This is a genomic window from Vibrio penaeicida, assembly GCF_030689305.1.
Taxonomy (GTDB): domain Bacteria; phylum Pseudomonadota; class Gammaproteobacteria; order Enterobacterales; family Vibrionaceae; genus Vibrio; species Vibrio penaeicida_B.
Map to the genome: position 1 here is coordinate 1 of NZ_JAUYVM010000027.1, position 55,236 is coordinate 55,236.

Annotated in this window: 43 protein-coding genes, 2 tRNA genes and 2 pseudogenes; 19 read left to right on the forward strand and 28 right to left on the reverse strand. The window is 43.8% G+C overall.

The genetic code is table 11. The features are described from left to right. Nucleotides 1-77: 77 nt before the first annotated feature. Nucleotides 78-512 (forward strand): annotated as a pseudogene (locus Q8W40_RS26090) (major facilitator superfamily transporter); the annotation flags it as partial. 398 nt (nucleotides 513-910) lie between these two features. Here the strand turns inward: Q8W40_RS26090 and Q8W40_RS26095 are convergent. From Q8W40_RS26095 to Q8W40_RS26150, 12 genes are all read right to left on the reverse strand, one after another. Further along, the gene (locus Q8W40_RS26095; RefSeq protein WP_305401484.1) at nucleotides 911-2,500 is read right to left on the reverse strand and encodes a methyl-accepting chemotaxis protein; all 1,590 of its coding nucleotides are present in this window, start codon (nucleotides 2,498-2,500) and stop codon (nucleotides 911-913) included. A gap of 286 nt (nucleotides 2,501-2,786) precedes the next feature. Then, a complete protein-coding gene (locus Q8W40_RS26100) occupies nucleotides 2,787-3,692 on the reverse strand; it encodes an AraC family transcriptional regulator (RefSeq protein WP_305401424.1) in 906 nt (301 codons plus the stop codon). Beyond that, nucleotides 3,679-5,172: a xylulokinase gene (gene xylB, locus Q8W40_RS26105; RefSeq protein WP_305401426.1), complete on the reverse strand. Its 1,494-nt coding sequence runs from the start codon at nucleotides 5,170-5,172 to the stop codon at nucleotides 3,679-3,681. The genes Q8W40_RS26100 and xylB overlap by 14 nt, the downstream gene beginning before the upstream one ends. Before the next feature lie 71 nt (nucleotides 5,173-5,243). Further along, complete coding sequence (locus tag Q8W40_RS26110) at nucleotides 5,244-6,053, reverse strand: L-iditol 2-dehydrogenase (protein WP_305401428.1); 810 nt, start codon at nucleotides 6,051-6,053, stop codon at nucleotides 5,244-5,246. Continuing rightward, on the reverse strand, nucleotides 6,050-7,429 hold the full coding sequence (locus Q8W40_RS26115; RefSeq protein ID WP_305401429.1) for a mannitol dehydrogenase family protein: 1,380 nt from the start codon (nucleotides 7,427-7,429) through the stop codon (nucleotides 6,050-6,052). The genes Q8W40_RS26110 and Q8W40_RS26115 overlap by 4 nt, the downstream gene beginning before the upstream one ends. After that, nucleotides 7,419-8,528: an ABC transporter ATP-binding protein gene (locus Q8W40_RS26120; RefSeq protein ID WP_305401431.1), complete on the reverse strand. Its 1,110-nt coding sequence runs from the start codon at nucleotides 8,526-8,528 to the stop codon at nucleotides 7,419-7,421. The genes Q8W40_RS26115 and Q8W40_RS26120 overlap by 11 nt, the downstream gene beginning before the upstream one ends. After that, entirely contained in the window at nucleotides 8,525-9,337 is an 813-nt protein-coding gene (locus Q8W40_RS26125; protein WP_305401433.1) for a carbohydrate ABC transporter permease, read from the reverse strand. The genes Q8W40_RS26120 and Q8W40_RS26125 overlap by 4 nt, the downstream gene beginning before the upstream one ends. Nucleotides 9,338-9,345: 8 nt before the next feature. Then, nucleotides 9,346-10,206 (reverse strand): carbohydrate ABC transporter permease, encoded by an 861-nt coding sequence (locus Q8W40_RS26130; protein WP_305401435.1) that lies wholly within the window; start codon nucleotides 10,204-10,206, stop codon nucleotides 9,346-9,348. Between the two features lie 92 nt (nucleotides 10,207-10,298). Continuing rightward, nucleotides 10,299-11,612, reverse strand: a complete 1,314-nt coding sequence (locus Q8W40_RS26135) for an ABC transporter substrate-binding protein (protein WP_101113811.1) — start codon at nucleotides 11,610-11,612, stop codon at nucleotides 10,299-10,301. A 594-nt stretch (nucleotides 11,613-12,206) separates the two neighbouring features. Further along, on the reverse strand, nucleotides 12,207-13,799 hold the full coding sequence (locus Q8W40_RS26140; RefSeq protein WP_305401437.1) for an ABC-F family ATPase: 1,593 nt from the start codon (nucleotides 13,797-13,799) through the stop codon (nucleotides 12,207-12,209). Nucleotides 13,800-13,937: 138 nt separating this feature from the next. Beyond that, nucleotides 13,938-15,974 (reverse strand): sensor histidine kinase, encoded by a 2,037-nt coding sequence (locus tag Q8W40_RS26145; protein WP_305401439.1) that lies wholly within the window; start codon nucleotides 15,972-15,974, stop codon nucleotides 13,938-13,940. Continuing rightward, on the reverse strand, nucleotides 15,964-17,451 hold the full coding sequence (locus Q8W40_RS26150) for a sigma-54-dependent transcriptional regulator (protein ID WP_305401440.1): 1,488 nt from the start codon (nucleotides 17,449-17,451) through the stop codon (nucleotides 15,964-15,966). Before Q8W40_RS26150 ends, Q8W40_RS26145 begins: the two co-directional genes overlap by 11 nt. Before the next feature lie 318 nt (nucleotides 17,452-17,769). Here Q8W40_RS26150 and Q8W40_RS26155 point away from each other — a divergent pair. From Q8W40_RS26155 to Q8W40_RS26180, 6 genes and pseudogenes are all read left to right on the forward strand, one after another. Further along, nucleotides 17,770-18,591 (forward strand): annotated as a pseudogene (locus tag Q8W40_RS26155) (substrate-binding domain-containing protein); the annotation flags it as partial. A 68-nt stretch (nucleotides 18,592-18,659) separates the two neighbouring features. After that, nucleotides 18,660-19,358 carry an ABC transporter permease gene (locus Q8W40_RS26160; protein WP_305401441.1) on the forward strand — a complete coding sequence of 233 codons (699 nt, stop codon included), beginning with the start codon at nucleotides 18,660-18,662 and terminating at the stop codon, nucleotides 19,356-19,358. Nucleotides 19,359-19,369: 11 nt separating this feature from the next. Continuing rightward, complete coding sequence (locus Q8W40_RS26165) at nucleotides 19,370-20,074, forward strand: energy-coupling factor ABC transporter ATP-binding protein (protein WP_305401442.1); 705 nt, start codon at nucleotides 19,370-19,372, stop codon at nucleotides 20,072-20,074. Continuing rightward, entirely contained in the window at nucleotides 20,052-20,636 is a 585-nt protein-coding gene (gene mobA / locus Q8W40_RS26170) for a molybdenum cofactor guanylyltransferase MobA (RefSeq protein WP_305401444.1), read from the forward strand. Before Q8W40_RS26165 ends, mobA begins: the two co-directional genes overlap by 23 nt. After that, nucleotides 20,633-22,447, forward strand: coding sequence for a bifunctional molybdopterin-guanine dinucleotide biosynthesis adaptor protein MobB/molybdopterin molybdotransferase MoeA (locus Q8W40_RS26175; protein WP_305401446.1), 1,815 nt, complete (start codon nucleotides 20,633-20,635; stop codon nucleotides 22,445-22,447). The genes mobA and Q8W40_RS26175 overlap by 4 nt, the downstream gene beginning before the upstream one ends. Nucleotides 22,448-22,538: 91 nt before the next feature. Continuing rightward, nucleotides 22,539-22,805 carry a DUF2960 domain-containing protein gene (locus Q8W40_RS26180; protein ID WP_101113804.1) on the forward strand — a complete coding sequence of 89 codons (267 nt, stop codon included), beginning with the start codon at nucleotides 22,539-22,541 and terminating at the stop codon, nucleotides 22,803-22,805. Nucleotides 22,806-22,899: 94 nt separating this feature from the next. Here Q8W40_RS26180 and Q8W40_RS26185 read toward each other — a convergent pair whose 3' ends face one another. The 5 genes from Q8W40_RS26185 to Q8W40_RS26205 form a co-directional block, all read right to left on the reverse strand. Next, nucleotides 22,900-23,202, reverse strand: coding sequence for a c-type cytochrome (locus Q8W40_RS26185; protein ID WP_305401449.1), 303 nt, complete (start codon nucleotides 23,200-23,202; stop codon nucleotides 22,900-22,902). A 77-nt stretch (nucleotides 23,203-23,279) separates the two neighbouring features. Then, the gene (locus tag Q8W40_RS26190) at nucleotides 23,280-25,976 is read right to left on the reverse strand and encodes a molybdopterin-dependent oxidoreductase (RefSeq protein ID WP_305401450.1); all 2,697 of its coding nucleotides are present in this window, start codon (nucleotides 25,974-25,976) and stop codon (nucleotides 23,280-23,282) included. Between the two features lie 2 nt (nucleotides 25,977-25,978). Further along, nucleotides 25,979-26,578, reverse strand: a complete 600-nt coding sequence (locus tag Q8W40_RS26195) for an arsenate reductase (azurin) small subunit (RefSeq protein WP_305401451.1) — start codon at nucleotides 26,576-26,578, stop codon at nucleotides 25,979-25,981. Further along, a complete protein-coding gene (locus Q8W40_RS26200; protein WP_305401452.1) occupies nucleotides 26,575-27,792 on the reverse strand; it encodes a cytochrome-c peroxidase in 1,218 nt (405 codons plus the stop codon). The genes Q8W40_RS26195 and Q8W40_RS26200 overlap by 4 nt, the downstream gene beginning before the upstream one ends. Nucleotides 27,793-27,802: 10 nt before the next feature. Then, the gene (locus tag Q8W40_RS26205; RefSeq protein ID WP_305401486.1) at nucleotides 27,803-28,885 is read right to left on the reverse strand and encodes a cytochrome-c peroxidase; all 1,083 of its coding nucleotides are present in this window, start codon (nucleotides 28,883-28,885) and stop codon (nucleotides 27,803-27,805) included. Between the two features lie 390 nt (nucleotides 28,886-29,275). Here Q8W40_RS26205 and Q8W40_RS26210 point away from each other — a divergent pair, with 390 nt between their 5' ends. From Q8W40_RS26210 to Q8W40_RS26220, 3 genes are all read left to right on the forward strand, one after another. Beyond that, nucleotides 29,276-31,573, forward strand: a complete 2,298-nt coding sequence (locus tag Q8W40_RS26210; protein ID WP_305401454.1) for a HEAT repeat domain-containing protein — start codon at nucleotides 29,276-29,278, stop codon at nucleotides 31,571-31,573. A 134-nt stretch (nucleotides 31,574-31,707) separates the two neighbouring features. Continuing rightward, nucleotides 31,708-34,230: a PAS domain S-box protein gene (locus tag Q8W40_RS26215; RefSeq protein ID WP_305401456.1), complete on the forward strand. Its 2,523-nt coding sequence runs from the start codon at nucleotides 31,708-31,710 to the stop codon at nucleotides 34,228-34,230. A gap of 4 nt (nucleotides 34,231-34,234) precedes the next feature. After that, a complete protein-coding gene (locus Q8W40_RS26220) occupies nucleotides 34,235-35,563 on the forward strand; it encodes a sigma-54-dependent transcriptional regulator (protein ID WP_305401458.1) in 1,329 nt (442 codons plus the stop codon). Between the two features lie 103 nt (nucleotides 35,564-35,666). Here Q8W40_RS26220 and nagK read toward each other — a convergent pair whose 3' ends face one another. After that, complete coding sequence (nagK, locus tag Q8W40_RS26225; protein ID WP_305401460.1) at nucleotides 35,667-36,575, reverse strand: N-acetylglucosamine kinase; 909 nt, start codon at nucleotides 36,573-36,575, stop codon at nucleotides 35,667-35,669. Between the two features lie 261 nt (nucleotides 36,576-36,836). Continuing rightward, a complete protein-coding gene (locus tag Q8W40_RS26230) occupies nucleotides 36,837-37,631 on the reverse strand; it encodes a tRNA-uridine aminocarboxypropyltransferase (protein WP_305401462.1) in 795 nt (264 codons plus the stop codon). A 117-nt stretch (nucleotides 37,632-37,748) separates the two neighbouring features. On the opposite strand from Q8W40_RS26230, the gene Q8W40_RS26235 reads away from it, so the two are divergent. Further along, nucleotides 37,749-38,537 (forward strand): sterol desaturase family protein, encoded by a 789-nt coding sequence (locus Q8W40_RS26235; protein ID WP_305401463.1) that lies wholly within the window; start codon nucleotides 37,749-37,751, stop codon nucleotides 38,535-38,537. A gap of 14 nt (nucleotides 38,538-38,551) precedes the next feature. Here Q8W40_RS26235 and Q8W40_RS26240 read toward each other — a convergent pair whose 3' ends face one another. Further along, complete coding sequence (locus Q8W40_RS26240) at nucleotides 38,552-40,585, reverse strand: methyl-accepting chemotaxis protein (protein WP_305401465.1); 2,034 nt, start codon at nucleotides 40,583-40,585, stop codon at nucleotides 38,552-38,554. Between the two features lie 108 nt (nucleotides 40,586-40,693). Between Q8W40_RS26240 and Q8W40_RS26245 the strand changes: the two genes are divergently transcribed. After that, a complete protein-coding gene (locus tag Q8W40_RS26245; RefSeq protein ID WP_305401466.1) occupies nucleotides 40,694-41,182 on the forward strand; it encodes an NlpC/P60 family protein in 489 nt (162 codons plus the stop codon). A 112-nt stretch (nucleotides 41,183-41,294) separates the two neighbouring features. On the opposite strand, the gene Q8W40_RS26250 is transcribed toward Q8W40_RS26245, so the two are convergent. The 3 genes from Q8W40_RS26250 to Q8W40_RS26260 form a co-directional block, all read right to left on the reverse strand. After that, nucleotides 41,295-41,639 (reverse strand): DUF3802 family protein, encoded by a 345-nt coding sequence (locus Q8W40_RS26250; RefSeq protein WP_104399718.1) that lies wholly within the window; start codon nucleotides 41,637-41,639, stop codon nucleotides 41,295-41,297. A gap of 139 nt (nucleotides 41,640-41,778) precedes the next feature. Continuing rightward, nucleotides 41,779-42,735 carry a sensor domain-containing diguanylate cyclase gene (locus tag Q8W40_RS26255; protein WP_305401468.1) on the reverse strand — a complete coding sequence of 319 codons (957 nt, stop codon included), beginning with the start codon at nucleotides 42,733-42,735 and terminating at the stop codon, nucleotides 41,779-41,781. After that, nucleotides 42,735-43,697, reverse strand: coding sequence for a response regulator (locus Q8W40_RS26260; RefSeq protein ID WP_305401469.1), 963 nt, complete (start codon nucleotides 43,695-43,697; stop codon nucleotides 42,735-42,737). The genes Q8W40_RS26255 and Q8W40_RS26260 overlap by 1 nt, the downstream gene beginning before the upstream one ends. 259 nt (nucleotides 43,698-43,956) lie before the next feature. Here Q8W40_RS26260 and Q8W40_RS26265 point away from each other — a divergent pair, with 259 nt between their 5' ends. Beyond that, nucleotides 43,957-44,817, forward strand: a complete 861-nt coding sequence (locus Q8W40_RS26265; RefSeq protein WP_305401470.1) for a fructosamine kinase family protein — start codon at nucleotides 43,957-43,959, stop codon at nucleotides 44,815-44,817. 375 nt (nucleotides 44,818-45,192) lie between these two features. Continuing rightward, nucleotides 45,193-45,396 (forward strand): CPXCG motif-containing cysteine-rich protein, encoded by a 204-nt coding sequence (locus tag Q8W40_RS26270; RefSeq protein ID WP_101113796.1) that lies wholly within the window; start codon nucleotides 45,193-45,195, stop codon nucleotides 45,394-45,396. A gap of 114 nt (nucleotides 45,397-45,510) precedes the next feature. On the opposite strand, the gene Q8W40_RS26275 is transcribed toward Q8W40_RS26270, so the two are convergent. After that, on the reverse strand, nucleotides 45,511-46,119 hold the full coding sequence (locus tag Q8W40_RS26275) for a riboflavin synthase subunit alpha (protein ID WP_305401473.1): 609 nt from the start codon (nucleotides 46,117-46,119) through the stop codon (nucleotides 45,511-45,513). A 159-nt stretch (nucleotides 46,120-46,278) separates the two neighbouring features. On the opposite strand from Q8W40_RS26275, the gene Q8W40_RS26280 reads away from it, so the two are divergent. Both Q8W40_RS26280 and Q8W40_RS26285 read left to right on the forward strand, forming a co-directional pair. Next, entirely contained in the window at nucleotides 46,279-47,592 is a 1,314-nt protein-coding gene (locus Q8W40_RS26280) for an MATE family efflux transporter (RefSeq protein WP_370693436.1), read from the forward strand. 122 nt (nucleotides 47,593-47,714) lie between these two features. Then, entirely contained in the window at nucleotides 47,715-48,728 is a 1,014-nt protein-coding gene (locus Q8W40_RS26285) for a DUF3080 family protein (protein WP_305401475.1), read from the forward strand. Nucleotides 48,729-48,742: 14 nt separating this feature from the next. Here the strand turns inward: Q8W40_RS26285 and Q8W40_RS26290 are convergent, their stop codons facing one another. Beyond that, nucleotides 48,743-49,585 (reverse strand): DNA ligase, encoded by an 843-nt coding sequence (locus Q8W40_RS26290; protein WP_305401476.1) that lies wholly within the window; start codon nucleotides 49,583-49,585, stop codon nucleotides 48,743-48,745. Between the two features lie 517 nt (nucleotides 49,586-50,102). Between Q8W40_RS26290 and Q8W40_RS26295 the strand changes: the two genes are divergently transcribed. Further along, entirely contained in the window at nucleotides 50,103-52,058 is a 1,956-nt protein-coding gene (locus Q8W40_RS26295; RefSeq protein ID WP_305401478.1) for a hypothetical protein, read from the forward strand. A 217-nt stretch (nucleotides 52,059-52,275) separates the two neighbouring features. Next, complete coding sequence (locus tag Q8W40_RS26300) at nucleotides 52,276-52,515, forward strand: RNA recognition motif domain-containing protein (protein ID WP_305401480.1); 240 nt, start codon at nucleotides 52,276-52,278, stop codon at nucleotides 52,513-52,515. Nucleotides 52,516-52,599: 84 nt separating this feature from the next. Here the strand turns inward: Q8W40_RS26300 and Q8W40_RS26305 are convergent, their stop codons facing one another. The 3 genes from Q8W40_RS26305 to Q8W40_RS26315 form a co-directional block, all read right to left on the reverse strand. Continuing rightward, a complete protein-coding gene (locus tag Q8W40_RS26305) occupies nucleotides 52,600-52,968 on the reverse strand; it encodes a hypothetical protein (protein ID WP_305401482.1) in 369 nt (122 codons plus the stop codon). 213 nt (nucleotides 52,969-53,181) lie between these two features. Continuing rightward, nucleotides 53,182-53,258 (reverse strand) — tRNA-Val (locus Q8W40_RS26310). Between the two features lie 53 nt (nucleotides 53,259-53,311). Then, a tRNA-Val gene (locus tag Q8W40_RS26315) sits at nucleotides 53,312-53,388 on the reverse strand. 321 nt (nucleotides 53,389-53,709) lie between these two features. Between Q8W40_RS26315 and Q8W40_RS26320 the strand changes: the two genes are divergently transcribed. Continuing rightward, complete coding sequence (locus tag Q8W40_RS26320) at nucleotides 53,710-55,215, forward strand: hypothetical protein (protein ID WP_305401483.1); 1,506 nt, start codon at nucleotides 53,710-53,712, stop codon at nucleotides 55,213-55,215. Nucleotides 55,216-55,236 lie beyond the last annotated feature (21 nt).

Here is a 55,236-nt window from a genome sequence, read left to right on the forward strand (position 1 = left end):
GTCATAGTTCCACCTGTTGTGTACGAGGCGCATCTTAACACCTCTAATCAGGTGACCAAATTCACTATGCCACTACAACTGCTATTGCCTTCGGTATTTTGACTTTAGCTGTAGTGAATATAGGTGAAGATGTCATTATCCGCCCAGAGGTCTTCCTTGCTATTCATTTTTTCCAAGCCTTTGCCGAAGTCATTGTCGGTAGTTTGGTTGTCGCATTTATCTTGTCAGTTGCTCCAAGGCGGATAGAAGGGTTTTCTGTATCGCTATTTTCCGTTGCTATAGCATTAAGCGGTATTGTTGGTGCAGTTTTTTCTACCTCTATCGCAATGGAAAAAGGGCAGGAATTAACTCAAGAAATTGTTCAAACTGTGTATGGAGACTATTTCCAGCTGCTCACGGTTCTGGCAATTGTAATCGTAGGGATCGCGATGATTTGTTCAGTTGTTATTCGTAAGATGCTTGAAGCAGCTGACAGGGATGAGCATCTAGAAATAGTGGAGGTAGAAAATTAGCGCCATTCGATACTTATTCTAAAACACGAACACACTGATAAAGGCGGAAATACAGCGTACAAGTTTCCATTCTGCTCATACAGATGGATGAGTGACATATCGTAGAATAAGAATTTAAATGACGCCACTCGCGCTAAATATGGGTGGCGTCTGGTTGCAATACTCTTTGTGTATAATCATATTTTTGTGGATTAGCTATATCCTTCAAAAAGTGAACGTGTTGCTCACGTGTCTAAACATTACTATCGTTTCTGTGCAGGGAAAAACGCTTCGTAATGGGGAGTCTTTTCCAAGCTCTTTGACGATTAAATGGCGCTGTAATTAAGTCCCAAGGGCGAGTTCACTTTCAAGCGTCATTATTGAGTTATAACTACTAGATCTTCAAATCAATACTTTTCCTAAATCTTAAACTGATCCAACTGCGAATTCATTAACCCAACTTTCTCATTTACTATGCTTGCTTCTTCAACACTTTCTTGACTTTGCCTAGATAAGGTCTGAGCAATATCTTTTACTTCTGTTGTATTCTGTGCTATTTCCTTGCTCACGGTGCTTTGCTCCTCACTAGCAGTCGCAATTTGCGCTGACATTTGCTGCACACGCTTCATAGAATCTGTAATTGAATCAAATTGAAGCTCAACTTCGTTGATGTATTCAACCGAAGTGATCGCTGTAGCACCCGTCGTCTTGATACTCTTCGTTGTGCTTTCAGTTATAGACTGAAGTTCCAAAATCATATCTCTGATTTCTGAAGCGGATTCGGTTGTCTTTTGGGATAAACTGCGCACTTCATCAGCTACAACGGCGAATCCGCGCCCAAACTCTCCCGCTCTCGCTGCTTCAATCGCTGCATTCAGTGCGAGTAAATTCGTTTGTTCGGCAATGCCCTGTATAGTCTCAATTATTTGAGAAATATCGCTAGTATTTGCGTTTAGATTTTCAATATATTTTGCGGTTGAACGAATTTCATGGTTCAGTTGCTCTACGGCTTCTTTGGTCTTGTTGGTCAATTCCTGACCTTGACGAGTATTGGTAAAACAGCTTTCTACTTCACAGGCTGAAGCTTCAGAATCTCTGGCTATTTCAACACTAGCCGAAGACATTTCTTCAATAGCTGTAGCGACCATGTTTACCTGATCTAATTGTTTATCAATCTGTGATTGTGTTTCATGATTAGAAGACTCAGCCTTAGATGTACTTAAAGATAAATGGTGCGAAACCTCTGATAGATTATTCAGCATATCCTGCAACTTATTAACAAAGTTATTGAATGAACTGGCAACTTTTCCTATTTCATCGTTTGAAGATATATCGAGCCTTGCTGTTAAATCACCGTTCCCCTTACTGAGCCCCTCCAATTGAACACCAATTTCTTCTAAAGGCTTCATGGTTCTCGATATAACTACATATACGATAGAGCTTGTTATAAGTGCAGCAATAGCGGTAACCATCGCTGTAGTAAAAATTAATGAGAAATATTTATCATCTAATATGGCTTTTTTCTTCTGAATTACACCGTCAATATCATCAATGTAAAAGCCTGTTGTAAGTGCGTAGCCTTGCTCAGGGATATAGCGACTGAATGTCATTTTTGGGTAATACTTATCTTCCGTAGGCTTATAACCATCAAAAATGGTAAAACCATCACCAGATTTTGCACTTTGGACGATTTGCCGGACTATATATTGATCCTTCGCATTTTTAAGATCCCACTGTGATTTACCCACATTTTTCGGATTAGAGCCATGAGCTATCACCACGCCTTGCATGTCGTGAATATAGAAGTAGCTATTAGGGTCTCCATCTACGAAGCGCAACTCTTGAACACGTGAGGCTAGTTCCTGTTTTAACTCTTCACCTTTCATGTTTGATAATGCGGGTTTTAGGGTGCTGTAAGCGGTGTCAATAACAGCCGTAAGCTTTTCCTGCTTTTCTGACATCATGGTTATCCGCAGATCTTCTATAAGCTTGTTTTGATAGACATTCATCCTGTTTGTTAGTACGAGTAAGAGAATGACTCCCAAGAGGAAAATTGACACCAAGCTCACTACAAATATCTTATTTTTTAGTCCCACAATTTCCCCCAGCTTTTAACTTAATTACGCATACGTATACAAAGGTATCGGAATACCGATGAAACACTTGACGTTTCTACTAAAACTAAGACATAGGTACTTTTATATTTATAAACCTCTCAAATATTTTCAAAACTGAAACAAACCGACAAGGCAACTCGCTTTTAGGAACTTACATTTTGTTTTCGAGCTGAGGACTCTACCCTTCCATCGTGTTTTTCTTTCTGTAAGCCAAAGGGGTTAGCCCTTTTATTCTTCTGAACTGACGGCTGAAATTCGCTAAATTGGTGAAGCCAACCTGTTTACTAATGTCAGCAATACTGTCTTTCGATTCAATCAGTTTGATGCACGCCCGCTGCACGCGAATCCGGTTAACAAAATCGGTGAATCGATGTCCTGTCGACTTATGGAAAAATCGGGAAAAGTAAGACTCCGTCATGTCGATAAGATCGGCGACCTCTTTCACTTTTATCGTTTTTTTGTAGTTCAACATGACAAAATCAAGCACCAGATTGATTTTGCTGTTCATCATCTCCGAGTCTTTTTTAAGCGTAGGCGGTAAAGTCGACAATATTCGCGTTTTTTGAACGTTTAAGAACGCCATGAATTTCAGAAAGTGAATCAGCTTTTCGACACCCTGAGAGCACCTGACGGCATTCATGTATTCCATGCTAACTTCCATCGGAACATCAATGAATTCGATCCCCATTTTAGCTTGCTCTATTAGTCGCAAAAACTGAGAAAGCTCTGGGAAAATTTGGGTTGCTCGTTGAATGAGTTCGGGTTCAAAAAGAATCACCATATCTCGCAGCTTGTGCGTTTCCCCCTCAGATAAATAACTTACCCAGTTATGAGGCAGCCAAGGGCCAACAAGCGTTAAGTGACCAGGGGAAAAAGGACCGACATGATTGCCTATCATGGCTTTTCCGGTGGTTTTAACAATTAGGTGCAACTCATATTGCTCATGAACATGCCATTTTATTCTATGATGAGGTACGCCGTGCTCGGTGTAGCCCACCGACTCTTTATCGAATTCGACAAACTCCCAAACAGGGCGTTCGCCGATACTTTCGTGGTTAAAGGGCTTAATTTCATACGTCGACATACGAAGCTCCTACTCTATTCGAACGTACGGATTCATACTCTTTATATAGCGTTCGAAATTCTTCATATTTTTTGTGATACACGTTGGCACAATTTGTATCAGGTATGATTTCTTCAATCACCTTTGGCGAAGTGCAGACCGACTCGACTGAATCTCCGGTGTGGCAAATTTTAGCGAGCCTAGCCGCACCGAACGCAGGACCGCTTTCACCACCCTCATATCGAATGATTTTTACGTTTAGGATATTGGCGACAATTTGTAACCATAAACGGCTTTTGGCTCCGCCTCCTATTGCACCAAGGTATTCCACTTGCGTACCACTTTCTTTGATCGCGTTTTGGCAATCCAATAAGGAAAATGCCACACCTTCTAGAATGGCTTGCACCATATGATGCCCCTGCGTTGCCCAAGTCATATGATGAAAGCTTGCAGTGGCAAACGGGTTATTGTGAGGGGTTCTTTCCCCCATCAAGTAAGGAAGAAACAAAGTAGGCTGAGCTGGATCGTAGTGTGATTCAAGATCGTTGATCAGCTCACCAATATCTTGCCGCGTGAGGTCTGCAAACCATTTGAGAGGGCTCGCACCGTTGAGCATGCACGCCATTTGAAACCAGCGGTCTGGAATGGCATGAGCAAAAGAATGAACCAACGCATCCGGATACGGCTTGTAGGTGTCTGTCGTAACAAAATACTGCGCAGACGTACCCAGTGAGATAAACGCATCACCTTGATTGATCGCCCCAATTCCCAATGCGCCACAAGCAGCGTCTCCCCCTCCAGCACACACCATGACATCGGTGTTAAGTACCGTAACGTCTGCTGCCTGCTGAGTTAGATTCCCCGTGGATTCTGTCCCTTCTTTCAATGCCACCATCAAGTCACGTGAAATGCCTGAAAGAATGAGTATTTCATCCGACCAACAACGGTTTGCTTCATCCAGCCACAAGGTTCCCGCTGCATCGCTCATGTCTGTAGCGAGCTTTCCCGTCAGCTTCAATCGCACATAGTCCTTGGGAAGCATTAAGTAACGAACAGATTTCAACACTTCGGGTTCGTTTTCTGCCATCCAACGCAGCTTAGGCGCAGTAAAACCCGACATGGCAGGCACGCCAGCAATCATGCCAAGGTCTGGGTGCTCTTCATTCATGGCATCTGCGTCCAAGTGCGAGCGGCCATCGTTCCACAAAATCGCAGGGCGCACGGGCTTAAATGATTCATCAAGCATCACCGCACCATGCATCTGCCCAGATAGCCCAATGCATTTGATGTCATTAAATGGCGCAGGGTATTGGCTTCTTAGAGCTTGCATGGTACGCAGCGTGGCTTCCCACCATAAGTCGGGCTCCTGCTCTGACCATAACGGATGAGGCGTTGACGCTGGGTAGGATTCGCTCGTTGAATCCACCACTTGCCCGCTTCCATCCATCAACAAGCTTTTAACTGAAGATGTACCAATATCAATCCCTAAATAGTGCGCCATTATCCTTCCTTTTGTTTTTAGGTTTAGCGATCCCTGAAAGATGCTTAAACCTACAAGATGCTTAATTTGGGCTAATTCATCGCATTCCCACCGTCGACATTAAATGTCTGAGCAGTAATATAATTTGCCATCGGTGATGCCAAGAACAGCGCCATGCCTGCCATATCTGCTGGAACCCCCATTCTACCGAGTGGTACCTCTTCTCCAACCAACCGCTTCTTCTCACCAAGCGGGCGGTTTTCATATTTCGCAAATAGGCTGTCGACATGTTCCCACATCGGAGTATCAACCACCCCGGGTGATATGCCATTCACATTGATCCCCTGCTCTGCCATGGCTAAACCTGCGGATTGGGTATAACTGATAACCGCCGCTTTGGTGGCACAGTAATGAGCAACAAGAGGCTCACCTCGTCGACCCGCTTGTGAAGCCATGTTGATCACTTTGCCTCCTTGCCCTGCCGAGACCATTTCTTTTAAAACTGCCTGCATCACAAAGAACATGCCCTTTACGTTAACGCTGTATAACTTATCGAATTGCTCTGGGCTTGAATCTAGAACAGGTCCCATATCGAAAATAGCCGCGTTATTGAACAATATATCTATACCGCCAAATTGCGCTTTTGTCTGAGAGACAGCTAACTCAATTTGATTAATGTCTGTCACATCTGTTGAACAGTACTGCACAGAGTTGGGATATTCTTGCATCAGTGCTTGTAACTCAGTTGAAGGGATTTCACCGAGATCCAATACCATGCACTTTGCCCCATTTGACGCATAGATTTCACAAACCGACAGCCCTATTCCGCCATTTGCACCGCTGAGTAATGCCACTTTGCCTTGAAGGATGAGTTGATCATCTTGATACGCAGTAATGCTCATTGTTGCTCCTCATACGCTTTGGACAGATCTTGGATCTTAGCTCGCATTTGCTCGGAAAAATCTGGGTATTGCGCCGTTACCCCTTGCCAGACGTCTTCATTCTTCAAGAATAATGTTACGGGGTCACTATTTTCAAGCCATTGTTTTGCTTTGTTGAAGTGTGGATCTTTGTAGTTAAACGCTAATTTCCCATTGTGGAATCTTTCAAGAAAGCAGTACCAGTGAGCAATCAACTCAATCGCATATTTGGGCATGTGGTTTCTTTCCAAATTGAAGCGTACCGTGGGCAAGATGAATTGCGGAAACTTGCTTACGCTATCCATCGCGATTCGCTCAATTGAATCCGCTATGTGGCTGTTACCAAATCGTTCTACGATTTTTTGGCGATATTGCTCTAAATCCACTGGAGGGTTCGCAATGGTTGGGATGACCTCTGTTTGATGGTATCCCTTCAGCCACTCAGCCAATTCATCATCAAACATGTTTTCGTCGAACGTTTGATACTCCCTAAGGGCACCGACATAAGAAAGCAAAAAGTGCCCACCATTTAAAATACGAATTTTGGTTTCTTCAAACTCGTGCACTTGGTTGGAAAAAGTGACGCCTACTTTTTCTAATGACGGAAAACCCGCAGCAAATTTGTCTTCGATAACCCACTGCTCAAAATCCTCCCCCATAATTGGGCATTCGTCTTTTTCACCGACGACCATAGAAAGCTCTTGCGCTAAGTTAGTAGGTGGAACTGGGGTGATCCTATCCACCATGCAACATGGAAAGGTGACGTGCTTATTAACCCATTCCAATAATTCATTATCTTGTATTGCGGTAAGGTACTGCTTAAACGCATTTTCCAACACAGTTCCGTTATCGCGTAAGTTGTCACACGTCAGCACCGTAATGGCGCCTGCATTCGATGTTGCTCGGATTTCTAATGCATGCTTCAAATATCCGTATACCGTTTTCGGCTGATCTTGATGTGCAATATCCCAAGCCACTTCTGGGTCGTTTAGGTTTAAATCATTGGTATCGGTTAGGTAATAACCCCCTTCCGTGACCGTGATGGTCAATGCTTTGGTATCTTGATCGACAAATAAGCCGTTTATGGCACCGACGTTATCTGAAGCGTCAATCACACTTTCTAATGCTTCAATTTTTCGGATCTCTATATCGCCATACGCTGATATTTTCTTTAGATGATATCGACCATTTTGTTTTGCCAATGCCTCAATAAGCCCACGCGATTCTGCACGTAAGTTTACCCCTGTGTAAAACCATCTCTCATTGGGTTCAACCAATCGATTGTAGCGGTCGATATAGTAAGTTTGGTGCCCTCGAAAAAACGATCCGACACCAAAATGAATGATTCTATTTGGCATGCTCGCTCTCCTCGTAAATATTTAAGGCGAGATCATTACTATCGAATAAATACACTTGTTGTTTATCGAGATACAACCCAACTTCTTGCCCCAAAGTTGGGCTATCTGCTGGTGTGTGTTTTGCCACGACCGTTTCGCCATTTTCAATGCGGACGTAACTTAACGTCTCTGAACCGAGTTGTTCAATGACTTCTACAACACCAGACATATCACCTTGCATTGGGTCGGTTAGCTTGACCGATTCAGGTCTAATTCCGAGAGTTTTTGCTTCTAGAACACCACCACTGTATTTATGAACAGGTAGCTGCATTTTCGCATTTTCGGTTAACTGAACGGTTAATTCTTGCGCTTCTGAGTGCACCGTCCCCAAGCCCAAAATGTTCATTTTTGGCGTGCCAATGAATGAAGCCACGAATAGATTTGCTGGTTGGTGATAGAGCTCTAACGGTGTTCCAATTTGAGCGACTTCTCCCTCTTTCATGATCACAACTTTGTCCGCTAAAGTCATGGCTTCAACCTGATCATGCGTTACGTAGATCATTGTGGTGCCTAACTCATGATGCAGTCTGGAAAGCTCTATTCGCATCTCTACACGCAAAGCGGCATCTAGGTTAGATAAAGGCTCGTCAAACAAAAAGACTTTAGGGTTACGAACAATCGCCCGACCAATGGCAACACGCTGCCTTTGTCCGCCTGACAGTGCTTTGGGTTTTCTTTCGAGCAAGGGTTCTAACTTAAGCGCTTTCGCTACTTTCAGAACTTTGGATTCAATTTCATCTTTTGGCATATTCGCCAATTTCAAAGCAAACCCCATGTTTTCTTTCACCGACATGTGTGGGTAAAGCGCGTAACTTTGAAACACCATGGCAAGGTTTCTTTTGGAGGGATGCGTCTCTGTAATGAGTTCACCGTCCAAATGAATGCCGCCAGCAGAAGATTCTTCTAACCCTGCAATGGTGCGAAGTAGCGTAGATTTGCCACAGCCTGATGGACCAACGAATACAACAAACTCGCCTTTTTTGATCTCGAAGTTAATGTTTTTCAGCGCCAGCGCGTCGCCGTATTTTTTGTCTAGTTGGTTAACGGTTAAATAACTCATTTTACTGCTCCGAACGTCAATCCTTGTACGAGTTGTTTCTGACAGAACCAGCCGAGCACGACAATAGGTGCACAAGCAAGCGTGGATGCTGCCGATAGTTTTGCCCAAAACAGTCCTTCTGGGCTGGAGTATGTGGAAATCATGGTGGCAAGAGTGCCTGCATCTGCCGAAGTTAAGTTGATGGCCCAAAAGGCTTCGTTCCAACTCAATACAATCGACAACAATGCGGTTGACGCAATGCCACCAAAAGAAAGCGGAAGCAGCACATGGCGAATCTCGCCTAACGTTGATGCACCATCAAGTCGAACGGCTTCCAAAATGTCTTTTGGAATGTCTTTGAAGTACGAAAACAGCATCCAAACAATGATGGGTAAGTTAATAAGTGCGTAAATGATGGTGAGCGCTAAACTGCTATCCAGCAGCCCTGCTTCCTTACACAATATGTAGATAGGCACCAGCACCCCAACAGCCGGTAGCATCTTGGTGGACAGCATCCAAAGCAACATGTCTTTAGTACGCTTTCCTGGGTAAAACGCCATTGAATACGCAGCAGGTACGGCAATAATTAACGCCAAAATAGTGGAACCAAAAGCGGTGATCACAGAGTTTTTAGCGAATTTTAAGTAATCACTTCGTTCCTGAACAATGCCGTAGTTTTCTACCGTAGGTTCAAAAATAAACGTAGGTGGAACGGCAATCGCTTGTTGTTCCGTTTTGAACGATGTAATTAGCATCATAATAATTGGGAAAAACACGATGAGTGCGATCACCCAGCTCAATATGGCTCTAAATCGATGTGTCTGATTCATAAAACCTCCTAGGCGACTAAGTTTTTGCCAATGGCACGGATTAAGAAGAACGCGACGATATTTGCGAGGATCACGGCGATCAATCCACCTGCCGACGCGACACCAACATCAAACTGCATCAAGGCTTGCGCGAAGATCAAGAAGGCTAAATTTGTTGATTCGTACCCCGGTCCACCGCTGGTGGTCACGAAGATTTCCGCAAACACAGAAAGCAAGAAGATGGTTTCAATCATCATCACGACCGCTATCGGTCTCGCTAGATGTGGCAGCGTAAGGTATCGGAATATCTGAAATCCCGTCGCGCCATCCAGCACGGCAGCTTCTTTTTGCTCATTGTCCATGGACTGTAACGAGGTGATAAAAATCAGCAGCGCAAACGGCATCCACTGCCAACTCAACATCGCAATAATGGAACCAAGCGGATAATCGGCTAGCCAGTCAACGGGCTCTAACCCGATGGATTCCCAAATAGATGCGAGTACGCCATAAACCGGATGCATCATCAGATTTTTCCAAATCAGCGCATTAACGGTTGGCATAATAAAGAACGGTGAGATGAGCAAAACACGCACAATGCCACGGCCTTTAAACGGTTTGTCGAGCAAAACGGCAAGCAATATTGCAAATACAACCGTCACGACAAGTACCATTCCAACTAGCGTGAGCGTGTTTGTCACTGCTGGCCAAAAGGCTTCATCGGTGTAGAAAAATTCAAAGTTCATTCCGCCGATGTAGTTATTTTCTCCCGGATACAACAAGTTGTATCGGATGACGGAAAAGTAAATGGTCATGGATAAAGGGACGACCATCCACAGCAATAAGCTGATGAAGGATGGGAATACCAATAATTTGGGTAACCACCTTTGCATAAAGACTTCCTTGTAAATACAGATATGGGGAAAAAAGTGCCCCGAAGTAAACAGGAGCAGTATCGCTCCTGTTAATACTCAAACAATACTGATTACTTGTAGTAACCTGATTTACGCATTTCGCGGTCGGCAGATTTGTTTGCAGCTTTTAACGCTTGTTCTACAGTCACGTTTCCTGCCAGTGCATTCGTGAACTGCTGACCAGCAGCGATACCAATGGCTTGGAATTCAGGAATAGCCGCGAACTGAACACCCACGTAAGGGGTTGGAAGGAGCGTACTGTTTTCTGGGTTTGCAGATTGAATGGCTTTCAGCTCTGCTTCTGCGAAAACAGCGGCTTCTTGGAACTCAGGCGTTTCATAAGTGGATTTACGAGTACCTGTTGGTACATTTGCCCATCCATTCTCTTTCGCAACCAGTTTGATGTAGTCTTGCGACGTTGCCCATTTAACAAATTTCTCGGCTTCAACTTGGTTTTTACTGCCTGCAGGTACTGCAAGAGACCAAGCCCAAAGCCAGTTCGCACCACGGTTAGTTACCGCAATGGGTGCCTGCGCAAAAGCGACTTTGTCGGCAACTTTGCTCTGCTTTGGATCCGAGATAAATGAAGCGGCGATCGTGGCATCTATCCACATGCCACACTTACCTTCGTTGTATAACGCTAGGATTTCGTTGAAGCTGTTGGATGTTGAGCCCGGTGGTCCGTAAGTGGATAAAAGGTCGATGTAGAATGAAACAGCATGGTTCCACTCCGGAGAATTTAACTGAGGTTTCCAATCTTCATCAAACCAACGCGCACCAAACGAATTGGCCATGGTTGTGATGAATGCAGCGTTGTCGCCCCACCCAGGCTTACCGCGAAGACAGATTCCGTAAACACCGTTATCGGGATCGTGAATCGCACCGGCTACATCACGAATATGACCCCAAGAAGCGTTATCTGGAACCGTCATACCCGCTTTATCGACCAAGTCTTTACGGTACATCACCATAGAACTTTCGCCATAGAACGGAACCGCGTACATTTTCCCATCTACCGATAAGCCAGAGCGAATGGCTGGTAAAATGTCGTCGGCATTGTAGTTGGCGTCGTCTTTAATTTCGTTGAGCCAACCTTTCTTGCCCCATATTGGAGCCTCATACATACCAATGGTCATGATATCGAATTGCCCACCTTTGGTGGCGATGTCGGTTGTCACACGTTGGCGAAGCACTCCTTCCTCCAAGGTAACCCAATTGAGTTTGATACCTGGATTAGCCTCTTCGTATGCGGTACTAAGCTTCTGCATTTCGATCATATGACCGTTATTCACCGTCGCGATCGTTAGCTCTGTTGCGGCCATAGCGTATGTACTTGTCATAGCGGCTAGAGCGATAGAGGCAGAAAGTAATGTCCTGGATTTCATGTTCATTCCCTCGACTGTTTTTAGTTTATTGTTAAGCTCGACTAATTAACAAGCTCGCAACAATCACAATTCAAAATTAGTCAAAAGAGAATTTTTTTGGTGCAGAAAAGTACTTTTTACCATTCGAATGTACTTTTTCTGATCTAGATGTCTCACAAGTGAGATGGAAATGAAGAAATTTGAACGAAAAAAAACGCTCAAGATTTTGAGCGTTTTGATTGAATTTGAGTGTATTAAACCTCGGCAAGAGATAGATAAATTCAGCAAAGATTAGCTGACATTGCCAGAGGATATATACTCAAACCACCTCAAGATGCAGGATTCAGAGCTATATCTTCTGTGTCAGTTCAAGGAGAAGAACGCAGTGGAATGACGAGTCCTTTCCCAGTTCTTTGACGATGAAATGGGACAGAAGATAAGCTCCCAAGGGCGAGTTTGCTTGGTTTTCACGCTGCGTTACCAATTTTTGATTTAGAACCACTAGATCTTCAAATCGGTGCCTTACCTGAAAACCAAGCAATTCTCGCTGAACCTAGCACCTTGAGGTGGTTTGAGTATACAGGCAGATTTTGTTCGAAAACCTACCCTTCTTTTTTACTCTTCCACACCGCGAGATTTTAGGAACTCAGCGTACGTTCCTTTGAAATCTGTGATCTGATTGTCTTTGATTTCAATGATACGTGTCGCCAAAGAATCCACAAATACGCGATCGTGAGAGACGAAGAACAACGTCCCTTTGTATTGCTCCAAAGCGTTATTCAAGGATTCAATAGATTCCATATCCATGTGGTTGGTTGGCTCATCCATTAGAAGCATGTTGGGTTTATGCATCATCAGCTTACCAAGCAACATACGACCTTGCTCACCACCAGACAGTACTTTTACCGACTTTTTGATGTCATCTTGCGAGAACAACATACGACCTAAGAAACTGCGAATCACTTGCTCGTCATCGCCTTCTTGCCGCCATTGCCCCATCCAATCCATAAGGTTCATGTCTTCGGCGAATTCTTCCGCGTGATCTTGAGCGTAGTAGCCTACGTTTGAATTCTCAGACCATTTGAATGAACCGTTACGAGGTTCAAGCGCGCCAGCCAGCGTATTAAGCAGTGTCGTTTTACCCACGCCGTTTTCACCAATAATGGCAACACGCTCACCCACTTCAAAAATCGCGTTGAAATCGGTGAATAAGTCGTTTTCGAAACCTTGTGTCAGGTTCTCAACAATCAATGCATTTCGGAACAGCTCTTTCGATTGTTCAAAACGAATGAATGGGTTTTGACGGCTAGATGCTTTTACTTCATCGAGCTTAATTTTATCAATTTGTTTAGCACGAGAAGTAGCCTGTTTTGCTTTAGAGGCGTTTGCAGAGAAACGCGCAACAAACGTTTGCAGTTCAGCTATTTGAGCCTTTTTCTTCGCGTTATCAGCTAATAGACGGTCACGTGCTTGCGATGCCGCTGTCATGTATTCGTCGTAGTTACCTGGGTAAACACGGAGTTCACCGTAATCGAGATCCGCCATGTGTGTACAAACACTGTTTAGGAAGTGACGATCGTGCGAGATGATGATCATGGTGCAGTTACGCTCATTAAGCGTATCTTCCAACCAGCGGATAGTATCGATATCCAAGTTGTTGGTTGGTTCGTCGAGCAGCATGATGTCTGGGTCTGCAAATAGAATTTGCGCCAAAAGCACACGCAATTTCCAACCCGGTGCCACTTCGCTCATCAAGCCAAAGTGTTGCTCCAATGGAATACCTACCGCGAGGAGAAGTTCTCCTGCTTTAGATTCGGCCATGTAGCCGTCCATTTCTGCGAATTCTGTTTCAAGATCCGCGACTTTCATGCCATCTTCTTCGCTCATTTCAGCCAAAGAGTAAATGCGGTCACGCTCTTGTTTCACTTCCCAAAGTTCTTTGTGTCCCATGATAACAGTGTCGATAACTGTAAATTCTTCATAGGCAAACTGATCCTGGCTCAGTTTGGCGACACGCTCATTTGGGTCATAGCTGACGTTACCAGAAGTTTGGTCGAGTTCTCCGCTAAGGATTTTCATGAAAGTGGATTTACCACACCCATTTGCGCCAATCAGACCGTAACGGTTGCCTTCGCCAAACTTAACTGAAATGTTTTCAAATAGTGGCTTCGCGCCAAATTGCTGTGTGATATTCGCGGTAGAAATCAAAACCTAACCTCTTAGATAAAAAAACGCGGTGCAACGGTACTTGGCAACGCGGCCTGATGCAAGTGTTAATTGGGCTCTAGAGCGTCAATCTTCGCTTGGTTAGGTGTATTACTTGTTTGGTTAAGTACGCTAGGGATCCTAGTTCATAACAACTAAATCTACGGAATTCGATTTCAATGGTAAGTAAATAGAAAATTGACTTCCTAACCCCACTTTAGACGTCACTTTAATTTCCCCGCCCGTTTGGCTTAAGATACTTTGCGAAACCGACAAACCAAGCCCAGTGCCATCTCGTTTAGTTGTGTAGAACGGATCAAAAATACGTTTTAGCTGCTCGTCTGGGATACCACACCCTTGATCGACGACATGAAGAATCGCGCCTTTTGATTCTTCATCGTCATCCATCCAGTCTTCTGTCCGAATGGTGAGAACCCCTTCTCCGCTCATGGCATGAATGGCGTTCATTTCTAAGTTGACTAAAATTTGCAGCAAGTGGTGGCGATTTACTTCAACAACGGACTTGGCGTTAAGCTCTGTGACAAATTGAACGTCCCGCTTTTTGGCGCCTGTTTTAACTAAGGTGAGGCTTTCTTCAACGATAGGGTTAACGTGTTGCCAAGTGACTTCGTCTTGCACGCCACCTTGGCGGCTGTATTGCAGCAAACTGCGCGTGATATTTCGGATGCGATCTATTTGGTCAAGGATGGTTTGAATTTCTTCTTCTATCGAGCCAGCTTTATCGCCAAGAGCAAACTTAAGAAGCTCAACATTCCCTAAGATGACCGCTGTTGGGTTGTTGATCTCATGCGCGATGCCCGCAGTAAGCTCACCTAGTGCGGCAAGCTTTTCGTTCACCACAAGCTTATCGCGAGTTTGATTGAGTAATTGGATATGCAGTTCGAGTTGTTCCGTTTTTTCTCGCAATTTCGCCGTACGATTTTGTACTTTTCCTTCGAGCTGATCAGCGGCCTGGCGAATTTCGGCATTTCGTTGCGCCAACAAATCGAGCATGTTGTCGAATTGCCGTGCCAATTGGGTTAATTCGTGTTCATCATCCAAGCCTAATTGGCCAATTCGCTTGTCTCGCCCTGCTTGGACGGATTTAACGACATGGTGAATCCGCTCGATTGGGTGAAACAAATCACGAGAGCCGCGATAAACAATCATGCCTGAAATCAACAACAAAGCGAGAATAGTTAAGCTGATTTCACCGAGGTTGGTAATGTAAATTTTAATGAGAGGCCAAATGAGATAACCGGTGTACAGCATCCCAATAACATCGTTGTATTGGTTATAAATGGGTTGATAAGCGGTTATGTACCAATCGTCATACACGTAGGCACGATCAATCCAGTTTTCTCCCCTTTCTAAAACAGCCTGTTTCACTTGAAGCGAAACCGTTGTGCCAATCGCTCTTCCTTTGTGGGCTTGGCTATCTAGCGGTACGTTGGTACTTATGCGTAAATCGTCCATAAACAGGGTTACGGTTCCGATTTGTGGCTGCAATTCAGTTGGTTTGGCGTAAATTAAGTCGCGAATCTGATCAACTAAACCAGTGCTGTTATTAAGCAGTAACCCACCATCTAAGTAACCCAATACGTGTTGGTCTTCATCTCGTACTGGTAATACGCTACGGCTAATTAAACCGCGAGATTCGACGCCGTTTCCATTCAGTAATGGGATCTCCGCTCGAACAGCCAGATCGTCGTCGTACTCATTCATTTGTTCTGTATTAAACACTTCAAAAAAAGATGCTTTTTGAGCAAGTAATTGATGGTTCGTCGCTTTGTCTATCGGCACCCAGCGTAGAAAATCGAGCTGATACTTGTTCTTTTGGGATCCGACCCATTCCTCAAGCTCTAACGCATCTCGATAAACCGACATCAAACGAACTTGAAATGGGTAAGAGTTGGATAAGGATTTAACACTTTGGAACTGACGTTCCTGAAGAATTTGAATACTGTTGTCTGCTACGGAGAGTTTTTCAGACACATTAACCAAGGCGTTTTGCCACGTATAATGTGTCGACCAATAGAAGGTGATACCCACCAACGCGAGCAATGTGAGCAAAATGGGTGCAGACGTTAAGAACAACAACCGATAGCGCACCATTGATTTGAGTCGCAAACGCCATAAGGTAAAAACGTTAGACGTTCCAGATTTGTTATTCCGCATCGTCTGATCCTTCTAGTTCCCACTCTTTGTATTTTCTTTCTAACGTTTTTCTTGCAACGCCCAATTGGCGCGAGGCAGCCGATTTATTTCCGTCGTGATGGGAAACCACTTGTTTGATGTGCCGCTTTTCGACTTCTTTTAAACTCCATTCATTGGGGTAACCTAATATCTCGTCGCTCCGGTAATCCGGTAAACTTGGCAATGCAGTTTCTAGTGACGTTGTCACTGTTATGCTTGCCTGAGCAGGCTGAGAGTAATCTGCGTTGAGTTCTCGCCAATGATGGGCAGGAGGTTTTCCGAGCAAAATGCAGCGCTCCATTAAGTTTTTTAATTCACGAATGTTGCCTGGCCAGTCATAGTCATGCATTGCCAGTATGTCTTCATGTGCCCATTTTGGTTCCGGCATACCTAACTCTTTTGCTAATGTTTTGGTAAAGAAAGGCACCAAATCGATTAAGTCTGTTTTTCTTTCTCTTAAAGGAGGCACGTCGATTTTTAATACATTTAGCCGATAATAGAGATCTTTTCGAAACGTCCCGGTATCCACTTCATCTTTTAAATTTCTATTGGTTGCTGCAACAATTCGTACATCAACGCTGATTTCTTTTTCACTGCCGACAGGTCGAATGGTTCGTTGCTCTAACACACGTAAAAGTGAAGACTGCATGGCAATGGGCATCTCCCCTATTTCGTCCAAAAACAGCGTCCCTCCACTGGCAACTCTGAATAGCCCTTCTCGGCTTTTCTTTGCCCCTGTAAACGCTCCCGCCGTATGGCCAAACAACTCACTTTCCAGCAGTTCTGGGGCAATGGCTCCGCAGTTGATAGGGACAAATGGTCCCGTTCGACCACTGGCAACATGGACACCGCGTGCTACCAACTCTTTTCCGGTACCTGATTCACCCTCTACCAAAATGGAAGCGCGAGATGGCGCAAATTGTCCCATTAACTGTTTGAGTGACTTGGTTTTTTCCGAATGACCAATCATTTCGCTGCTAATTAGGCGTTTAACATCTCGCGTTAATGCGTGGTGAAGTCTCTGCGACAAACGCTTGTCCATGCAGCGTTGAACGGATTGCAGCATTTGCTCTAGGTTAAATGGCTTGAGTATAAAATCAGTCGCGCCCAGTTTTATTGCACTGATCGCAGTTTCCAAATCAGCATATCCAGTCATGAAAATGACGTCGCTGCGGCGGTCATCGTCATTGAATGCTTCTGTCCATTCGATCCCGGATCTGCCCGGTAAATTGATATCCAAGACGATTAAGTCGTAATGGTTTTCTTGCCGCAATTTTTCCGCTTCTTCAATGCTGCCTTGGCAGTCGACTTTAGAAAACCACTTACCGAGTGCTTTCTTCAGTATCGTTTGCATTCCCACTTCATCATCTACCACCAAAACCGAGAACGCTTGATATTTTCCGACATGATTTGGGTTGGCATCTTTGTTCTGCATGAATGGATCCTGAGATACTGACATATATGGCTCATCTTTGGGTTCGGAAAAACTGGGACAGAGTGTACCAATCGAGATCAATTGGAAAACTAAGTATGTGCGACATTTTGTCCTAGCTCAAATTTTTCGGATGCGGCGCGATCACAAAACGGATGACTTCCCTCACAGAATCAAGGGTTTTTCACTCCAATCAACTTGGCACTGGGATTGCACAGTCAATTTGGTATCTGTTTATCGCGTCTATTCGCCAAGGCTATCGATTCTTTGCCTTTGGCTTCGTTCAGTATAGAGCGAACGGTACAAACCAATGCATTCAAAAACTAAAATAAACGGAATTAAGTAATGAATTACACCGCGACTGCACTCGTCATTACAGCGACTTTTTTTGCAACAACCGTCAGTTCTCATGTACTTGCCGACCAAACAAAGCCCCATGTTCGCTTGGCCACGACAACCAGCACTTATCATTCTGGTCTTTTGGACTACCTGCTTCCTGAATTTGAAAAAGATACCGGATACAAAGTGGATGTTATCGCTGCAGGGACGGGTAAATCACTGCGAATGGGGCAAAATGGCGATGTCGACTTAGTGATGACACACGCCCCAAAAGCCGAAGCAAATTTTGTTGAAAAAGGTTACGGCATTTTACCTAGAGCCCTAATGTATAACGATTTTGTTGTCGTAGGGCCGAAAGATGATCCTGCACAGGTTTATGGTGGAGACGACGTAGCCAAAGCGTTCAAGAAAATTGCGAACACCGAATCAATGTTTGTTTCGCGTGGCGATGATTCTGGAACGCACAAAAAAGAACTCAACCTGTGGGCGCAGAGCTCGATAGAGCCGAATTTTGGCGGCTATCGATCCGTGGGGCAAGGAATGGGACCAACCTTGAATATGGCTTCTGAGATGCAGGGCTATACTTTAACGGATCGCGGTACGTGGTTGGCGTATCAAAATAAAGTTGAACTGGGTATAGCGATTGAAGGAGATAAACGCTTGTTCAACCCGTATCAAGTGATTCTTGTGAACCCAAAACGCTACCCTGACATCAATTATCAAGGTGCTAAGGTATTCAGCGATTGGTTGGTAAATCAGAAAGGACAAACGCTCATCAATAACTTTAAGCGACAAGGCAAACAACTTTTTGTTGCAAATGCTAAGTCCGTTGCGAATACCAAGTCAGTTGCCAATACACAAGCTGTAGTGAAGAACAAGGCGGAGAGCAAGTAACCATGTCGCTTTGGCAAACCACTTTAGAAGCACTTCAACTGCTGATCAGCTTTGACCCACAATTATGGACGATTGTGACGGTTTCATTCAGTGTGTCGCTTTCTGCTTTGATGCTGGTTTTGGTCCCTTCGTTGCTGTTTGCTTTCATCCTCGCTTATTGCGACTTTCCGGGACGTTGGTTGATTTTGTCTTTAGTGAATACGCTGCAGGCAGTGCCAACCGTTGTGATTGGTCTACTTCTTTACATGATGCTATCGCGAGCCGGCCCTTTGGGTGATTGGCAAATGCTGTTTACGCAAAAAGCCATGATTTTCGGCCAGATGCTGATTTGTTTTCCCATTTTAGTCTCGATGATGCATGGTGCTTTGCAGACGAGTGACCGTCGGGCTTTGGAAACGTCCTTAACGTTAGGTGTTTCCATTCCTCACGTTACGTTCACTTTATTGTGGGAAAACCGGTTCCCGTTGATCGCCGCAACCATTACAGCATTTTCAAGAATCATTACTGAAGTCGGCTGCTCCATGATGGTCGGCGGAAATATTATGGGGGTCACGCGCAATATCCCCACCGCAATAGCAATGGAAAGCCAAAAAGGTGCATTTGCTCAAGGCGTTGCTTTGGGTATTGTTCTGCTTTGTTTGGCGCTGCTATTAAACTTCTCTCTTTCCTCAGTGCGTGGGAAAGGGTATTTGCGGACATAGGAGGCACACGGATGACGCTTAAACTGTCTGCTCGCAATCTCTCAATGAGATTTAAAGATCGAGTACTGTTTTACATTCCTGAACTCAAAATTGGACCCAATGAAGCGGTTTATCTTCAGGGAGATAACGGTGTAGGGAAAACCACGCTACTTAAGATAATGGCAGGCTTAATTGAGCCAACCAGCGGAGATATCGATTTCCCATTACCCTCGCTGTTAAAGCGGATGTTGGGGGCGCGAACTCGTTCCGATATCATTTATTTGCATCAATCACCCTATCTGTTTGATGGCTCAGTGTTTCAAAATGTTGCGTATGGCGTAAAATACACATCAGAGAGCAAACAAGAAAAACGCAATAGAGTCATCAAAGCCTTGAGAATGGTTGGGCTGGAAACGCTAGCTGATGAGCATGTCTCTTTACTCTCCGGTGGTGAAAGACAGCGTGTCGCGATGGCAAGAGCGTGGATTCTTAACCCATCGATTTTGTTGATGGATGAGCCAAGTGCCAGTCTGGATCAAGAATCGATTGAACGATTGGTGTTAATGTCAAAAGACTTATTAAGCCGAGGTGCTAGTTTGGTGATCACCAGTCACCAGAGCAATTCGTTAACTCGGCTATGCCAAAAGCAGTGGTGTATTGAAGATAAGTCTTTGACTGAAAAACCACTATTACAATTAATACAAGAGAAAAAGTATGCAATTTCCAACGCCAATTAGTTGGGTTATTTTAGCTGGCGGCAAAGCAACACGTATGGGTGGGCAAGACAAAGGGTTAATCACCCTGAATGGTCGCCCTTTGATTGAATATGTCCACTCCATTTTAAGTGCCCAAACGCACGATTTATTGATCAATGCCAATCGCAACATTGACGCCTATCATGAATATGCGCCCGTTGTTGGGGATGAATTTCAAGATTTCCCCGGTCCCCTTGGTGGTATTCACGCTGGCTTAAAACACGCGAATTGTGATTGGGTTGGGTTTGTTCCTTGCGATAGCCCATGTATTTCATCCGATCTGGTTGCGCGTTTTCAAAATGCCATTCAAGCCGACTCTGATATTTTAGTCGCGCACGATGGCGATCATTTACAACCCGTGTTTACCCTTTTCCATAAGCGCGTTTTGCCTAAACTCGAAGCATTTCTTAAACGTGGCGATCGTAAAATTATTCTTCTTTATCAGGAATGTGTGACTCACCGAGTCGATTTCTCTGATGCCGCACAATGCTTTATCAACCTGAATACGCCTGAAGAGTTGGAAGAATTTGGTACTGTATTATGACAAAAAAACTCCCTACTTCGTTACCCGTTCTCGGCTTTGCAGCGTACAGCGGTACAGGTAAAACGACCCTGCTTGAAGCGCTACTACCGAAATTGACTGAAAAAGGGTTGCGGATCGGTGTACTGAAACACGCTCACCATAACTTCGATGTCGATAAGCCCGGGAAAGATAGCTACCGATTGCGCAAAGCTGGAGCAAGTCAAATGTTGATCAGCTCGCGCTATCGCCATGCTTTGATGACAGAAACCCCAGAAAATGAAGCCAATTTTGAATATTTAATTTCTAGGTTTGATGATACTCAGCTCGATTTAATATTGGTTGAAGGGTGTAAAAACATTGCTTTCCCTAAAGTTGAATTAAACCGCGAAGAAGTAGGAAAACCTTGGCTTCACCCAAGCGATGAAAACATCATCGCGATTGCAGCGGACCGCTCTGTGGGTGCTCGCCTTCCTCAAATGAACATCAATGATCTCGATGCAATTGCAAGCTTCGTGATGGATTATGTGAACAGTGAGGTGGGTGTAAAAGACGTACATGCAGCTCAACCATCATGCTCCTCCGTGCCGTCAGAAGCATCAAGTTGCTGCGACATTGTGTCTCCTGCTTTCTTATCGGTAGAACAAGGGCGTGACGCCATTTTGTCTGCGGTGACGCCTATTTCAGACACAACTCATATTCATGTTGAAAAATCGTATGGAAATGTACTTGCACAAGCAGTGTATTCTCCGATCAATGTTCCGGCGTACACCAATTCGGCTATGGACGGTTATGCCATTCGCAGCGGAGACATTGGGAAGAAGGCATTTCAGGTCGTTGCTGAAGTCATGGCTGGTAATGCCTATACGCAGCCACTGCAGGAAGGCGAAGCGGTAAAGATCATGACGGGAGCACCTACTCCACATGGCGCTGATACCGTCATCATGCGTGAACAAGCCAATCAAGAAAGTGACATTGTCACCTTTTCAACATCTAATATTAAAGCAGAGCAAAACGTACGCCAGGCGGGTGAAGACTTGTCGGAAGGACAACAAGTCTTCGAGGCGGGAAAACGCATTGGTTCGGCTGAAATGGGAATGGTAGCGTCGCTCGGTATTAACCGTTGTCACGTCGTGCGCCCTGTTCGTGTTGCGCTTTTCTCTACTGGCGATGAAGTCCAAGCACCGGGAAACGAATTGAAAGACAATTGCATCTACGATTCCAACCGCTACACATTGAAAGGACTTCTAGAGCAGCTAGGTTGCGAGGTGATGGACCTAGGCATTTTGGAAGACGATCAACAGGTCATCATGCAAGCTTTGAAAGATGCTGGGGAAACTGCCGATGCCATCATTACATCAGGAGGTGTATCGGTTGGCGATGCGGATTACATAAAGCTCGCTCTAGACGCGCTCGGTCAGATCGATTTTTGGCGCATCAGTATGCGACCAGGTCGCCCTCTCGCATTCGGAAAAATTTCTGATAAACCTTTCTTCGGATTACCCGGTAACCCCGTTGCTGTTATGGTTTCGTTTATTAATTTTGTGGAGCCTGCCATTCGAAAACTCCAAGGAGAGAAGAATTGGACGCCGCTTAAAGTGCCGGCTATTGCCAGTGAAAACTTACGTTCTCGCCAAGGAAGAACAGAATTCAGCCGTGGAATTTACAATGTAAACTCAAATGGGCAGTTAGAGGTAAAAACCACTGGCAAGCAGGGTTCAGGGATACTCCGCTCCATGAGTGAAGCCAATTGTTTGATCGAAATTACGCCTGAAGTCGACACGGTAAAAGTAGGAGAAGCCGTCACCATCATTCCATTGCAAGGTCGAGTCTAGGAGATATCAGTAAAAAGGGTTTGGCATAACTCTACCCTATTGATAGAGTGTGCCCAAATTATTCAGGTTAAACACTAGCAGGCAGAAATTTATGGCTCGTACCATTATTTATACCTATAAAGACGAAGAAAAAACGCTTCTATTTTCTTACGAGAAATTTCGTTCTATTCATGAAGCCGTCGCGGACGCAGAAGGTATCGACATTTCCAACTATTTGAAAATGGAACAACAAGTTGAAGCTGTGTCCGACACGAAAGCAGTACGTGATTACCGTGATAACCATTTTAGAAAGCTTGGTTTTGGTAAGATCACACTGGCACAGAAAGAAAACCTAGGTGTTGGTAAAAAGAAAAGCTAAAACCTGCTTCCTCGTTGAGGAAATACATCGTTTTAAATAAAAAAGTGAGCTTCTAAAATTAGAAGCTCACTTTTTTCATTGTTGGAAAGGTTTATTATTTCATCGATGCATAGAACGCCGCGAGATTCTCCATATCTTGATCACTGAGCGCTGCCACCATTGCATTCATGGTTGGCTCTTTTCGCGTTCCATCTTTGAAAGCTTTCATTTGCTTCACCAAATACCCCGCTTTTTGACCAGCCAAGTTCGGATACAAATCCGTAGGTGAAATACCATTTGCACCATGACACGCGGTACAGGTTACTGCTTTGGCTTTTCCAGCCTCAACGTCTGCGCCCAGAGCTGCGTTGGCATACAGCCCTAAAAGTACCAGCGCTAGCCCAATTATTTTTTTCATATTCATTCCTTAATTAAAACCTGAACTCAGGATAAAAAAGAAGCGCCAAAGCCCCTACACTTTGGCACTTCATAGGTTTAGACGATGTTCCTTGGCGCAAAAGAGAACGCCCTAAACTCACTTTTGTATTTGGATTCACCAATTTTTTTAATATTGGCGACCCCCATCTTGAAGTTGTAATTACCGGATATTTGATCCACAACCCTCGTCGTCAGTGAGTTGGAAGGCTGACGCATATCAATCATATTGGCGTAAAGCGCGCCTTTTTTAACGGCTGGCGTAACAATGGCCACAGCGGTAACCGCTGCTTTATCCAACTTAATATGACCATTTTCCATCAGCTTGCTGAATTGGAAATCGTCGCCATGAACGCCTAAAATCGTGTCTTTGAAATTCGCAACACGATTGGAATACATCATGACTTGGTCGCCCGACTCGATCCCCCTAGCCTTCGCGTCATCTGGGTGTATTTCTACCCAGTTTTCCGGCCAGCGCTGAATCACGTAAGCTCGTCTTTCTACATCGTCAAAGCCCGACTGCCAAATTTCGTTAATTCGACCGTTAGAGAACCAAAGCTCTTCGCCTTTTGGCTGCAACCATGCATAAAAATCGCTAAACAAATCCCAAGGGTGTTTTTGTAAATTCACCTTTCCGGTTTGGCTGTTAAATGCAGTGAGTTGCTTTTTAAGCACGTTCGCACCTTGCGGTCCGTCAGTTAGCCCCTTTTCTGCTAATGTGATAGCACTCATCTCGGTATCATGGAGCCGCTTAGTACCGACGAGCTGCTTAGTATCATAGTTATAAAAAACGGGGCCTTGGATACCATCCGTACCGTATTCGCGTAACTTTTTATGCAGTGTTTTTCCTTCAGCATGCGCCGCGACTTTGATCATGTGAAAATCTTTGCGACTTCCTCGGCTAAAGCGAGAGGCTTCTTCCGCAACGTCATTGGAGTTGTCCCAATCAAAGCCATCGTAGCCAATACGTTTAGCAAGCTGGCTGATGATCCACCAATCCGGTTTTGCATGGCCAGGGGCGTCGGCAAACTTTTGGTACAAGCGTAAACGGCGTTCACCGTTGGCTCGCATAAAGTCTTCTTCTCCCCACGTTGCCGCTGGGAAGACAATGTCTGCAAACTTCGCCCCTATTGGTTCGCGTAAGTAGATGTCTTGATTGATCACAACCATGCCGCCAGAATCAGCTCGTTTTTTCAGGGTATCGATGATTTCTTGCTTGTCATAGGTGTAAACCTGATGAGGGTTAGCGGTCGTGAGTTCCCAGAATTTCCTTTGCAACCCTTGGCTTCCGCACATTGCTTGAATCCAAGTGGTACCAATCACATGAGCAAAGCGCGTATGCCCTGAATAGAGATAGCGGTCAGTGTCTATAGAGCGGCGACGACGACCAGGTACTTTTTCTGGTGATTTGTTACGCGGTAACTTTCCACCAGACTGACCACCGCGTTGGTGCCCGCCCATTCTGCCAATGACACGTCCTTCACGCCCTCCTGCACCAATGATTGTCCCAAGAGACGAAATGGCGTTGGTGTTACCTGTATTGTTTGACCAGTAGAACCCTTTCTCAATCGCGATAGACGATTTAGGTCGTTTCCCACCTACAGGTTTAGCCAGCATTTCTGCCGCTTGATGAATTTTGTTTACATCGATTCCTGCCATTTCCGCGGCGTATTTAGGGTCGTACTCTTTCTGTTTCAAATTCCATTTTTTGTAGTCTTCAAAACCATTGGTTTGGAACTTGCCCCAAGTGGTTCGCCACTGCCATGGAGTATTTCGGGTGCCTTGTCCAAAGCCTGAGCTCGACTCCCACTTATTGTTCACCCAGTTTTGAATCCACTCGCTGTCTTCCCAGCCGTTCTCGAGAATGACACGAATGATGGCACCTACGACCAAGTTGTCGGAGCCGGGGTTTAAATCGATGTGCAAACCACCATGTTTCTTCAGCCACGCAATGCCCGCGGTTTCACGCGGATTCAAAATCACTGTTTTCATGCCTCGCTGAACGGCCGGCATGATGTACTGAGTAAAAATAATGGTCTTAGTTTCGTAAGGATCGGTACCACACAACATAAGCGTGTCTGCCGCACCCCAATCGTCGTAACTTGGGCCAAAGTTATCAAACCCTGCATCACGAAAGCCCGGTGTAGAGGTTACGTCCGATGGTGTATCGTGGAACGTAAAGTTCGCAGTGTTAATGTGCCGAAGGGCGTACTTGGTAATGGCGTAGGTGTTTTCAATGTATTGGTAAGAGAACGTTTTAACGCCGTAGGCATTGGCGCCGTGGTTCTCAATCACATGGCGTCCAACTTCTGCTGCAATATCCAATGCAAAGTCCCAGGGCACTGGTTGCAAACTGCCTCCGATTCTCACCAAAGGTTGAGTTAACCGGTCGCGAGTCCCTGTTGAAGGGTTATACAGCTTTTGTGCTAGCAAGCCTCCGCGCATCGACGAATCACCGGTTTTGTTTACCGCTTTTGCATCTTTGTCGGGTACGACAATAATGTTGTGAGGTTTGCCTTTATGCATCACAACGTTATGTTGCGCTGGGGCAACCCAAGCTTGTAAAGGTGCGCTCGGAAAATCGATACCAAATGCATTTTCACTCGCTTTTTGCCCTCCACTGCCTTGTTCTAATGGCCAACGATAGACTTTGTAACCACATGCGACCACGCAGTAGTCGCAAGCGGTCGTGATTACCTCTGCATTTTTAGGGGGCAGCGGTGCATGATCTTCTGGGATGTAAAAGTTAGTAGTCATGGTTATGCCTCCTGCATCGCGATGATGTTGTCGGTTCGACCGAATAGAAGCCCCATAATGCCGACGGCGTATATGTCATCACCTTCCAGTTCCAGCAATACTTGGGGTAAACTTTCGTACGCTTGACCCGACACGATGATGCCGTGTCTTCGCATATCAAACGTGGAAAGGTGGAACGGGCATTGCCCTAATACTCGATGCTCATCCACGACCTTGTATTGTCCATTCAGTGGACCGCCTTGGTGCGTACACATAAGGGAAAATCCGACAACATCTTGCTTTGCTCCTAAGCCTCCACCCGCTGGTACCCCCATTTTCACTAAGATGCCTTGTGAGTTCATTCCGTTATCTGGGTAGTTAAAATAGACAGGTTCATTGGTTTTCAACTCACTGAGTTTTCCTAAAAGTTTACGAGGGTAACCAACCACACGGGCTTGCATTTCTACCGCTTGGGCTGTTCCCGGAAACAAAGTGATCGACATAACACTGGCAGCACCTGCCGAGACACTGGAATACATAAGAAAATCACGTCGCGACATCATGCATTTTTTGTGCTCTGCTGCGCTTTCTGATTTTTTGGCTTTGCTTTTGTTAAAGATCATTTTTTCACCTCCGCCAATTCTTCCTCGCTGAACAAGCGTTGATATTTCGGTAACGTTGGGTAATCCATCGTGATACGTTCACCAGAGAATGCCCCTAAGAATGCAAGGAGTTGTTTTTTCTCGCTTGCGGTCAAACCCAGTGGCTTGATTAAGGTACTTTTGGTTTGCGGGAAACCCGACGTTCTTCCGTCTTTTGCAACGCCACCACGGTCATAAAACTCAATAACATCTTCTAACGTAGCAATGGTGCCATTGTGCATATAAGGCGCAGTGTATTGGGTATATCGGAGACTTGGTGTACGAAATTTCCCCTTCATCTCTTTTCGTTTACCTCGGAAATAAATGCCGGGATCCGCTTTGGTATTGCGGTACATTTTTTCGTTGGAACCTTTTGCGTAAAGTTCATATCGGAAGGTGATTTGCGCCATTGGATCGCTTTCCCAACGTTTGTTCGTAGGGACACCAATGTTGTAGTTTTTCTGGTCTGACGCCAATGAACCATTGTGGCAAGCGATACAGTTAGCTTTATCTTCGAATAATGCTTTTCCTTTTATTTGCTCGTCGGTGAGTGCGCTTTCGTCGCCGCGTAAATAGTTATCAAGTGGTGTGTCAGTTTGAACGAGGGTTCTTTCAAATGCTGCAATGGCCTTCCATGCGTTACTCACTTTGGGGTAATTATCGCCAAACACAGTGTTAAAACGTTCAACGTATTCCGGCACGAGTGCTAAACGCGCTTCCATGAGATCGTCTTCACCATTGCCCGCGACAGCCCCTTTTGCTGCGCTTTTTGCCTGGCCTTCCAAAGACTTGGAAGATCCTGCCCAAAATAGCTTTTGATAATAGGCGGAATTAATGATGGTTTGGCTATTACGCCAATGCACCGTACCTGGGTAACCCAAAGACAGATCAGCGGGAAAATCCCAGCCTAACGCGGGGTTGTGACACGCTGAACAAGGAGTGGACGTGTCACCGCCTAATCGACCATCAAAAAACAAGAGTTTTCCAAGCTCGACTTTCTCTGGTGTGGTTGGGTTATCCGCCGGTGTAGGTACATCCCCTAATGGTGCAAGTGCGGGATAACTCACCCCGTTGAGCACCACCGATTGATGTGCGTTTGATGTATCGTCGGTACTTTGATTAGCAAAGGCTGAACTAGTGTAAGCGGTGAGCGCCAGCGTGCTAATGATAGATAAGGTGATTGCTTTAGTTTTCATCTCATCCTCCTTAATTTTTCACGTTGCGCCAATCAGAGATCAGCTGATAGTTGTAATCATTTGCCTTCCAAACATGCTTGTCTGATGTGAGAGGCTCGCTAGATAGGGAAGACAAAAAGGCCACCAAGTCCGATTGCTCTTGCGCGCTCAAGTTAAGCGGTTTAAGGCGCTTATCTTTGTTGCTGTCTTCCCCTCCACCTTGGTTGTAAAAGGCAACCACATCTTCAAGTGTTTCGAGCATGCCGTTATGCATGTAAGGCGCAGTAAAAGTAAGCTCACGCAATGTTGGCGTGATGAACTTACCTTTGTCGGTACCATCCGCTTTATGTGTTTGAACATGAGCACCTACGTCCCTTTTTTGGTTCATGTAGTTCTCTGTTCCCATAAACATGTTGAACGCGATAAACGTTTGGTGACGCATTGGATCGCGGAAAATATCGAGGTTTTCAGGGACACCAGTGTTGTAAGGTTTGCCATCGGTAAACAAAGGACCGCTGTGGCACGCACTGCATCGACCCTTTCCTTTGAAAATCTCAAACCCTTTTTGGGCGCTAGTACTGAGCTTTTGCTTGTCAAAAGGTGTGGTGTTTGCTGTTAGGGTTTTTAAATATTCTGGAATGGCCTTGCGTACGCTTCCGTTTGACGGCTCTCCGTATCCAGCCTCTTTGAACATTTTTATGTAAGTTGGATCTTGTTTTAACCGTTCTTGCATCAAACGCATGTCCATGTTCATCAACCAATCTTCTGTGATATTTTCACGCGTGACATCATTCAGGTTGGTGCCGATTCGACCATCGTGAAACCAAACCTTCTTATAAACGGTATTGATTAAGGTCGGCACGTTTCGAAAGCCTTTGCTGCCGGTATATGCAGGTCCAAGTGCTTCTGGGTAGGAATACCCGTTTTCAGGTTGATGACAGGATGCGCAAGACAGCGCAGTATTTCCCGATAACCGAGTATCGAAGAATAGGCGTTTTCCCAATTCTGCTTTTGCAGCGTCGATTTTTAGTGTGGGTAGCGAACCGAATTGAGTGGCATCGGTTTGGCTCCATGCTGAAAATGACAAACTGACTGTAGCAGCAAGGATCAACATTCTTTTCATTGTTTTGCTCCTTAGCTTCCAGCTAAAGCTGCGCATTTGTGTAGGTCACTTGCGCAGCATTATTATTTTCGCCATCTCACAAGAGCATTTTTTGTTCCACATTTATCGGTATGAAATTTTTCTTTAATTTCAATTAACTACATACATTTTGAGCGGGGTCACACACGGATTTATTGAACGTTTTGTTAAAAGTGAAGTGATAAAAGTGAACGTTTCATTCAACTGCGCTTCAGCATTATTAACGTAATACACCCAACAAGTACGTAAGCCGTTGTTTATTCGTATGTATTTTTAAGTCGCCGTTTAGGCATGGAAACTGCAAAACTCAATAACGTGTTCATTTCTAACAAGCCTTTCATCTTCATCAAACGGGGAGTAACCATGGATAACCTGACTGCATTGGGCTCACGTAATAAAGTGGAACTGCGAGAAGCAAAGCATCGCTCAGTTGAAATACTTAAACACTTTCTTGAAACGGGCGACGAAGCCATGCGCTGTTATAGCGCAAGAGCGTGTGGCGCAATCAAAGCGGAAGACTCGATTCAAGCGCTCAACCAATGCTTGTACCACTCAGACCCCGATGTGGTTATCGATGCCGCTGATGCTTTGTCTGCAATGCAATCAGGGGATATTCATGCCTTAGAAGATGTCGCTAGGCACCACCCAGAAGGTGATGCTCGGCTTGCCGCGCTTAATGCGCTAGGACGCCATACATCATTCCACCATGTTGAATCAATTATTGTCAGTTTTGCTAAAGGGCGAAACGAAAGTGACGGTTTGGGCATGAGCACGGGGTGGGACGACTGGTGGGACCTACAATTGACAGCAGTAAAGATTCTATCGAGACAAGATAAACCGGAATACCTTGATATTTTCCTAACCATCTTAGAACAAGACCCTGAACCTGAGCTTGAGTTCGCCCTATATAAAGGGATAGCGAGGATGAATGCGCAATGGGTAATCTCCCAACTTCCTAAAGCAAAGCGCATGAAGAAGCGGAAATTGTTAAAAGCCTTGGGGGAAAACAATGAACAGATTTCAAAAGCATTTCTGTTTAAACACCTTAAGGATGCCGATCCTCTTTGCCGTTGCATAGCCATTGAAGCAATATCAAAACAAAGGTCGAATGAATATTTTTGGGACATATTGGAATGCATCAAGGACGACAGCCTAGATGTTCAGAAATGTGCCCTTTTTGCCATCGAACAGTTCACCGCGTGGAGCGAAATCGATAATAAACGCCTGATTCGATATGTTTCCAGCTGCAGTGATACATCCCGAATTGAATTGTTTAAGCTTATTTGTCAAACAAACATCGTCGAGAGTGAAGTGAACGATCTTGTTGCTTTTCTATCATTGGATACACCAGAGTTGTGTGTCTGTTTCATAGAAAACATCAATCCCGCAATTCTTAGTGCAAAGAACATTAAAGGTATTGAAGCGCTCATATCAGAGGTATTGACTCGTAATACGCTCGATATCCTCCACCACACACAACTCATTCGGGCACTGGATCGTTTACCATCAAGCATAGAAAATCTGTTTCCTTTGTTAGAACGTCGTATCAATGAGGTCGATCACAATCAAAGCCACACCTTCGAAGCCAGCATCAGGCAAGCATGTTTAGACGTGATTAGCCACTCCGAATTGCCAGCCTGCCGGCACCTCCTTAAAACCACTTTGTTTGGTCTTAATGCGTACCCAAACAAAATAGATGTTACTCAGCCACCTTTAGCATTGCAGGACGACGAGCTTGCTGTCCATTCGGCGTTGCGAGGTCACATCGTCCCTGAGCAACAAGCGACTGAAAACGCTCCGAAATCCACGTTAAATGCGATTCTCCAAACCAACTTAGAACAAAAGCTTGCTCCAGCGCAATCTGAAGACGAACAGCAAACTAGCATCGTGGAAATGGTCGACAACCTCGACGACCAATACTCGGAGTTTGCTGACGTTGTTAAATCGAACTTTTCCGCTGCAGACAATCTGAACCTGAATAGAAAGAAAATCGCCCGTTTACCTGAATTCGAAAACATAACCTTAGCATTGCGTGCTCTAGGCCAGTCTCGCCAACCAGAAGCCGTCGGTTGGATCATTGAATCAATTCTTGGCGCATCTGACGAAAATATGCGCGAAATTTTCCAAGCTTTGACGTTACAGAGGCAACGTAACCCAAAACAAAAAGAGTGTGAAAATGGCATTGGTGCAGCTGCAAACGTATTGCTTTCAGGGCACGAGCTCACTCAACAAAGTGCGTTAAAATATCTCGCTAATACAACAACTTCAAAAGCTGTTCCGTTGATCATTGAAGCGTTAGAAAATACCAGTGAACACGTACGTATCTCTGCGCTATATGCGCTCGAAAATCACTATAAAATGCTAGGTCTACTATTCAAGCCCCTTGTAAAGTCAGCGGCTAAAATCGCATTGAAGGATTCGGCATCTGGAGTACGAAAGCAAGCACTTAAGCTATCATGTTTACTTTGGGAATATGGTGAAGAAACATCACCCATGATTGAACTTGCGCTGCAGGACGATGAATGCCATCCCGTCGCCTATGCACATTTTCTACCTTTTAAATATGAAGCTCTCTCTATGCTCAATAACCAAATAGCCACGATGTCGAGTTCACAACAACCAAATGCGATAAAGTTGATTGGGGCGTTAGCGGAAACCTAAGGTGTTGCCGAAAATATGGGGAGAAACACATATTCTATGAGCGAAAGACCATAGAATGAAAAAGGATATTTTGAGATCCGCGGATCTTTCTCAAGTTAATGCCTTCTGCAAGGGACACTTCGTTAATAGAGCTTATGAAAACAGACTCCCACCGCCCAAACATTAACGCTTTTCTGAAAGAATGGATGGTTTGGGCATTGCCTGTCTATATCGTTTTGGCGGTATGGATGAGCCTGCACTACTTGATCAGCATCGATAACGACAAGCAATACGCCCTTCACAATGAAAGAGTGATCGTCGATCTCATCGACGAGGTACTAGGTGAAACCCTATTTCGAATGTCTGCAGATGCGAAGAACCTTAGCTATGTCACACAGAATATTGTCGAAACACAGCCTCAGCCCTATAACGCTCTAAAAGATTACTTTGTACAGTTAAGCCTAAATAACCACAGCTATGATCAAATTCGATTTATCGACACAAAAGGGCTGGAACGTCTTCGCGTTAATAACATTGAAGGGCACGTAACGGTCGTCCCTCCAGATCAACTTCAAAACAAGTCGCACCGATATTATTGGAAACACTCTTCTACTTTAGATTCTGGCGAAGTCTACATCTCTCCTCTCGATTTAAATGAAGAAGCTGGGGAAGTGCAAACGCCTTTAAAGCCGACCATCCGGGTTGGAACCCCCGTATTTAACAAGCAAGGTGTGCGTTTGGGCAGTATCTTGCTGAATTACAAAGGCAACCAGTTAATCAATAAACTTTTAGCAGTTGCTCCAAGCTTCACGAACCATGTTTACTTGTATAACCCACAAGGGATTGCGGTAATTCATCCTGTCGACTCGCAAGGCAGTCGCTTCGCTGTTTCACCTAACCGAGATATTCCGTCTCATATCATTGAGTCGATACTACAAAACCATCGAGGGCAACAGCTACAAGAAAACAGCTATTACACCTACTCAATGATCGGTGCACCGAATAACGGCAATTGGACGATTGTATCGGTCTTCCCTATCGAGCGATTTAACCTTTCACGCCTCGATTTTCATGACCGCTATAGCATGCCCTACTTTCTGCTTTTTTTAGTTATCACTGTCGCCATCTTTCTAGTGAGTCGATTTCGTGTTCAAACGCGATTCTTGCGCCAGCAACAACGTTATGAACAACAATTTCGCCATACTTTAGAAAACATCCAATTGGCCGCTGTCAGTATCAACCAGCAAGGTAGCATTACTTTCTGCAACGACTTTTTTCTTAATATGGTGGGGTACGAAAAAAATGAAGTGGTTGGTCGTAGGTGGGTTGAGCGATTTATCCCTACTGAACTTCATCAACAAGCAGAAGAAGCGTTAAATGAAGCCATAAAGCTGCAAGCCCATCAGCCACACAGTGAAAGCGTTGTACTGAGTAAAACTGGTGAAATCCATTTAGTGTCGTGGACATCAACTTTCACTGAGACCAATGATCAACAAATCTCCCTCACGTTGTTAGGTGAAGACATAACTGAACAAAAAATGGCGCAAGATAAAATTCAGCGCCTTAGTCACGCAGTAGAAAGCAGCCAAAATTCTGTGGTTATCACGGATTTGGATGGACGCATTCTTTACGTTAATCCTGTTTTTTGTGAGCTTTCTGGCTATACACGTGAAGAGGTACTGAATCGTACACCCAGTTTTCTTCAATCGGGAGAAACCGCTAAGGACGAGTATCTGGCGCTATGGGAAACCCTACAGGCAGGAAAAGAGTGGCGTGGTGAATTCCACAACAAAAAGAAAAATGGTGAGCTGTTCTGGGAGCGCGCTCGGATTTCCCCCGTAAAGGATATTGAAGGTCGCTTGCTCTACTATGTTGCTGTGAAACAAGACATTTCAGAAGAAAAGCGACTCGCCCAAGAAGTAGAGAAGCAAACACGTGAACGCATCCATCATGAGAAACTAGCCGCTATAGGTAAAGTCGTTAGCATGATCGCACATGATCTTCGTAATCCTTTAAGTTCAATAAAGATGGTGCTTCAAATTCACGCACGGAGCCAACGAAACGAAATGTTTGATATTTCTTTGGAACAAGTACGTTATATGGAAGCGATACTCGAAGAATTATTGGCCTACTCAAAACCCGATCAGCTTAAACCGGATTGGATAGATTTAAACAAACTGCTTGAATCCTTGGTTGCTGGTCAACAAAAACAAGCAAAAGTGAGCAATGTAAAGATGGTTTTGGCACTTCAACCTAACCTCCCTACATTGTTTGCTGACCCACTAAAATTGCGACAGGCGTTACAAAATCTGCTATTGAACGCCATTCAGGCATCTCAATCTGAAACAGAGAACCGACCAAAAGTAAAAGTGAGCTCTAACGTCATGTTCACTGAATCTGAAACCCACCTTTTGATTGACATAGAGAACAATGGCCATGTAATCGACCCTTGTTTAACTGAGAAAGTCTTCGAGCCTTTTTTTACAACGAAAGCCAAGGGAACAGGGCTTGGGTTAGCCATCGTAAAACGTATTATTGATGCGCATACTGGCGACGTTCATCTGACTCCTCTAGTAAGTGGCACACAAGCAAGGATACGAATACCTGCCTCACCCAAAATATTGAATCAACGAAAACAAGAAAAACCAGAAGAGTACGAACAAACAGAGGAAGTTTAATTTAATGAGCAAGTTGCTGATCGTCGATGACGATACTGGAATTAGTCGAACCTTGCAGCTCCACTATCAATCGCAAGGTTACACCGTGGAAGCTGCCCACCGCGTTGATACTGGTGTAGAAATCGCCAAAAGGCTGCAACCCGACGTTATCGTTCTAGACATTCGAATGGAAGGAAAGTCCGGTATTGAGGGAATCGCTGATTTTAAATCTATTTGTCCAGAAGTACGCATCATCATGATCACTGCCTACCACGATATGGAAAGCACCATCATGGCGATGCAAAAAGGTGCCGACGAATACATCCACAAACCTATCGATATTGACGAACTCGATAAGGTCGTAAGAACCGCTTTGGAGTATCACGCCTCGACTTCGAAAGACGCTGTTACGATTCCAGACACGTTAGGGCGCTCTATGGTTGGTTCATCTCATGCGATGAAAGAGATATACAAAACCATCGGCCGTGTCGCACTCACGAATGCATCTGTCATGATTACTGGTGAATCTGGCACGGGTAAAGAAATGGTTGCGCGTGCCATTCATAACGCAGGTCGTCCAAAATCCTCCCCATTTGTTGCATTGAACTGTGCAGCATTAGTGGAGAACTTATTGGAATCTGAAATGTTCGGGCATAAAAAAGGAGCATTTACAGGGGCGATATCGGATCAACCCGGTAAATTTGAACTTGCCAGTGAAGGCACATTGTTTTTGGATGAAATCGGAGAGCTCTCGCCACAAATTCAAGCAAAGTTACTCAGAGTTCTGCAAGAAAAAGAGATGACGCCATTGGGAGGAAAGGTTCCAATAAAAACGACGGCGCGAATCATCTCAGCGACCAACATCGATTTTGCTCAAGCAATACAAGATAGAACGTTTCGCGAAGACTTGTTCTACCGTTTGCAAGTGGTGAAAATCCATATTCCGCCACTAAGGGAGCGTCCGGAAGACTTACAAGAATTAATTCCTGCCTTGCTTGTAAGAGCAAATAAGGAGCTGGGAACCAAAGTGACCAAAGTAGCGCTTGATGCTATGGGTTTACTGTGCAGTTATCCTTGGCCTGGCAATGTTCGTGAACTTGAAAATACGCTCACCAAAGCTGTAGCGCTTTGCCCTGGCGACATTCTGACGAATGAGTTATTTGAAGAATTGAAGCAAAACTTGCCGGAAATTGAGGAACAATACCCATCTTCATCTCTGAGCTTGCAAGAGATGGAGTATCAGCATGTGTTGAACGTACTTGACTCGGTGGATGGCCATAAAGGAAAAGCGTGTGATATTTTGAAAATCAGCCGACCAAGATTACAAAGGATCTTAGAGCGCCTAGAAAGTTAAGCGACGCCCAGTAAAGACATTCAAAAAAGTGAGCTCAAAGGCTCACTTTTCGTCTAACCAAGGTGGCACTGTGATTCAGTGCTTTGGAAACATGGCACTAAGGTTATTTAATATTCAAAAACGCTGCACCGCGCACGCCGCCTGAATCACCGTGTTTCGCTTTGATGATCTTTGGTGGTTTCGCAACAGAAAGTAGATATTTAGGTATGCGCTTTGGCATCTCTTCATAAATCAGTTCGAAGTTCGACAGCCCACCACCCAATGCAACAACATTAGGATCGAAAGACGTAAACAAGTTACCAAGACAGATCGCCAACAACTCCATGAAGCGCTCGACATGCTCAACCGCTTTGGCTTCACCTTCAGCGTGAAGTTTGATCAGTTCAACCGCTTTAATTCGCTCGCCGTAGTAGTGCTCGTAGAGTTGCTCGAAACCACGACCAGACAAGTAATTGTCTAAGCAGCCTTTCTTGTCACATCCACAACCAAACAAAGGCGCATTTTCACCCAGATGGAACCAAGCATCGATAGGCAGGCGTGCATGCCCTACCTCTCCTGCTACGTGATTTCGCCCTGAGAACACTTTACCATCGAACACAAAACCGCCACCAAAACCAGTACCGAGGATCAAACCCATAACGGCAGGCTCATCTTTCAACTCATCGTCCCAAGCTTCCGACAATGCAAAGCAGTTTGCATCGTTGTCGATTTTCACTTTACGGCCAATTTTCGCTTCCAGATCTTTACGTAAAGGCTTTCCTTTAGCCGCTGGAACGTTTGTTGTTAGTACTGTTCCGTCATCGGCGCCTTCCATGCCAGGAATACCGATACCAATGGTGCCTTCTACGCCCAATTCAGCATCATACTTGGCAACAAGACCCGCTATGGTTTCAACCAACTTTTCATAGTCGTTACCTGGAGTAGGTACACGTTCCGTTGCTTTACGTTCTAACTTCTCATTAAACGCGCCAAATTCAATCTTGGTGCCACCGACATCAAAGCCGTAGTACATGTTTCTCTCCTGAATCCCAAAAATTAATGCATGCTCAATGTAAGCAGAAGTTGCCCGACGGACAGTACGATCTGACGGAAAGAGCATAAAATTATCTAGCTACGCATTATCCATAAACTGGCTGAATAGTCCGTGATACAACACAAATTAACGTTGTCAGTAAGACCAAGTGGTGACTCTCTGCTCAATATTTATAGGGTCTGTAGACTTTTCATGATTAAATCTTGTTCAAAGCCTATACGTTTTTCTCAAGGCGCGAGGTCAACAGGCTCTTACATATTCATTATATTTTGCCAACATTGGTTTTGATAGGTCGTGTTTTAGGCGGGTTTTACTCAGTAGGTAACCCTCTTTAAAGGCTTCAAACCAGAGTGAAAGGGTTTGCGCAGCATCTGAATCCCCTAACATATCAAACACCAGACTTGCGACTTCTGCAGTCGCAAGGTGCTTTTCATTATCTGACTTTCTCATCATATAATTTGATACGGTGTCTGGGTTTACAGACAAGACAGGAAAACTAGCAAGGTAATCGGACTTTCTAAACATTTTCCGAGCTTCTCGCCAACTTCCATCTAGAAAGATGAGAAGTGGTTTTTTACTTGGAATGCTGTTCGCTTCTTTTGGTAGGCCCTGTTCTTTTGGTAAGGCTTGCTCTGTAAGTTTTTCTTGCTTAACAAGGTCTTCTACTTGAATGAGCCTTGATTTTTCATCGACATAGTCTTCAGGGAATATTATAACGGGTTGGTATTTGTCATCTTTCAGTAGAGCTAACAATGCCTGTTCAGGTTCAGTACGTGACCATTGAAAAGCATGTGTATCTACAAGGATATCCGCTATTAGCCTGCCAGTATTACTGGGCTTGAGGATTTCGTTATCTGACATGATGATCAGCGCCGAAATATCCGATTGAATATTGGGCTGGTGTGAACAAATACAATGCTTCTCTGTCACTTGGCAGAATTGACACCGTATAACTTTAGAACCGCGAGCATTAAAAGGTTTAGTCGCTCTGTCGAGCCGAGATTGATATAGGTTGTGAACCTGATGTATGCGCATGGTAATAGAGTCAGTAATACAGGAAATTTGGCAGATTATACCCAAACAGCATCAAGATGCTAGATTCCGTCAGTAACCGGAACTTAGGATAAGTAAGAAATATAAAGGTAGGAATGAATGGAAGATCCAGCGATTGTTCGGTTGAGCTTTTTTATTGGCGGATTGATACTTTTTGCTTGTTGGGAGTATTACGCACCTAGAAAGTCGCTGACTCAAAGTAAATTAACCCGATGGGGAAATAATTTGGGGCTAGTTGGGCTCAACAGTATTTGCTTGGCGGTTATCATGCCTATTGTTGCATTTGATAGCGCATTGCAAGCGCAGCAATTTGGATTCGGGTTGTTTCATTTCTTCGAAGTGCCGGCTTTAGTCAACATTCTTCTTTCTGTGTTAATTCTTGATTTTGCTATTTATGTTCAACATGTGATGTTTCATCGCCTGCCTTTTTTATGGCGACTTCACCGAATGCATCACGCCGACCAAGATATTGATGTAACTACGGGTAGCCGGTTTCACCCAATAGAGATCATTCTATCCATGTGGATCAAAATTGCGCTTGTGCTCGCTTTAGGTGTGTCTCCCATTGCCATTGTCGTGTTTGAAATTGTTCTCAACGTGAGCGCGATGTTCAACCACAGCAACGGAAAACTCCCCCTTAAATTGGATTTTTGGTTACGAAAGATCCTTGTTACCCCTGACATGCACCGTGTTCATCACTCGGTAGAAGTGAAAGAAACCCATTCTAATTTTGGCTTTTTCTTATCGGTATGGGACCAATGGTTCGGCACTTACAGAGATCAGCCGAAAAAAGGACACGATGAAGTAGAAATTGGGCTTCCTCTATTTAGGAAACCCAAGGAACAACAATTATGGAAAATGCTGACTCAGCCGTTTAGGCATGATTAGGTATATAAAAAAAGCTACGCGAAATCATACTTGTGCAACATGGCTTGCTGATGACCACCGATGTCCGCCACTTGCTCTGAACTCTTTATCATTGAATCCAATTGGATTGTGGTGTTTTCCCCAAGTTCGGATATGGATTGAATGTTGTTGTTCACATTCGTCGTTGAGCGCTCTTGTTGCTCAGTAGCGACTGATATCTGCTCTACGCGCAGTTTTATCGCCTCGACTGACATTTCTATTTTGCTGAATGTTTCCTTAACATCCATGCTCGATTTCATTGCCTGAGACATTTCTTTTCGGCTTTCAATAACGGCATCTTTGGAGTCTGCAGCGGCTTGTTGTAATGCTGCCATCATCTCTCGAATATTCGTTGTTTGATGGCTTGTATCACTTGCCAGTTTTCTTACTTCATCCGCAACAACTGCAAAACCTCTTCCCTGCTCTCCTGCTCGCGCTGCCTCTATTGCGGCATTCAACGCAAGTAAATTAGTGTTCTCTGCGATCCCACTGATCAAATCTACCAGTTCGGTAATCTCCCGAACTTTGCCATCTAATTTAGCCATGGATTCTTCATTTATTGTTAACGTACTATCTAGAGTTGCCAATCGATGTGCGTTTTCTTCAATGACTTTCCCGCCTTGAATGGAGTCTGACGCCGCGACTCTCGATTCTTCATACGATTCAGAAGCGACCTTAGCAATTTCACGTATCGCACCTTGTAGCTCACACACGGTGGACACCATTTCGTTGAGGGAGTGATTCTGTTCATCTAAACTCGCTTTCGTTTCTTCAGCCGCAGAATGGCTGACCCCAGCAGTTTGGTACAGGGTTTCACAATTTGTCGTCACCATTTTTAGTGAGTCTCCCGTTGACTCGATGACTTTGTTAAGTTGCGCCGCTATTACGTGCATTTCAGCGGGGCCAATGCTCTGAACGGACAAGTTGAATTTGTGCTCCGTCAATAAGTTAAGTGAATGTGTTATATTTCGGACCCCTTTGTTTATCCAGCGCCTTAGAACAAAACCCGTTATTACGATGACCAGAACCAAAACAGACCCTGTAAGCATGAGCACGAGTTGTACATACTCCATAGTGCGTTCTACTTCTGTTTGACTTCTTTTGATGAGCGCTCGCGCAGTTGCGGAAATTTTAGCTAGCATTTCTATCGTTTGGTCAGCGCTGTGTGTAACGTCTTTAATCCAACGCTTTTGGCTTTCTACTTTTTCTCGTTTAACCAGAATTTGCTGCAGTACCCCCGATTCTGCAAAGCCTTCTTTCACCATTTCATAGGGAGCAGTCAAACTCGCAAATTCTTTTATGTCTGGGTACCATTCGGCGAAATCTTCGTACGCCAGATTAATTCCAGCGATTCGATTCTTCATCTCTTGGTATTCCGATGTCGCTTTCTCTAGATCCTCTGCCATCATCATCACGAGAAACGTGCTTTCCATAGAGCTCGCACTGGCGATAAAGCGATTAGCTGCGTCTGATGCCTCTGGGTTATCTTGAATTAAGAAAGACGATACTCGGTTCATTTCAGGACCAATTGAACTGACGCCATAACGAAATGTGGGAATAAGATCATTTAAGGTAACTTGAATAGCAAAGATATCTCGCTGAACGTTAAGCACTTGAATAGAGTTTTGCCTCAACGATTCAACAGAGTGAATGAGCTGCTCTTTCTGATGATTAGACACCACGCCCTCAAAGGCATCAGAAAGGTTGAATAAGGAATCGAGCTCCTCCTGACTTTTTATCGTAAGAGCATCCAGTTCAGCGACTGCAGAGCTAAGCTCACTCTCATTTTCGCTTTGCATTCCTTGATTTAAGCGTTTAACTTGAGTCAGTATCGTTTGGGTAAGCTCTGCATTATTAATTGCTAGTGGCAGTGCTTGCTCGGATAGCTGGCTAAATTCTGAACCAACAGTGTCAATTCCGTGTTGGCTGATACTTGAGAGAGAAACTACCATTAAAGTAGTAACGGCTAATACAGCCACAATGGCTTGTATTAGTGAAATTGAAATCCGGTTCGATTTGGTATTTCGCATATGAGCGTTCCAGTAGAGCTATCCTTAATGGTCTTTATGCGAAAGAGTTTATGGCTCACTCGTGACAGCCATATTTCAAAAAAAATATAATTAACAATAAGAACGAGTATGTGTTTTAAAAGAATTATTTCGACGAAATTTCTGATAGTAAGTGTGTTCTTGGCGGGTTGTTCAGCGCCACGACCTGATTTTTCAACTGATGCTTATGAGCCAAATAGTAAGCAAAGTACAGTCACGCAACGAGCGCTAAGCGATGTGTATGTAAGGTGGGAAGGCGTACCCTATCGATTTGGAGGCAATGACCGCTATGGCATAGATTGCAGCGCGTTTACCAAAGTCGCTTTCAATGAAGCTTTTGCTATGTCGCTACCAAGAACGACGGAAAACCAAAGTAAAGTTGGAAAACAAGTTTCTTATAAGGACGCCAAACCCGGTGATCTCGTTTTTTTCAAAACAGCATACAAGCAGCGTCATGTTGGTGTGTACATGGGTAACAAAGCATTTATGCATGCTTCTACATCGAAGGGAGTCATTATCTCGCGCTTAGATAACCCTTACTGGGCTAACGCGTTTTGGCATTTCCGAAGAGTAAATTAGCTAGCGTGCTTTTTAGTTCAATATAATAAAGGGGCTGGTCAAAACCAGCCCCTTTTGGTAACCCATTATATACATGTTTATGTATGCTATCTTGAGTTCTGTGTTATCAAACCTAGTCGTATATTGCTACAGCCGTATCAAATAGGTTTTTAACAAGCGCGATATATTCATCTAGAAAACCAATTTGCTCGTTTGTGGCTTTCTTGTTCCACGCACCAGCAAGTACTTCTCCTAAATCTTCAACAACAGCATCCGCTTCCTTAAGAAGTTTAAAACGTACGCTTGAATGCAATTCAGGATTTTGTTCAAAGATAGCCATAATATTAGTCGCAATGAGATCAGTAACGACATCCTCGATACTCTCATCACCAGTATCACCTTCGACTTGGGCAAAAATGTCTAGGTTCATTGTTAAATGCTCAATAAGAGCAAGATAGCCATCAGTTTCTACTACCACTATTCGTCTCCACCATGTTGGTGTCTTATTGCTTCTATTTAAATTCTAAGACATATCTGACGAATTTGATATAACAACAAGACCAAATGACCAACAATTAACACGCTTATTTGATCTCGTTACGGTAATTTAAACAGGATTACGTATGAATTGTAGATTGATTTCGTCCATTTTGTTTTGAGCTGTATAGCGCTTTATCTGCGGATTCTAACCATGCTAAGTAATTTTCCATTTCTGGAGTAAACTCACTGATTCCTAAGCTTACTGTAAACGTAACATCGCCTTGCTCTGTAGGTACCAGAGTTTCTTCAATACGCTTCCTGAGCCTTTCAGAAAAGTAATGTGCTTGATCAGAATTCGTGTTGGGTAGCAACACCGTAAACTCCTCACCACCATACCGACCACAACAATCTGCCTGCCTTGCTGTCTTTTTCAATAAATGAGCTGTTTGCCGGATAACACTATCGCCTGAACTATGACCGTAGGTGTCGTTGACCTTCTTAAAGTGATCAATATCGAAGATGACTAACGATGCAGGTGTGCTCATGGTTTGACATTGAATGAATTGTTCACTGAGACACTGTTCCCAGTGTGCACGGTTGTATAATCCTGTTAAACCATCTGTTCGGCTAAGGTGGCTGAGTTTTTGGTTGGTTTCTCGTAGATGTAGTTTCTTTTTTGCTATGTCAGAAACATCATGAATCATGAGACAAATATGTGTGACTTCACCTGTTAGCGCTTTGAGAGGTGTGATTACCACATTTTGATACATCACCGATAAGCCGTTTGATACTGGGGAGAAGTTATTGAACTCAAAGAGGTAAGGTCTGTCTTCCCAGCTTGAAAATCCTCGCATTTTAAGCTTTATAGAAGCCTCGATCTTCGACTTTAACCATTCAGAAGGAAGTTGTGGAAAGAGATCAAATAGGTTATGTCCCATAATAATGTCAGCAGTGATACCACTGTAAGACTGCATGAAGCTATTCCACGTACACACATTGTAATGTCTATCGAGAACCACCAGCCCAGAATCCATGTTATCCATCACTTGCAATGCCCAGTGAAAATCTGAGATATCAAGCGTTATATCTGACATTACATCGTCTCCAGAATGCGTTTGATTTTGCCAACCGATCGTGAATCAATGAGGAATAGCACTTCACATTCAAAGTTAATTGATTCGGCAAAATACGTGTACTCAATGGTAAATAACTCGCCTATTCCACCGACATTGAGTGAATTGATTTCTTGATGAAAATGATCGATAACCGCAGGTTGACGCAACGCAAACTGTGTACACATCTGCTCACCAAGCGAAACAAGGTAAGAAGCGACTAATAAATTGGCGATATTGATGACCACTTCATTATAAGAGGACTCTTTCACCTGAAACCCAAGGCTTTGCCCCATTTCCTCTATCTGATTACCTCGCATACAAACCAGAGCTTCGCCATGTATTCCCCCGCCTACAAAACGTTGGGCTACCGCTATTGCCCCTTCTCGATGCAGTACATCTTCTAATGTCATAGCCAGTTCACCTGAACTTAATAAGCCGACATTGGGTATAGGAATATGAATAAACTCGCCCAAATGATCCGATATGATCGCCGCGCCTCGACCCAAAGAAATATTGGTTAGCTCTTTGAACTTTGTCATTGGATCAAGCTTAGGAAGAGGATCAGAAGAAGCGCTTTGGGAAAACGTCAGTCCAATGCGTGGGAATAAGGGGCTGGCGATTTCAGGATTGAGAGGTTTCTCAATAAATTCATACGCTCCAAGGTTTCGACAACGCTCTTTTGCAGCCTGTTGTACATCGCCTGAAACAACAATTACTTTTGTTGGATAATTATTTACTGGTAGTGCGGAAAGTACTTCATAACCATCAAGAACTGGCATCGTAAGGTCCAGAAACATAACGTCGATGTTCTGTACTTTCAGTATGTCCAAAGCTTCCTGACCGTCACCAGCAAACAGTATTTGTTGGTGATCAGAATTCGCGATACAACGAGCTACCGACTTTCTAGCCAGAGCCGAATCGTCACAGATAAGTACTTTCATAACAAACGCATGGGATTATTTTCCTGAATCAACATCACACTATAATGTATTGATTTTACAAACCGATGCTTTAGTTTAGTTTTTGTGCTCAAAATCTGAGTTGCTTCACATCTGCCAATGAAAAGAAGATCTTGATCAGATCATTTGATCTTATCAGTTCGAAGTGTATCGGCTATATGTGGCATATATAACAGTAACCACAAAAAGTTATGGGCTACTATTGGTGTGAGGCTATTCAATTTATTAATAGGGATCGGATATGTGGCAATCCATAGCGCAGCAACTTTCTGAAGTACTCGTTTTCGATTACAAAATTTCCGAAAAAGTCCGTTTAAACGGCGGTGATATTAACCAGAGCTATATGATTAGCGACGGTGAACAGCGTTATTTTATTAAAGTTAACGATCGTTCTTTTCTCCCTCGATTTGAATTGGAATCGGAAGGTCTTACCGCCCTAAAACAATCCGACACACTGTTTTTGCCAGAAGTCGTTCACGTTGGTCATTGCAAAGATCATGCGTTTCTTATCCTTAACTACATACCTTGCAAACCTCTAGAAAGTGCCAAAGCGAGTTATCGCTTTGGTTTACAGCTTGCTAAACACCATAGTTGGGGCGATCAACGCGAGTTTGGCTTTGATGCAGACAACTACGTTGGTGCCACGTTACAGCCAAATTCTTGGCATAAAAACTGGGCTCGTTTCTTCTCTGAACAACGTGTTGGTTGGCAACTTCAATTAATGCAGGAAAAAGGGGTAGAATTTGGGCAGTCAGACGAGATAGTTGCCACTGTATATGAACGTCTTGCGGCGCACCACCCTACCCCCTCATTACTCCATGGTGACTTGTGGAGTGGAAACATATCGAATACGCCTGTGGGCCCAATGCTATACGATCCTGCGCCTTATTGGGGAGATTCTGAATGCGACATCGCCATGACGGAGCTCTTTGGGGGATTTATGTCGGACTTTTACCAAGGATACGAAAGCTTAAGGCCACTCGACTCAGGTTATCAGTCGCGAAGAGACGTTTATAATCTTTACCACATTTTGAACCATTGCAATTTGTTTGGTGGAAGCTATCTAGATGATGCTCAAAATATCGTAGACAGCTTACGCTGAGAAAATTCGTAGGGTTAACGGCTCAAGATTTGTCTATACGGTGGGGCCATTTAGAGCACCAAATTAATTGTTCTGGTGCATCTTTCACACTCCTTTGATTTCGATACATAATTAATATTTCAAATTATTACGTGCTCGATTTTATATAAAATGGCGAATAATTCGTCTGTTTTGTCCACGTTCTTACAAACCTTTACTCTTTACTTTTCAGCTCAGATGCATTTTTCTGACCGCCAACACGTGATCCAAGTCATTTTTCTTTGAAAATTTGCACTTAAGCATGTTTCATACTTAATTCAATTCGATTAGTAAGGCGAAGAGCTAGTATGAATAAGAATTCATCAGGGGATTCTACGTGATGTAAGGAAGGGTGTTATGAAAAATTACACAGAGAAAAGTGTAAAGTGTCCACATTGTGGATACACAATAGGCATTACCTTGGACTCATCAAATGGCAGCCAAGATTTTTACGACGACTGCCCAGCTTGTTGCCATGCAATTCATTTGAATATGTTTGTCGACGAGCAGCATGATAAGGTGCAGTTAACCGTCGATGCGGATGACGAACAAATATTCTAAATTCATAAGTTTAAGACTATTTTTCAACGTTTCAATCGCATCAAAACCCAAAGCGCACTGAATACAATTCAGTGCGCTTTTTCAATAATCATCATTAAGTCAGTGCATTACTAGCTAACTTCGATTTGCTAGCACTCTTTCTACTGTATCGACAATGGCTTGCGTTTGTGGGTCAAACTCTATATTAACCAGCTCGCCAATTGTACGACTTCCGAAAAGAGTACGCGTGAGTGTTTCTGGAATAAGGTGGACACAGAATGTGTTACCTTTCACGCTGCCAATAGTGAGTGAACAGCCGTCAATGCCAATGTAGCCTTTTTCTAGTACGTAACGCATTTGATCTGGCTCTAGCTCAAACCAAATGGTTCGATTGTTTTCGGAGCTTTCAATATCAGAAATTTTAGCGACGGTCGAAATGTGTCCAGACATAGAATGCCCGCCAATTTCGTCCCCAAACTTAGCAGCTCTCTCAACATTTATGCTGTCGCCCGCTTGGCATGCCCCTAAATTAGTTAGCTTCAAAGTGGCTTGCATTAAATCAAACCACACATGGCTACCTTCTACTCTTGTTACGGTTAAACAGCAGCCGTTATGCGCAACTGACGCACCAATTTGTAGGTTTTCACCCAAACTGCCATTCAGCTCAACAATGTGAGTTTGGAATTCCTTTTTCTTTTCTATTGATATGATCTTCGCTGTACCTTGTACAATCCCAGTAAACATATGGCTCTCTTTTCTATACTCAACAAAGTTATTGGTATCTTACGATCAATTCTTTATTATGCGCCACTCTATCCCGATTTATATGCAGTATCGGAGTAATCTGTGCATCGTTATCAAAAAGAAGCCTCTCAGTTAATTAAGTTAGCCACTCCTGTTCTCATTGCGTCCGTTGCCCAGACTGGCATGGGATTTGTCGACACAGTAATGGCTGGTGGTGTCAGCCCAACAGACATGGCTGCAGTTGCTATCGCGACGAGCGTCTGGCTACCCTCTATCTTGTTTGGGATTGGTCTTCTCATGGCACTCGTTCCCGTAGTAGCGCAATTAAATGGCTCCAGCCGTCAGGTGAAGATACCTTTTGAGATTCAACAAGGGATCTATTTATCCTTACTGCTGTCGATCCCTATTGTTGGCGTGCTTTTTCAAACTCAGCAAATTCTTGATTGGATGCAAGTTGAAGCGCTCATGGCTGAGAAAGCAAATGGGTACATGTACGCCGTCATGCTCGCAGTACCGGCGTTTTTGTTATTTCAAACACTGCGTAGCCTAACTGATGGTTTGTCTTTGACTAAACCTGCAATGGTTATCGGCTTTATTGGCTTGCTTCTTAACATTCCACTTAACTGGATATTCGTCTACGGTAAGTTTGGTGCACCTGCGTTAGGCGGTGTTGGCTGTGGTGTTGCTACGACCATTGTGTACTGGATCATGTTCGGCATGATGTATTTTTATGTCGCGAACGCAAAGAAACTTCGTCATATCAATCTTTTTGGCACGTTTCATCCTCCACAATGGAAAGCGCAGCTTCGCTTGTTTAAATTAGGTTTGCCTGTCGCGGCAGCTTTGTTCTTCGAAGTAACTTTGTTTGCGGTGGTTGCATTGTTGATAGCGCCTCTTGGGCCAACAACGGTTGCTTCCCATCAAGTCGCGATTAACTTTTCCACCTTGGTCTTTATGCTTCCCATGAGCATCGGTGCCGCTGTGAGTATCCGAGTTGGACACAAACTTGGCGAAAAGAGTACGGAAGGCGCTAAGATTGCGTCTCGTGTCGGTATCATTGTCGGCTTAATCACTGCGTGTTTCACGGCATTGATGACTATTGTTTTCAGAGAGCAAATTTCTTTGTTGTACACCGACAACCGTGAAGTTGTCTCTGTTGCCAGTGCCCTTTTGGTATATGCCGCAGTGTATCAGTGTACGGATTCAATCCAAGTCATTGCCGCGGGAGCATTACGTGGCTACAAAGATATGAAAGCTATTTTTAACCGAACGTTCATCGCGTACTGGGTACTCGGGTTGCCAGCTGGATACATTTTAGGCATGACGGATTGGGTTACCGAGCCTATGGGCGCAACGGGTTTCTGGATTGGTTTCATCATTGGGTTGAGCTCCGCTGCCATTATGCTCGGTCGTCGTCTTCATTGGATGCACAAGCAACCCGACAATGTTCAATTGGTGTTTTCGTCGCGTTAGAACACTGAAAGCAAATAAAAACAACAATGCCCAGAATTTCTGGGCATTGTTGTTTTTATTGATGTATCTTTGCGTTTTGCACGTATTAAAGGTGCGTCTTAACAAGTTTACTCGAGGAAAATATGTCATCCCGCGTGCTGGCTATCGTTTGTGTAACAATGCTTTCAGGTTGTACCGATCCTGTACTTTCCATGTATGACGATTACATAACTCGCATTGCCCGAGTTCAGGATGTTTCCGCTCTAAGCACACCAGATACCGCTTTTGTTAGCTTGCCAGACAAAAATCTTCTCCAAACTCCCATTCCACGTATTTCCATTGGGCTACTCGAATCTTATGAATTAAGACGCTGCGGACTTTTTGAACTGATAGCAGAACGGAACTCATCACTGGGCAAAGTTCAAGACGAGTTTCATTTGTTTGATTACGAAACGCGGTTTCTTACTGGCGTAGACAAATGCTTGAATCACCCGGATATATCTGAAGAGGTTCAGCGTAAGCTCAGCATCGCTCACACTGAAAAGAAGCGACATTACCCACTACACCTACAATATGTAATTACTCAAAGTGACGCTTGGCGTACACAGCTCAGTGGCAAGGAATGGTTGCCTATTAAAGGGGCTTTCGGGTCAACGGAGCTAAATCTGGCACTTAAACCGTTTTACCACATTACATTGCAATTGTCTGAAGCCTCAGAAGAGGAAGGGCATAGTACATTGACCGAACAGTTTATTACGCCGTCACAGCAAATAATAGAAACAACTAACGTGATTGGTTCTCTGAGTTTTAGCTTAGTTAATAGTACCCTATGGCTAAATCAAGCAACGGAACAACTTAATCAATTCGATGGAAACATTCGCTGTGGAGAGAAACGGGATAACACTCAGTTCACGTATATGAAAAACGTATTTCAAAGTCAGTATGTCGAGAAAATTCAACCGTATTTATCAAAGCTTGATACAACATACGGGAAACTGAGTGTCGAGCTGGCGGTCATTCTGCAAAAAACCAATGAAATCCACCCAAGTTTTTACGATATAGAGCAACATCATAAGGGTTTCAAATCGGCGATACTGAGTCATGTTAAATACTGGCAAGGTCTCTTCGCTAGATGCGGAGGCGCACCAGGCTCTTAAACTCGACGTTTTATCTACTCTACTCTTTCACGCAGGAAACGAGCGAATCGCGGTTTTCCAGATTCAGTACGTCCGTTGAAGCGGTAAGTGATCGTCGCACCAATGGGCAGTGGTTGTTTTCTCATTGAATCTTTTAGCCCGCTTCCAATATAAAACTCTTTACCATTGGCACAACGTACCAGATATGAGCCCAGCATTCCGTGGTACTTTCCTTCTCCCGGTTTGTATCCAATGATTGTTGCTTCCGCATCTTCGTGTTTTTTTAACTTGAGTAAATCGTCTGAACGCCCTGCTCGGTAGCTTTTGCTCACCTTTCGAAGCATTAAACCTTCGCCATAATTGTCATCGACTCTGTCGAGCATTTTCATTAATTGGGAATGGTTGGAGGCGGAAATATGCTCTACATATTGAATGTGGTGTTGATCGACGGTTTTTACCCAATTTTTGATATCGTAATAACGCTTAGCATAGTCGCCAGCAGAGTGAGGTAAATCGAAGATCATAAATTGGATGTTTTTCCAGGCGGTGTCAGATGGGGTTTTGTCCATAACCGTTTGCTGAACAACATGAAACATACCTCTTCCCGCCCACAACTCGCCTTCCATTTTCAAAGAAGGAAGCCCTTCGGTGAACCAAGCAGGCGCGTGAATCTTAGTACCCTTCCGAGTGTAAAGTGATGTCCCGTCCCAGACAGCGCGAATGCCATCCAATTTTTCTGATACCCAGTATTCATCTAGGTTGATTTCCGACGAATACTCATTAGCAAGTAACAACGCGGGTTCTGCTGGCCTTTGTGCTATTGCCGATGCACCCGAGACTGCAGCCAAAATGACGCACGCTAAAATCCTTTTTCTCATTTCTTCCCCTTATATAACCCACTTGAATTCAGTCACTTGAATAAATTGGGTTACTCAGGGTATTTGTATCAAATTGCTCGCTATTTTCGCGACGTGTTCATCCGGTATATGCGAGCCGATCACTTCAATATCTTACGATGGATGTAAACAGTTGCAAAAAGTTAAGAGAACAATCACTTTTTCTCTTCAAGGTGCCATTTGTCATCAATGCGTAATGGTATTGTCGAATTAGCCACCAATATCCAACACTTAAAAGTGCATATTGTGATATCCATTCCTGTTAAATTTTTAAACATTTTCTTGCGCAGTTAACCGCCAGTTTTCTTGTGATGCTCATTCAATAACTTTTATATTTATTAGTGAGTTAGCCTGCCTTCCCCTCCGTGAGGCTACCAGTTTAAGCACCTGTCAGACTAGCCAGAACTGCTAACAATAGAATTAAGTTTTCGTGTATTTACTTGAGCTACCTATTGCCTTTCTAATCGTGGGGAAATTAATGTTCAATCAGGAATAAACGATGAAAAATACCAAAAAGCTGATGATTGTCTCGGCAATACTAAGCTCATTTAGCACCTTCGCTAACAGTAATATGATTCACTTCCCGGGAAATGAAGCATCCCAACCAAGTGCAGAGAGCTCAGATGTAAACACGATTTCTGTAAGTCAATACTATTCTCAAAATGGAGCCACACCGCTCGGACGAAAAACACTCAAGATTGAATATAAGAAGCAATCAGACGGCACTTACCTGTATTATTTTTTACGTGACGGTATTAAGAAAGAAATCGTTCCGGCTCTTATGAGTCAGTATCTCGCTGCTTTTCGAGCAGAATTTCAACCGCCTAGTAATACATCTGAATATTTTGCGTGGGTAAATGCTGTAAAAAATTACTCGTTTGATTTACTTCCTTCAAACGCTACTGAACAGCCCAACCCTTCTCCAGTTCCACCAACTCAAGTAGTCACTGCCTCCACCGGATTGAAAGTTGGTCCAGCAACGGAAGGACTTAATACAACGTTGGATAATTTTGATGTTAATCTCCGTTTAGAATCGGTCACAACCATATTGGATCTTATCGCGCTTTCTGAGCAACTTGGTACGAACGTCCACATATATTCTCATATAGAAAGCAACCCAAAAAAGGATCAGCTGCTTACGGCTGGTATTCAAAAGCTTCAAGCAGAAACTGGGCGTGATTACTCTCGTTTCTACACAATCATTGAAACGGATAATGGTCCGAATAGCTCATGGGTTGAAGATGCTCGTATCATGAGCCGTGATGGTAAAACTGTCTATATCCCTGCGGACATTTCGGGGAAGGCCTCCTACGAAGCGCAAAGGTTTATACAAACCTACTTACCTAAAACCAGCGCAAACTTTGGTCATGAGGGAAATACTAAACGTAAAGTTGGTCTTACTGTAGATCAAGGCAAGCAACACAATCGTACAATCAAAAACCTTGTGAGCACTCAAAGCCCGATCACTATTTATCGAGGAAACAGTTACATTGAAGGTGGCAACCTGCTTTCTGGCACCATGCAAAATGGAAATCCGTATGCTGTAGTTGGTACTGACTCAGTCGTGTTAACAGCTCAACATATGAGCGAGAAATACCTTAATTCGCCTGAGCTAGCACCCTCGTTCTCTCCAGAGAGTATCGCTGCAAGAATAGCGAAACTAGCGATTGATGAACGAGATCCTTCATTTCAATACACACTAGGAAAACTAACAAAAATTCATAATAACCTAGGCGACCAAGCACTGCGCACTATGGCTCGAGAAATGTTGGCAAAAGAAGATCTCGCTAAAGACATCATCGCGGAAGACATCGGGTTAGTTCGAAGTGCAATAGCTTTTGTCCCTCAACCGGGTTTCCACTTAGACATGAAAATGCGACCGTTAGAAAATGGGGACATATTGGTCAATGATGAAGCCGAAAATCAAAAGCTCTTGTCGCAAGCGCTCAGATTCGCAGCAACAGACGCGGAGCGTAGCCAACTTAATGACATGTTGGAACAATCTCGTATCAAGCAAGAAAGTGCCAAACATTACACACCGTTAATTAAGGCTGAGTTAAGGAAAATTGGGCTTAACCCCATCTCCTCTCCAGGCGTATTCGAAGGTAAATCAGCTGTACAACCGGGCGGAATTGCAAACTTCATGAACAGTGTCCTTGTTGAAAGTAACGGACAGAAACTTTACCTGACAAACCATGCAAGAAACTCTGCGCTGCGTAAAGCGTTCCAAGAACACATGAGCTTGCTTGGTTTTGAAACTAAGTTCTTAGGCGAGAGTACGCCAATGATTGCGCAAAACCCATTGATGCTGTTTGGGTACGCGCAATATCTAGTTGGAAAGAACTTCGGAACTCAAAAAGAAATGGAAAACGTGATAAAAAATATGACCGAAGCTGAATTCAACTTAGCTGTACGTTCTGGTGGGTTGGATTGTTTAGAGGTTCATTACCCATAGCTTCTTATCGTCGATTTTAAACTACAAATACACAACCGTAAGGCTTTGCAACCCGCAAAGCCTTTTAACCGCAACATATTTAAGCAGCATGCTTTTAATCTGTGAGCCAACAAACTCCGCCACCAAGCTTCTTGTAAGTACCGCTAGAAATCATTCCTTGGTTTTAGTCAAATTAGCTGCGACAATCCACGCGTAATCAATACACCAATGGATACTTATGAAACTTTTAGTTCGCAACCTTGCTCGCTCTACCTCTGAACAAGACATTCGAGTTCTATTTTCTACTCATGGCGCTGTCGCGGAATGTAATCTCGTATTGGATCAAGAAACGGGAAACTCAAAGGGTTTTGCATTTGTTGAGATGCCGAACGATGACGAAGCAAAAACAGCAATCAATGCGCTAAATATGACAAGCGTTGATAAAAGTAAGATTCGCGTTAAGCGATCAGAAAGCTAGAATATCAAATCAAAAGCCAACCATACTTTTCGTTGGCTTTTGGTTATCTGGATGACCCATTCAATCTTATTCCCCTTGGCTAATTTAGGTTCCAAGCAGTGCCAACACACTAATCGCAAGAAATACAATCCAAGATAAATGGCGCCCTTTTGAACCAAACAATGCAATCAAAAAGTGGATAAAGAACGTCACCGCAATAATTTGCCCAATCATTTCCTTCGAAAATGTCGACTGAACTGTTACCAGCAAAATAGCAGCAAACCCTAACCACGCTATCGACGTAACGTGCCATGCAAAGCGAAGCGTTTTTTTAGTAAATTCATCGTTCCCCAATACTTTAGGAAGATCATCACGCCTAAAAAGACGAATTAAGATGTATCGCTCCCCTAGATATGAATGCGCAAAGGCAACCATAACCAACAAAAAAACGCCAAGATAAATAAGTGTCTCCATCAAGCCCTCAACTTACTCTGTTCGTACCAAATCGACCTTTCGATGCTGTACGTTAGCACCATCAATGTAAATTCAGATTAATAATTTCAATACAGCTTATGCTCACAATCATTCTGGTGTGGTTATTCTTAAGTAAAGCGGAGAAAATCGAAAGAGATGAACATATTACAGACACAAAAAAGCCCGCTTTATAAGCAGGCTTTTTTGTTAATTTGGTGGGTCCGGGCGAACTCGAATCGCCGACCCCCGCCATGTCAAGGCGGTACTCTAACCAACTGAGCTACGGACCCAAATTTAATCTTTCACAAAAATGGTTTTGAAACCTTCTTTATGAAGCAAGGAATGGTGCGTCCGAGTGAACTCGAATCACCGACCCCCGCCATGTCAAGGCGGTACTCTAACCAACTGAGCTACGGACGCATTCCCTTGGAACGAGGAGGATATTACCCATTGCAGCTCAGGGGTGCAAGTGGAAATTTTAGGTTTTTGAACTGGTTGGCGTCTTTGTCATCAGGTTGGTCACAAAACGATCCAGTCAGCGCACCAATGCGACATTTGATTTGTACAAAACTGGGCACATTTCAGCATGGGCTATCAATCATAAGCAGTGGTTTAAATGTAAGACTTAATATGTTGATTCCAAACTGACCAAAACTAGCTGTTTGTATAACATGCTTTTCCAATTGAGCGACTGTTCTCTCTATAATCCTGCCGCGACGTTGTTTTTCAGGATGTATAGTGATGCCTACTCTTTTGATCTCGTTATTTTTTACAATATGTACGCTATCTGTATTTTCTCAATTTAACCTTGAACATCAGAATGTTGTGCATAAGAAGGCTGGATTTGGAAGTTTAGCAACTGATCAAGCATTTCCAAGCACCCATGACCGATGGGAACGAAAAGGTCAATGTACGCCGAGCAGTGTTGAAAGTTGTTGGTTTCGCCTAGATATTTTGAAGTACGAGCAAGATCTTTATTCTATATACCTTGTAAACAAAACACTTTCTCAAGGCACCATTTATTATTTATCTAAAAATACAATGGTTGAGCAGCATGAGTTCGACAATATGCGTTCAATCAGTTTGGATAAACACTTTGTTTATGACCAAATATATCTAAACGCGCCTGAAGGTCAGTTCAGCATTTTTAACGCGCTGATGATTAAAAACGATAACTTGTTTGATCAGTTGATAGCGAGAGACACTTTCGTTGTTGCCCTTATGACGGCATTTGCCGTTCTCTGCCTTTTTTACGCACGATTTAAATGGTATGAAAGCAAGTTGTCTTCGGTTGCTTGCCTTGTCTATATGGTGACATTCACCATCTTTTGCTTTTATGGTTTTGGCTTTTTACCATTAAGCCACATCAATGAGATTGGTATCTCGAACAGTCATTGGCTTCACAACGACTTACTCTACTCCTGCTATATCATTTCAATTTTTTCATTTCATTTAACCATTTACTGTAAGGAAACAGGAAAAATTGGCGTAAAGCATGCCATGGTTATTGGCTCGGTTATCGCAACACAGATAGTGGTATTGAATATTTTCCAAGCCAGTGAACTCAATTTGTTCATTAACATGTTGGCTGGTGTTTTGGTTTTCTACCATCTGATTTCACACAAAGATACTCGCTACAAACCCTTCATTATTAGTATGTACGCTGTTTGCTTTAGCATTTCACTACTGATCGCTATCGCCACCTACCGTAATACCGATGTTACGAAGTATTTGTTTCTCATTCAGACAATGTATTACCTGTTTCATGTACTGATAATCGTGCTTTGTATATACGAGTTGGCTGATATGCGTGTTGTTAACTTCAATGATTATTCAGTACGTAAAGGGAGTAAAAACAAAGACCCGCTAACTGGTCTACTGGATGCAAAAATTCTTGAAAGTAAGGGGCACCTACGCTCAAGAAAATTCATATATTTTATCGGCATAAAAAACATCGACACAATCAACCGTCGTCAGGGACGAGCGTTTGGTAATCACGTTTTAATCAAGTTATCACGTGAACTAAAGCAGATCGCGTTAATGAATGCTGGGGATTTGTATAGAGTAAAGTCTTCGAGCTTTCTACTGATAACAGACACATCGTCATCCAAAAACATTATAAGCCTGTTTAACGATAATCTAAATTATTCAACTGAAACAAAGATAGACATTTGTTTTGGGCGTTATGAGGCCGAGTACCCCACGTTTAGTAGACACTTTACTAAGTTAGATCTAGGGTCTAATTGAGAGGTGATTTATGGCTAAACA

Excerpts from the sequence above, each read along its gene's own strand:
- Q8W40_RS26175 (WP_305401446.1), top strand. The coding sequence starts at position 20,633 with ATGACAAAAAAACTCCCTACTTCGTTACCCGTTCTCGGCTTTGCAGCG.
- Q8W40_RS26210 (WP_305401454.1), top strand. The coding sequence starts at position 29,276 with ATGGATAACCTGACTGCATTGGGCTCACGTAATAAAGTGGAACTGCGA.
- Q8W40_RS26115 (WP_305401429.1), bottom strand. The coding sequence starts at position 7,429 with ATGCCAAATAGAATCATTCATTTTGGTGTCGGATCGTTTTTTCGAGGG.
- Q8W40_RS26130 (WP_305401435.1), bottom strand. The coding sequence starts at position 10,206 with ATGCAAAGGTGGTTACCCAAATTATTGGTATTCCCATCCTTCATCAGC.
- Q8W40_RS26265 (WP_305401470.1), top strand. The coding sequence starts at position 43,957 with ATGTGGCAATCCATAGCGCAGCAACTTTCTGAAGTACTCGTTTTCGAT.
- Q8W40_RS26110 (WP_305401428.1), bottom strand. The coding sequence starts at position 6,053 with ATGAGCATTACTGCGTATCAAGATGATCAACTCATCCTTCAAGGCAAA.
- Q8W40_RS26220 (WP_305401458.1), top strand. The coding sequence starts at position 34,235 with ATGAGCAAGTTGCTGATCGTCGATGACGATACTGGAATTAGTCGAACC.
- Q8W40_RS26205 (WP_305401486.1), bottom strand. The coding sequence starts at position 28,885 with ATGTTGATCCTTGCTGCTACAGTCAGTTTGTCATTTTCAGCATGGAGC.
- Q8W40_RS26230 (WP_305401462.1), bottom strand. The coding sequence starts at position 37,631 with ATGCGCATACATCAGGTTCACAACCTATATCAATCTCGGCTCGACAGA.
- Q8W40_RS26200 (WP_305401452.1), bottom strand. The coding sequence starts at position 27,792 with ATGAAAACTAAAGCAATCACCTTATCTATCATTAGCACGCTGGCGCTC.
- Q8W40_RS26120 (WP_305401431.1), bottom strand. The coding sequence starts at position 8,528 with ATGAGTTATTTAACCGTTAACCAACTAGACAAAAAATACGGCGACGCG.
- Q8W40_RS26285 (WP_305401475.1), top strand. The coding sequence starts at position 47,715 with ATGTCATCCCGCGTGCTGGCTATCGTTTGTGTAACAATGCTTTCAGGT.
- Q8W40_RS26275 (WP_305401473.1), bottom strand. The coding sequence starts at position 46,119 with ATGTTTACTGGGATTGTACAAGGTACAGCGAAGATCATATCAATAGAA.
- Q8W40_RS26125 (WP_305401433.1), bottom strand. The coding sequence starts at position 9,337 with ATGAATCAGACACATCGATTTAGAGCCATATTGAGCTGGGTGATCGCA.
- Q8W40_RS26215 (WP_305401456.1), top strand. The coding sequence starts at position 31,708 with ATGAAAACAGACTCCCACCGCCCAAACATTAACGCTTTTCTGAAAGAA.
- Q8W40_RS26180 (WP_101113804.1), top strand. The coding sequence starts at position 22,539 with ATGGCTCGTACCATTATTTATACCTATAAAGACGAAGAAAAAACGCTT.
- Q8W40_RS26300 (WP_305401480.1), top strand. The coding sequence starts at position 52,276 with ATGAAACTTTTAGTTCGCAACCTTGCTCGCTCTACCTCTGAACAAGAC.
- nagK (WP_305401460.1), bottom strand. The coding sequence starts at position 36,575 with ATGTACTACGGCTTTGATGTCGGTGGCACCAAGATTGAATTTGGCGCG.
- Q8W40_RS26290 (WP_305401476.1), bottom strand. The coding sequence starts at position 49,585 with ATGAGAAAAAGGATTTTAGCGTGCGTCATTTTGGCTGCAGTCTCGGGT.
- Q8W40_RS26165 (WP_305401442.1), top strand. The coding sequence starts at position 19,370 with ATGACGCTTAAACTGTCTGCTCGCAATCTCTCAATGAGATTTAAAGAT.
- Q8W40_RS26240 (WP_305401465.1), bottom strand. The coding sequence starts at position 40,585 with ATGCGAAATACCAAATCGAACCGGATTTCAATTTCACTAATACAAGCC.
- Q8W40_RS26245 (WP_305401466.1), top strand. The coding sequence starts at position 40,694 with ATGTGTTTTAAAAGAATTATTTCGACGAAATTTCTGATAGTAAGTGTG.
- Q8W40_RS26135 (WP_101113811.1), bottom strand. The coding sequence starts at position 11,612 with ATGAAATCCAGGACATTACTTTCTGCCTCTATCGCTCTAGCCGCTATG.
- Q8W40_RS26270 (WP_101113796.1), top strand. The coding sequence starts at position 45,193 with ATGAAAAATTACACAGAGAAAAGTGTAAAGTGTCCACATTGTGGATAC.
- Q8W40_RS26100 (WP_305401424.1), bottom strand. The coding sequence starts at position 3,692 with ATGTCGACGTATGAAATTAAGCCCTTTAACCACGAAAGTATCGGCGAA.
- Q8W40_RS26305 (WP_305401482.1), bottom strand. The coding sequence starts at position 52,968 with ATGGAGACACTTATTTATCTTGGCGTTTTTTTGTTGGTTATGGTTGCC.
- Q8W40_RS26095 (WP_305401484.1), bottom strand. The coding sequence starts at position 2,500 with ATGAATGTCTATCAAAACAAGCTTATAGAAGATCTGCGGATAACCATG.
- Q8W40_RS26260 (WP_305401469.1), bottom strand. The coding sequence starts at position 43,697 with ATGAAAGTACTTATCTGTGACGATTCGGCTCTGGCTAGAAAGTCGGTA.
- Q8W40_RS26185 (WP_305401449.1), bottom strand. The coding sequence starts at position 23,202 with ATGAAAAAAATAATTGGGCTAGCGCTGGTACTTTTAGGGCTGTATGCC.
- Q8W40_RS26190 (WP_305401450.1), bottom strand. The coding sequence starts at position 25,976 with ATGACTACTAACTTTTACATCCCAGAAGATCATGCACCGCTGCCCCCT.
- mobA (WP_305401444.1), top strand. The coding sequence starts at position 20,052 with ATGCAATTTCCAACGCCAATTAGTTGGGTTATTTTAGCTGGCGGCAAA.
- Q8W40_RS26160 (WP_305401441.1), top strand. The coding sequence starts at position 18,660 with ATGTCGCTTTGGCAAACCACTTTAGAAGCACTTCAACTGCTGATCAGC.
- Q8W40_RS26145 (WP_305401439.1), bottom strand. The coding sequence starts at position 15,974 with ATGCGGAATAACAAATCTGGAACGTCTAACGTTTTTACCTTATGGCGT.
- Q8W40_RS26255 (WP_305401468.1), bottom strand. The coding sequence starts at position 42,735 with ATGTCAGATATAACGCTTGATATCTCAGATTTTCACTGGGCATTGCAA.
- Q8W40_RS26195 (WP_305401451.1), bottom strand. The coding sequence starts at position 26,578 with ATGATCTTTAACAAAAGCAAAGCCAAAAAATCAGAAAGCGCAGCAGAG.
- Q8W40_RS26235 (WP_305401463.1), top strand. The coding sequence starts at position 37,749 with ATGGAAGATCCAGCGATTGTTCGGTTGAGCTTTTTTATTGGCGGATTG.
- Q8W40_RS26295 (WP_305401478.1), top strand. The coding sequence starts at position 50,103 with ATGAAAAATACCAAAAAGCTGATGATTGTCTCGGCAATACTAAGCTCA.
- Q8W40_RS26150 (WP_305401440.1), bottom strand. The coding sequence starts at position 17,451 with ATGTCAGTATCTCAGGATCCATTCATGCAGAACAAAGATGCCAACCCA.
- xylB (WP_305401426.1), bottom strand. The coding sequence starts at position 5,172 with ATGGCGCACTATTTAGGGATTGATATTGGTACATCTTCAGTTAAAAGC.
- Q8W40_RS26320 (WP_305401483.1), top strand. The coding sequence starts at position 53,710 with ATGCCTACTCTTTTGATCTCGTTATTTTTTACAATATGTACGCTATCT.